The organism is Noviherbaspirillum phoenicis, assembly GCF_047237965.1.
Classification (GTDB): domain Bacteria; phylum Pseudomonadota; class Gammaproteobacteria; order Burkholderiales; family Burkholderiaceae_D; genus Noviherbaspirillum_A.
Map to the genome: position 1 here is coordinate 2,393,180 of NZ_JBDFLX010000001.1, position 55,823 is coordinate 2,449,002.

Sequence of the window (55,823 nt, forward strand, 5' to 3'; positions counted from 1 at the left end):
TGCGCCGCAACCTGCCGGAACGGCGGCGCACCAACCCGGCCTGCGCCATCGTCGCCCATCTCGACACGCTGGGCGCGATGGTGCGCGAGATCAAGCCCAGCGGCCGGCTGTCGCTGATGCCGGTGGGCACCTGGTCAAGCCGCTGGGCCGAAGGCGGCCGCGTCACGCTGTTTACCGATACCGGCCGCGAGCGCGGCTCGGTGCTGCCATTGATGGCCTCGGGCCATGTGTACAACGAGGCCATCGACAGCCAGCCGGTCAACTGGGACCAGCTCGAACTGCGCATCGACGCGCCGATCTCGTCGGCGGCGGACGCAAAGGCGCGCGGCATCCAGATCGGCGACTTCGTTGCCTTCGACGCCGCGCCGGAAGTGCTGGAAAACGGCTACATCGTCTCGCGCCACCTCGACGACAAGGCCGGCGTGGCCGCGGTGCTGGCCGCGTTGAAGGCCGTGGTCGACAGCAAGGCCACGGTGCCGATGAACTGCCACCTGGTGTTTACGCTGACCGAGGAGGTCGGCTCGGGCGCACGCGCCGTGATCGAGAGCGACGTCAGCGAAGTCATCGGCGTGGACATCGGCCCGGTGGCCACCGGCCAGGGCGCGCATGAACTGGGCGTCACCATCCCGCTGATGGACTCGGCCGGGCCGCACGACTACCACCTGACGCGGCGCCTGCTGCGGCTGTGCGAGGATCACGACATCCCGAGCCACCGCGATGTATTCCGCTTCTACCATTCCGACGCCAGCGCGGCGGTGAATGCGGGCCACGACGTGCGCACGGCCCTGCTGTGCTTCGGCGCCGACGCCTCGCACGGCTATGAGCGCACCCATCTGTCGGGCCTGGTCAACCTGGCCGAACTGCTGGCGCTGTATATCCAGAGCGGCCCCACCATCGCCAGCGACCGCGAGCGCTGGGTCGATTCGGTGGAAGGCTTTTCCCATCAGCTCGATGCCGACCAGCTGGCGCGCGCCGACACGCCGTTGCCGGATGCGAACGAACTGGTGCGGCCGGGCGAGACGGCCGCGGCGGACGAGGAAAAGGGCGACGCCAAGGCCTGATCAGGCGGTCGCGGCAACGCCCCTCATGCCGGCTGCTGCGCCGTTTGCTGCAGCGGCAGCCGCAGCACTGCCACGCCCTCGCCCACCGCCGGATGCACATCGAAGCCCAGCTTCCTGACCATGTCCAGCAGCGGCCGGTTGTCCAGCAGCGCCTCGCCGACGATTTCCCGGGTGCCGCGGCTCCTGCAATAGGCGATCAGCTTGTGCATCAGCATCATGCCCAGCCCGCGGCCCTTCATGTCGGAGCGCACGATGATGGCGAACTCGGCCTTGATGTTGTCGGGGTCGGCAATGGCGCGCGCCACGCCCAGGGTTTCCTGGCTGCCATCGGCACGCCGGCGCACGGCAACAAAGGCCATCTCGCGGTCATAGTCGATCTGGGTCAGGCGTGCCAGTTGCGACGGCCGCAGCTCGCGCATGCGGGAGAAGATGCGAAAGCGCACATCCTCGGGGTCGAGCGCATTGAAGAAGTGCAGGTGTTCCTCGCCGTCCTCGGGCCGGATCGGCCGCAGCAACAGGGTTTCATCCTGCCATGGCACCGTTTCCTCCAGTTCGTTCGGATAGGGCCGGATCGCCAGCCTGGCCCGGCCATCGCCGACCGGGCGCGGCGCCAGCTTGACGCGGGCATCCAGCGCGATCACGCCGTTGGCATCGGCCAATAGCGGATTGATGTCGAGCTCGACGATCTCCGGGATGTCGGTCACCAGATGCGACAGCTTGACCAGCGTCAGGCAGATGGCGTCGATGTCGGCCGGCGCCTGGTTGCGGTAGCCGCGCAGCAGCCTGGCAACCCGCGTGCGCGCCACCATCGCCTGCGCCAGCGGCATGTTCAATGGCGGCAGCTCCATGGCATGGTCGGCGGTGACTTCCACGGCAATGCCGCCCTGGCCGAACAGCAGCACCGGGCCAAAGACGGGATCGGTGGCAACGCCGACGATCAGCTCGTGCGCGCGCGGCCGGCGCGCCATGGCCTGCACTGTGAAGCCCGACAGCGTGGCCTCGGGCAGAAGGTCGCGCAGGCGCCGCTGCATCGCGGTGGCCGCGGCCAGCACCGCCGGCGCGTCCTCCAGGTCCAGCACCACGCCGCCGACGTCGGACTTGTGGCTGATCTGCGGCGACAGGATCTTCAGCGCCACCGGGAAGCCGATCTCGCTGGCCGCCGCCGCCGCTTCCTCGGCGCTGGCGGCGGTGCGGGTGGCCACCACCGGAATGCCGTAGGCCGCCAGCAGCCGATGCGATTCGGGTTCGCTCAGCATGCTGCGGCAACCGGCGAGCACCTCGCGCACCAGTTCGCGGGCGGCGGCACGGTCGGCACCGAAGTCCTGCGGCAGCGAGGGCGGCACCTGCATCAGCAGTTCCTGGTTGCGCCGGTACTGCACGATCTGCATGAAGCCGCGCACCGCTTCCTCGGGCGTGTCATAGGTGGGGATGCCCTGGTCGGCAAACACCTGGCGCGCCGCCGCCAGTCCGTCGCCGCCCAGCCAGCAGGCCAGCACGTTGCGCGCGCTCTTGGCCAGCAGCGGCGCGACTGCCTCGGCCACGTCCATGCTGGGCACGATGGCAGTCGGCGCATGGATGAACAGCAGCGCGTCCGAGCCCGGATCGGCCAGCAGGAGTTCGGCCGCCTGCCGGTAGCGTTCGGCCGGCGCATCGCCGATGATGTCGACCGGATTGCCATGCGACCAGGTCAGCGGCAGCACGGCGTCCAGCGCTTGCAGGGTTTGCGGCGCCAGCGTGGCGAGCTTGCCGCCGTCGGCGATCAGGGCGTCGGTCGCCATCACGCCCGGGCCACCGCCATTGGTGAGGATGCAAAGCCGTTCGCCCACCAGCGGCCGCGCCCGTCCCAGCGTTTCCACCGCCGAGAACAGGTCTTCGGTGGAATCGACCCGCAGCATGCCGGCGCGGCGTATCGCGGCGTCGTACACATCGTCCGCGCCGGCCATGGCGCCGGTGTGCGAGGCCGCCGCGCGCGCGCCTTCGGCGGCGCGGCCGGCCTTGATCACCAGCACCGGCTTGCTGCGCGCCGCCGCCCGCGCCGCCGACATGAATTTGCGGGCATCGCGGATGTCCTCTATATAGAGCAGGATGGCGCGGGTGGCGCTGTCGCCGGCCAGATAGTCGAGCAGGTCGCCGAAGTCGATGTCGGCGGCTTCGCCCAGCGATACGAAGCGCGAGAAGCCGATGCCGCGGCTGCCGGCCCAGTCCAGCACGCCCGTCACCAGTGCGCCCGACTGCGACACGAACGCCAGCTTGCCCGGGCGCGCGCCCATGTGCGCGAAGCTGGCGTTGAGGCCGATGCCGGGCACCAGCATGCCCACGCAATTGGGGCCGAGGATGCGCAAGAGCGAGGTGCGCGCCGCGTCCAGCATGCGCTGCTTCAGGCTCACGCCATGCCGGTCCACGGCGCTGCCCAGGCCAGCGGTCAGCACGATGGCGGCGCGGGTGCCGCGCGCGCCCAGTTGCGCGATCAGGTCCGGCACCGTGTGCGGCGGCGTGCAGATCACGGCCAGGTCGGGCGCCGCCGGCAGCGCGGCCACGTCGCGGTAGACCGGCTGGCCGGCAAGTTCGTCGTACTTGGGATTGACCGCGTACAGCGCGCCGCGGAAGCCGCCGGCCAGCAGATTGGCCAGCACGGTGGCGCCCACGCTGTGCGGCCGCGCCGACGCGCCGATCACCGCGACCGACTTCGGCTCGAACAGGTATTGCAGGTTGCGTGTGCTCATGAAGCGCTCCACAAGAGGGGTATCGGAACATTTTGACCTGGGTCAAACGGCGCAGAAACATGGCGCGGCAAGGCATTGGAACAGTGGACTGCCGAGTAAGAGAATCTTAGGCTAGACATGCAAACCTTTCCAAAATTCCAGCAAGGAGATTGTGATGAGCTACAAGACCATTGTGGTGCATGTCGACCGGTCCAGGCATGCGCCGCAGCGTATCCGCATCGCCGCCGAGCTTGCCCTGCGCGACAATGCGCACCTGACCGGCGTGGCCATGACCGGCATCTCGCGCTATCTGCTGGAGGGCGACGTGGTCAATCAGCATGAACCGGTCCTGGTCACCCATCTCGACTATCTTCGCAAGGAAGCCGAACAGGCGCTGACGCAGTACGAGGAGACCGTGCGCCGCATGGGCGTGCTGTCCTGGGAAAAACGCCTGGTCGACGACGAGCCCGCCGGCGGCCTCAGCCTGGAAGCGCGCTATGCCGACCTGGTGGTGATGAGCCAGACCGACACCAGCGAATCGCTGCCGGGCATCATGAGCGACTTTCCCGAGTATGTGGTGATGAACGCCGGCCGGCCGGTGCTGCTGGTGCCTTACGCCGGCGAATTCACGCAGCTTGGCCGCAAGGTGCTGCTGGCCTGGGACGGCAGCATGGAAGCCAGCCGCGCCATCAACGGCGCCATGCCGATGCTGCGTCAGGCGCAGGAGGTGAAGGTGGTGGTGTTCAATGCCGAGCGCCAGGTCAATGTGCATGGCGAGCAGCCGGGCGCCGACCTGGCGCTCTACCTGGCGCGCCACGGCGTGAAGGTGGATGTGCTGCAGGAAACCACCGAGCAGGACAGCGGCAATGCGCTGTTGTCGCTGGCGGCCGATGTGAATGCCGACCTGCTGGTGATGGGCTGCTATGCGCATTCGCGGTTCCGCGAAGTGCTGCTGGGCGGCGCCACCCGCACGGTGCTGGAATCGATGACGCTGCCGGTGCTGATGTCCCACTGACACGGCACGCAGAGCGCCGCGTCCGCAACGGCGGCGCGGCGCTTTGCGTTTCATGCATCCATCACAGCGCCGGCCCCAGTCCCCATGGGGCTGGCGTGATGCTGACGATGGTGGTGTAGAGCCGTTCGAAGTCCTGTTTCAGGTCCAGGCCGGCCAGCGGATCGCGGTTGCCGGCGAATGCCTCGTCAGCTTCCTGCCATTCCTGCTCGGTCAGATGCTCGCGCAGCGCCGGAAAGATCACCTCCTCTTCCAGCCGCATGTGTCGGGAATAAAAGTCGGCATAGCGCTTTACCTGCTGCACGAAATACGCCAACTCCACCGGCCCGCCGAATTCATGCCGGGCCAGCGCATGCGCCAGCCTGCGCACCATCGCCTCGCCCTGCGCATGCTGCACTTCCAGTTCCACCAGCATCGCGTCATGCAGATGGGTATGGTCGCGCAGCGGCGCGAACAGGAAGCGGTCTTCCTTGGGATGATGCAGGCGCCCGGGGTATTCGCTGATATACAGCAGCATGGCGCGCAGCACCTTCAGGTCCGGCCGCAGGCCCTCTTCCTCCATGGCCCGCGCCAGGTGACGCATGCCATGCACCACGGCTGCGAGCCGCTCATGCTCTTCGCGAACGATGCGCAGCGCCAGCGGCTGCCTGCCCGCCGGCGCCGAAGGGGCGGCAGGTCCATGCCGGCCGGTACGCTCGGCACTGTCAGTCGATGCCATGCCGCTCTCCTTATCGGTAGACCATGACGGGGATGGTCGTGTGGGCCAGCACGCGCTGCGTCTCGCTGCCCAGCAGCAGGCGGTCAAGGCCGCGCCGGCCATGCGACGCCATCCAGATGCAGTCGCAGCCGCGCTCCTCGGCCAGCGCAACGATTTCCCGCCACGGGTCGGGTGCATAGCGCACCACCAGTTCACAGCGCACATGCTCGCGCGCCGCGGCTGCCGCGATCGGCTCCATCAATGCCTGCGCCTCCGCCCGCGCCGCTGCCTCGAAGGCATTGAGGTCGACCATGGCGCCGGCCTCGGGCAGCAGCGGATACATCACCGCGACCGACAGCACGACCAGTTCCGCCCCGGACTCCCGGGCGAAGGCAAGCGCCGCGTCAGCCGCTTTGGCCGACAACGGCGAGCCGTCGCTGGCCAGCAGTATCTTCGAAAACATCATCGTCCTCCCCGACCGGCTTCTCGCCGGTCAACAGATAGTGGACCAACTGGCGCACCGGCCTGATGGCCGCGCCGAACGGCAGGCTTTCCGATCCACGGAAGAACAGCCCGCGCTGCACATCGCCTTTCAATGCATAGGCCAGCCGCGTATCGATGCAGAACTGGCCCGCCTTCGGGTTGCCGTCGCGCAGCCCGCACTGGTGCAGGCAGTCGAAGGCGGCGATGCAGTCGCGTGCATGGGCGCGGCGCTGCAGCTTTTCCTCCTTCATCAGATAGCCTTCCAGCCAGGGGGTTTTGACCGCGCGCGCCGGCAGCCCGGCCGCGCTCATGAAGGTGACGATATCTTCCGGCTTCGCCTCGGCCAGCACGCGCTTGAATTCCGGATGGGCATCGCCCTCCTCGCTGACGGCAAAGGGGGTGCCGAGCTGCACGCCGTTGGCGCCCATCGCGATCAGCGCGCGCACCTGCTCATGGCTGTGGATGCCGCCGGCGACGATCAGCGGGATGCGCTCCGATTCCAGGCCCAGCTCGCGCAGCAGCGCCAGGGTGCCTTCCAGCACCGTGGGGAAGGCGAACTGCGGCGCGTCGATGTCGGCGATGCGCGGCGCGCCGAGGTGGCCGGCCGCAAAGCGCGGGTTCTCGATCACGATCGCATCCGGCAGGCGCTGGCGGCGCATCCATTTCTTCAGCAGGAGCGCAATGCCGCGCGCATCCGACAGGATGGGAATCAGCGCAACATCGGGAAAGTCGCTGGCCAGTTCCGGCAGGTCCAGCGGCAGGCCGGCGCCCACCACGATGGCCTCGGCGCCGCTCTCGCAGGCCTGGCGCACATAGGAAGCGTACTCGGCCACGGCCCGCATCACGTTCACCGCGATCATGCCGCGTCCGCCGGCCAGCGCCAGCGCCGCGCGGATCTCGCGGTCCAGCGCCACCAGGTTGGCGGCATCGATCGCCGCCTTGTCGCGCGAACGGCCGGTCTGCGCCATCAGGTCGGCATGATGGCGGCGCAGATCGACGCTGGAGATCGTGCCCAGCCCGCCCAGCCCGGCCACCGTTCCCGCCAGGCGATGCGCGGAAATACCCACGCCCATGCCGCCCTGCACCACGGGCAGCAAGGTCTTGTTTCGAATGACGAGGGAAGGCAGATCGGTGGGCAGCACGGCGGGATTCCTGGAACAGTGAAGACCGGCCGACTGTAGCAAACGGTCCCGTTTGGAAAATTGACATGGGTCAAAATTGCCCGGACGGCGCGGCCTGCCGCAAGCGCGTCGATCCTGCGTCGATACCCTGTCTCAACGCCTGGCATTCAGGCCGCGCCTTCGCCCTCTCCTTCGTTGAAATGCGCGATCAGGAAGTCGATGAACACCCGCACCTTGGCCGGCAGCTGGCGCCGGCTCGGATAGAACACGTACAGGTCCGCCGGCGCCGGCGCATGGTCCGGCAGCACCACGCGCAGCCGTCCCGAAGCCAGGTATTTCGCCAGGTCCCATTCCGAGCGCAGCAGGATGCCGTGCCCGTCGAGCGCCCAGCCCAGCACCACGTCGCCATCGTTGCTCGACAGCGCGCCGCGCACCTTCACCAGCTGCTCGCGCCGGCCGCGGCCGAGGCGCCAGAGGTTGCCGGGGTCGTTGTTCTGGCGATGCAGGATGCAGCTGTGCCGCGCCAGGTCGTCGGGCGTCTGGGGCACGCCGGCGCGCTTCAGGTAGCCGGGCGACGCGCACAGGAAGCGCTTGTTGGCAAGGATGCGGCGGGCCGACAACCGGGTGTCGGGCAGCGCGCCGAAGCGGATGCCGAGGTCGAACGCCTCCTCCACCAGGTCGATCGGGCGGTCGGTCAGCTGCAGCTGCAATTCGATGTCGGGATAGCTGCGGGCAAACGCCGATACCAGCGGCGCGATGGTGGTGCGGCCGAAGCCGAGCGTGGCATTGACGCGCAGCAGGCCGCGCGGCTCGGCCCGGTGGCTGCTGACGGCATCTTCCATCTCGCGGATGTCGGCCAGGATGCGCTGCGCCTCTCCGAGATAAAGTTCGCCCTCGCTGGTCAGGCTGATGCGGCGGGTGGTGCGGTTGAGCAGCCGCACGCCGAGCCGCTGCTCCATCTGCGCCAGCCGCTTGGTCGCGGCCGGCGGCGTGATGTCGAGTTCGCGCGCGGCCGCCGACAGGCTGCCCTTTCTGGCCAGCGTGGCAAAGAAGGCCATTTCCGAGATGGCGTCGGTTTTCATCATGGAAGCGAATCATAAACCCTTGCCCTGCAAGCCGCGAAGCGGATGCGTCATTCACCCAGGGTAAAGAATGGAATGAACGATGGTAAATAATCGAAACCCCGCGGCGGGCTATGCTGTGGCCACTTTCCAACCCTGCCGGAACCCATCATGAGAATCGTAGAAATCCGCGAGAAAACCCTGCCGATCAGCTCCCCCATCCGCAACGCCTATATCGACTTTTCCAAGATGACGCTGTCGCTGGTGGCGGTGATCACCGATGTCATCCGCGACGGCAAGCCGGTGGTCGGCTATGGCTTCAACTCCAACGGCCGCTACGGCCAGGGCATGCTGATGCGGGAGCGCTTCATCCCGCGCATCATGGAAGCCGACCCGGCCTCGCTGGTCAACGACGAGGGCGACAACCTCGATCCGCACAAGATCTGGAACTGCATGTACACCAATGAAAAGCCGGGCGGCCATGGCGAGCGCTCGGTGGCGATCGGCACCATGGACATGGCGATCTGGGACGCGGTCGCCAAGATCGCCGGCAAGCCGCTGTTCCAGCTGCTGGCCGAGCGCTACGGCGACGGCAAGCCCAACCGTGAAGTATTCGTCTATGCCGCCGGCGGCTACTACTATCCGGGCAAGGGCCTGGAAGCGCTGCAGAATGAAATGCGCAGCTATATCGAGCGCGGCTACAGCGTGGTGAAGATGAAGATCGGCGGCGACAGCCTGGCCGAGGACCAGCGCCGCATCGAGGCGGTGCTGTCGGTGCTGGAGGACGGCCAGCGGCTGTGCGTCGACGCCAACGGGCGTTTCGACATGGACACCGCCATCGCCTATGCCAAGGCGCTGGGCCAGTACAACCTGTTCTGGTACGAGGAAGCCGGCGACCCGCTGGACTATGAACTGCAGTCCATCCTGCGCAGCTACTACAAGAATCCGATGGCCACCGGCGAGAACCTGTTCTCGATGCAGGATGCGCGCAACCTGATCCGCTACGGAGGCATGCGCGCCGACCGCGACTGGCTGCAGTTCGACTGCGCGCTGTCCTACGGTCTGGTCGAGTATCTGCGTACGCTGGACATGCTGCGCGAGCACGGCTGGTCGCCCAGCCGCTGCATTCCGCACGGCGGCCACCAGATGTCGCTCAACATCGCGGCCGGCCTGGGCCTGGGCGGCAATGAATCCTACCCGGACCTGTTCCAGCCCTTCGGCGGCTTCCCGGACGGCGTCGAGGTGAAGGACAGCCGCATCGTGATGCCTGAGCTGCCCGGCATCGGTTTCGAAGGCAAGTCCAACCTGATCAGCGTGATGCGGGAACTGAGCGCCTGACGCGACGGCGACGATCCGTAGAGATGCAAGCCCGGCCCGCCCATGCGCCGCCGGGCTGTTTTTTGCCCTCAAAACAACAAGTAGCCGAAAACCGAACACCAAAATTGATACCTGGAAATAATTTATGGCAAGATAAAGCCAGTTGCCACCAGGAATCATCATGACCAACCTCCTCTTCCGCCTGGAACGACGCGCCCGTTTTCTGATGGGTGGCGTTGCCTGTCTCACCCTGCTCGCGCTGGTGCTGTTCAACAGCCACCTGATCGAGTCCCAACCTTCCTATGACGCCTACGGCTGGTACACCGTCGATTCCCTAAGCCGGAGCATGGTGCTTGCGCGCCGCATGGATAGCGAATCCGCCTGTCGGGAATCGGCGCTGGCCCTTGCCGTGAGCTGCATGCAGGGCAAGTCGCTGAATGCCCAACTGGCCGCCTCGTCGCAAACCCATTAATAAAATTGCATCAGAGAATTTTTTTTCCTGAAATTGTCATTGCGGTATTGAGTTGCAGAAACTTGATTTTTAGAATGGGTTCCTGCTTTCGGTAACCGTTCAGGAGCGCTGCAATGCTTGCCCGCCTCGTCCGTTTCGCATTTTCCGCATGCCTTGCCGTGGGTGCGCTCATGCCTGCCCATGCGACCGCGCTTGACGCCCGGCTGAACGAACAGGTGGTCATGGTGCCGACGGCCAATGGCGCCACACTGGAAACCACGATCTTCCGACCGCCTGGCCAAGGCCCCTTTCCCCTGCTGGTGATGAACCATGGCAAGCAGCCGGGCGACCCGCGCCTGCAGCCGCGCGACCGTTTCTATTACATGAGCCGGGAATTCGTGCGGCGCGGCTATGCGGTGATGGTGCCGATGCGCACCGGCTTTTCCCGCTCCGGCGGCGACTACATGGATTACGGCTGCAACATGACCGGCAACGGCTATCTGCAGGCGATGGACCTGCGCGCCACGATTGCCTATGCCCGCAGCCAGAGCTGGGTGGACGGCGAACGCATCCTGGTGGCGGGCCAGTCCTACGGTGGCCTGGCAACGCTGGCCGCCGGCGCCGGCGCCCTGCCCGGCGTGCGCGGCCTGCTGAACTTTGCCGGCGGCCTGCGCGCCGACGGTGGCGAGTGCCAGTGGAAGACGGCGCTGATCGAGGCCTTTGCCGCCTACGGCAGCCGCAGCACCCTGCCCAGCCTGTGGTTCTATGGCGCCAACGACAGCTACTTCAATCATGAGCTGGCCGGCCGGCTGCATCAGGCCTATGTCGCCGCCGGCGGCCAGGCGCAGCTGGTTGCCTACGACGCCTTCAAGCACGACGCCCATGGCATGGTCGGCAGCCGCGACGGTTTCGCGGTGTGGTGGCCGCAGGCGCGCGGCTTCCTGCAGCGCCTGGGCATGCCGACCGAGGAAGTCGTGGCGATCGCCGAAGATGCGCCGATTCCGCGCAGCTACTTCGCCGCCGTGGGCGACATCGATTCCGTGCCCTTCCTGCGCGAGCGCGGCCGTGAAGCCTATCGGGCCTTCCTGGCCAAGTCGACGCCGCGCGCCTTCGCCGTCTCGGCCAGCGGCGCATGGAGCTGGGCCGAGGAAGGCGAGGATCCGGCCGGCCGGGTGCTCAAGGCTTGCCAGGCCAACAGCCAGCAGCCGTGCCGGCTGTATGCGGTGGATGATTACGTGGTCTGGAACAAAGATGCGGCCGTGCCGGCCAATCTGGCTGGCGGCGAGCGGCAGGAAACAGTGGATCCGGGGCTGACCGCGTCGCTGCGCGGCCGTTGAGGTTCAGCCCGCGCGTCGCCAGGCCAGCAACTCATTGTTGGCCGGCAGAGCGAGGTCGGCCACCGGCGTCAGTCCCTGTGCATGCGCCAGCGCGTCGATGTCTTCCCGGTTGCGCAGCCCCATGTGCGGCGCCTGCGCCCGCAGGCTGGCGTCGAACTGGGCATTGCTGGGCGTGGTGAACTGGCCGTCGCGCCTGAACGGGCCGTAGATGCACAGCATGCCGCCCGGCGCCAGCACCCGGCCGATGCCGCGGAACATCGACTGCACTTCCGGCCACGCCATGATGTGGCAGGTGTTGGCGGTGTAGACGGCGTCGAACGGGCCGGCTGGCCAGTCATTTGACCCGGCGTCGAGCAGCAGCGGCGGCAGCACATTGGGCAAGGCCGCGCCGTCCAGCCAGGCCCGGATGGACGCATGGTTGGCGGCAAGGTCGCTGGTCTGCCACAGCAGGTGCGGCATGGCGGCGCCGAAATGCACCGCATGCTGGCCGGTGCCGCTGCCGATTTCCAGCACGGTATGGCAGCCGCGCAGCAGATCGCGCAATGCAGCAAGAATCGGCTCGCGATTGCGGGCGCTGGCGGCGGAAAATGGCTTGCTGATCATCGGCATAAGGGCGTTGGGAGGCAGTTGATGAAATGTTTGTCATCCAATGCGATGCAACATACGCGGGTGGTTCCTACATGAATTGCCGGCATTTTCCTACGTGCGGCGCGGGCCATCGATGCTTTAATTGTTGCGCCTGTACATGCATTTCGCATATTGCCGTGAGGCGGCAGATCACCGACCAAGCCGAGGACGCCCATGAACAGCACTGACGAAGCCATCCTGACCTTTGCCGAAGCCTTTTCCCGGCTTGGCGACCGCAAGTACCGCGACCTGTACGTCGAGGCGCTTGCTTCCATCGTGCGCATGGCTAAGGCGGAGGAACGCTATGCGGCCCAGACCGGCCAGGAAGCGGACGAGTCGCCGTGCTGGCCGGCGGCGTCGGCCGAGGGCGTCCCGCTGCTGCACTGAGCCGCCGCACCGGGACGCCGCACGAAGGCCGCGCCGCTTCAGGCCGGGCTTACGCTCCCGGGCGCTTCATCTGGCAGGAGCTGGGCTGCGCCGCCACATAGGTGTCGATCTTCTGGTCGGTGCGCCAGCCGTAGCCGGTGTTTTCCTGGTCGTACTTGACGTCCTTGCCATTGGTCTTCACCCAGGTCGCCACCACCAGCGGCTGCTGCACCTGGTGGTCGGTCTTGCGCATCTCCACTTCGCCGTTCAGGCTCTTGACCTTCATGCCCTCCATTGCAACGGCTACCTTCACCGGGTCGGTCGACTTGCTGTCCTTGATTGCCTTGGACAGCATGGACACCACGGTGTAGGTATCCATCACATAGAAGTCATCGTTGAACTTCTGCTTGAAGGCGTCGGCAATGTCGGCGCCCATGAAGCCGTCGTTGTTGACGTTCCAGTAGGCGATCTGCTTGACCCGGTCGGCGCCGGCGGCGCCCATCGCGGTCGGCACACCGCTGGTGGCGGCGTAGTAGGTGTAGAAGTTGGCCTTCAGGTCGGCATCCTTGGCCGCCTTGATCAGCAGCGCCAGGTCCGCGCCCCAGTTGCCGGTCACTACCGTGTCGGCGCCGGACGCCTTGATCTTGGCGATGTAGGGCGAAAAGTCCTTCACCTGCGCGATCGGATGCAGGTCGTCGCCGACGATCTGGATGTCCGGGCGCTTGCGCTTCAGGTAATCCTTGGCGGCGCGGGTAACCTGGTGGCCGAAGGAGTAATTCTGGCCGATGATGTAGACCTTCTTGATGCTCTGGTCCTTGGCCATATAGCTGGTCAGGCCTTCCATCTTCATGTCGGAATTGGCGTCGAAGCGGAAGTGCCAGAAGCTGCACTTGCTGTTGGTCAGGTCGGGGTCGATCGCCGAATAGTTCAGGAACACGACTTCCTTCCCCGGGTTGCGCTCATTGTGCTTGTTGACCGCATCCACCAGCGCCAGCGCCACCGCCGAGCCATTGCCCTGCGCGATATAGCGGTAACCCTGGTCGATCGCGCTCTTCAACTGCGACAGCGACTCCTGCGGGCTCAGCTTGTTGTCGAAGGCGGTGAACTGCAGCGTATGCTCGCCGGCCCATTTTTCCTTGTTGGCCTTGTCGGAAATGAGCTGGAAGCTGTTCAGGATATTGCTGGAAATCGGCGACATCGGGCCGGAGAAGGCATCGATGACGGCAACCTTGACGGTGTCGGCGCTGGCTGTCTGGACGGTAAAGGCAGCGGCGACGGAAAGCGCGCACGCAAGCGGGCGGGTGGGAAATGCCATTGTTCTTGTCTCCTGAGATGAAGCGTGATGCGGCTGCATACGCTCTTATAATCGTGCGCCGGGCAAGCCCGGCGCGCATTCATCTTCTCCGTCCCGATAACGAAAGTCAAGAAGCCGCGGGCTCGGCGCTTTTCGGTTCGGCCGCTTCGGTAAAGAAACGCTCGCCCAGCTCTTCCAGGCCCAGCGACTGCAGCACCGCCTGCAGCCGCTCCGACGGTCGGCGGCGCGGCAGGTTCTGGTAGCTGGCCACGATCAGTTCATTCTTCATCGAATGCTCCCAGCCCACCAGCTCGGTCACGGTGACCTGGTAGCCATGCGCTTCCAGCTGCAGGCAGCGCAGCACATTGGTGAGCTGGCTGCCGAATTCCCGGGTATGCACCGGGTGGCGCCAGATCTCGGTCAGCGCATCGCGCGACAGGGAGCGCGCCTTGTTCTTCTTCAGCACCGAGGCCACCTCGGCCTGGCAGCATGGCACCAGCACGATGAAGCGGGCCTTCTTCTTCAACGCGAAATGGATCGCGTCGTCGGTGGCGGTATTGCAGGCATGCAGCGCAGTCACCACGTCGATCCGTTCCGGCAGCCGCTCGGAAGTGATCGACTCGGCCACCGACAGGTTCAGGAAGGACATGCCGGCAAAGCCCAGGCGCGCCGCCAGCTCCTCCGACTTCTGCACCAGTTCGTCGCGGGTTTCGATGCCGTAGATGTGCGAGCCCGGCGCCTGGTCCTTGAAGAACAGGTCGTACAGGATGAAGCCGAGGTAGGACTTGCCGGCGCCATGGTCCACCAGCCGGATCTCGGGCTGGTCCGCCAGCACCTGCCGCAGCAGCGGCTCGATGAACTGCACCAGGTGGTAGACCTGCTTGAGCTTGCGCCGGCTGTCCTGGTTGAGCTTGCCGTCGCGGGTGAGGATGTGCAGCTCCTTGAGCAGCTCCAGCGACTGGCCGGGACGGATCTCGGCGGCCAGCGGATGCGGCTGGTCCTGCCGTTCCGGCGCTGGCGGCGCGCCGGCTTTTCGATGTTTCTTCACGCGTGCAGGTTCCAGTGGTCGGGCCCGCCTTCGCCATGGTGCTCCTCGAACTGCAGCAGCAGGTCGAAGCGCACATGGTCCGGCAGGCTGGGGTATTTCTCGCCGCTGAAGATGGCCTGGTATTCGGCCGCGGCGGCGCGGATGTCGGCCGGCACCGGGTAGTCGTCGAGATAGTCTTCCAGCCAGGCATCGCTCAGCTCATTCTTCAACTGCTCGCGCTGCTCGTCCGACAGCGACGCCAGGTCGCCGTCGCCGGTGTCGATGTGGCGCATCAGGGCGTCCAGTTGTGCGGCCGATGTTGGCGGATCGAAAGTGTGCTTGTGCTTGGTCATAGGCTATGGGCTCCGCGGTTTCCTGTGGTGATCCAGGTGCGCCGGCAGCGCGGCAAGGGCGCCGGCCCCGAGGTCGCCATTCTACACAAGGGCCCTGCATCGCATGGTGATGCGGCGCACAGGCGGGTTCTTTCAACGCACCGCGGGGCCGCGACCTGAACCAGACCAGGCCGCCGCCACATAAGGCCGCCCTTTCGCTTGTCATTCACCGCAGCAAGCCAGTCGGAAGCGCCGATGCGGCCATGTCGCACCGATCCCGGCACCGAGACTGCCTGTCCGAAGGCAGGTGCCACGCCATCCCGCCCGCATCGGCGCCAGCCCGCTTGCAGGCACCATCCATCCAGGGAAATTCCATGAAATGCACGATCCTCACCGCCATGCTGGGCATGGCCGTCCTGTCCGGCTGCGAATCGATGCCGGTCAACATGGGCGCACCGGGCGCCAAGACCGCCGCCACCGGCTCGGCCGGCGGCGCCAACGCGCAGAGCGCCAACAGCCAGCTGGAACGCTGCGACAAGTCGCTGGGCACCATCGCCTTCGTCGAGGACGCCAGCCAGCCGTGGATAGCGCAGCTGACGCAGCAGTACAACATCCAGTCCACGGTGCCGCTCTTGCGCCTGATGGCGCAGCAGTCCAACTGCTTCGTGGTGGTCGAGCGCGGCCGCGCCTTCAGCAACATGAACATGGAGCGCGACCTGGCCGCCAGCGGCGAACTGCGTTCCACCAGCAAGATGCAGAAGGGGCAGATGGTGGCCGCGGACTATACCGCCACGCCCAGCATCAGCTTCAGCGCGCGCGGCACCGGCGGCATCGGCGCGGCAATCGGCGGCTATCTGGGGCCGATCGGCGCGCTGGCCGGCTCGGTGCGCTCCAACGAAGCGTCCACCATGCTGCTGCTGACGGACAACCGGTCCGGCGTGCAGCTGGCCGCCTCCGAGGGCAGCGCCAAGAACTGGGATCTGGGCATTGCCGGCGGCCTGTTCGGCGGCGGCGCGTGGGGCGGCGCCGGCGGCTTTACCAATACGCCGCAGGGCAAGGTGCTTGCCGCCGCGTTCATGGATTCCTATAACGGCCTGGTCAGGGCGGTGCGCAATTACAAGGCGCAGGAAGTCGAGGGCGGACTGGGCAATGGCGGCACGCTGAAAGTCAACTGACCGGGCAGCCGCTGGATATCCTGCCGCCTTCAGCCCACGGCGGCAGGAACAGTTCTCACGTTGCGAACCAGGTCTCAGGATACGTCAGATCGTGCCATGGGCGGTCGACAGAAAGCCCTTGGCCTGCGCGATGAGCAACATCAGCATCACGTCGCCCATCGGGTTTTGCGCGTTGCTGGTCTTCGGATGCAGGTTGGCATCGGCTGCCTGGCGCAGCCTCTGGGCCATCGTTGCGGCACCGCCTTTACTTGGCCCGTACAGACCCAGCCCGTCTGCGGAAGTCGGCTGGCTTGCGGCCGAAGAGGACAGACTGACGATGCTGGAAGTCGCCGCCTGGCCGCTGCTGGCTGCACTGCCGGCACGGCCTGTTCCGCCGCCCGCCATCAGGCCCTGCATTGCGCTGCCACTTCCGCTGCTTGCTCCGGCACTCACGCCACCGATCATCGCCACCACTCCCAGGACAGTCAAGGAAAGCAGCGTATGCGTTACAGAATCTATCGCAATTGCCGCCAATCAACGATAAAATTATGACTTCCTGTTCAGTCAGCAAACTGACCATTACGCGCTTTTGCTGACATCCGGCCAAGCTGGCGGCGTCTGCATTTCCAACCATGAGGTAAGTTGTGATCCGCATTATCGTGGTCGAAGACAACGTGCTGTTTCGTGAACTGCTCGTAGCCAATCTGACGAAGGCAGGACACCAGGCAACCGGCGTGGGCAATAGTGCCGGGCTCTATCGCGAACTGCTGCAGGCCAGCGCCGATATCGTGGTGCTGGATGTCGAGCTGCCTGACCAGAACGGCTTCGACGTTGCCCGGGAACTGCGCGCGATGCGCAGCACGAAACGCATCGGCATCATCATGGTGACCGCGCATGACAGCCCGGATGAACGGGTTGACGGCATCAGCAGCGGCGCCGACATCTACCTGACCAAGCCGGTGCATCCCCAGGAACTCGACGCCTATGTGCAGCGCCTGCACCGCCGGCTGCATGACGGCGAGGAAGCGTCCAGCACACGGCGCTGGCATTACAGGAGGCAGGCCGGCCAGTTGCTGGCGCCATCCGGCACGGCGCTGGAGCTGACGCATACCGAAGCGGCCTTCGTCGACATCCTCGCCTGCCACGTGGGAAAGCCGGTCGAGCGGCGCGACATCATTGGACTGGCGCTGAAGAAAAACCCGCTTGAATATGACGCGCGCCGCCTTGAGGCGATGGTCAGCCGGCTGCGCAAGAAGATCCGTGCCGCCTATCCGCTGTCACAGCCGATCAAGGTTGCCCATGCGGTCGGCTATATCTTCACGGAAGACATTACGGTGCAATGATGGCGGGCGCGCCTTTCACCTGACCAAACCAGTTCACGCGCCGGGGCCGGATGCCGCTTTCAGCGCGCTCCGTATTTCCGCAAGCAGGCCATCGAGCGCCAGCGCCGCCTGGTCCACCCGGGCAGCCATTTCCACCACGTTTCCTTCGACGCCGGCCCGTTCAGCCTCATGCAGCCAATTGGCCAGTTCCACCGCTCCTACCACCAGACAGGATCCGCGCAAGCTGTGCGCCTGCCTGCGTACCGCCTCGGTGTCGTGCCGGCTGGCTGCAGCGCAAAGCGTGCTTTGGAGTTCCGGCACGGTGCGCAGGAACAGATCGCACATTTCCTGGTAGATCTGCCGGTCGTCATTCACGGCATGCATCAGTGCGGCTGGGCGGAAATGGCGTTGCTTTGATAAGTCCATGATGGGTATGGAGATGGGCGATGGGCTACTGCGGATCGGACATGGAGGATGCATGGCGCTGGCGAAAACCAGCCGGTCCGGCCAGTCTGGTTGGATGCGGGAACGACATTTCCAGGACGCAGGCTCATGCTGAAGAGAACGACATGGTTCAGGCAGCGCCCGGTTCGATGCTCCACCGGTAGCCTTCCAGTGCCGACATCAGTTCGGCGGTGGCGGCAAGCAGTTCCCGCTCCATCGTTTCCAGCCCGGACCGCGCCTGCTCGGCGCCCTGTTCCAGCGCCAGTGCCGCCTCCTGCACCCGCTGTGCGGAGAACACGCCGACCATGCCATGCAGCGCATGCGCGCCACGCCGCACAGCTTCGGCGTCACCCTCTACGATACCGGCGCGAATCGTGCTCAACTGGGCTGGCGTATCCCGCAGCAGCAATGCCTTCATTTCCTCGAACAGCGGCTGGCTGTGGTCGACATTGCTGCGCAGGCGCCCGACGTCGAGAACGCCCATGCAAGCCACTGGCGGCATGGCGTTGCGACGATCGCCAACCGCTTCCAGTTCGCGCCACAGTGCCGGCAGGTTGATCGGCTTGGTCAGGTAACTGTCCATGCCGTGCGCCAGGCAGGCTTCACGGGTGCCCTGCATTGCATGCGCTGTCATCGCGATGATGGGAATGCGGTCCGGGCCGGCTGCTTCCTCGCGGCGGATGCAGCGGGTCGCTTCGGCGCCGTCCATCTGCGGCATGTCCATGTCCATCAGAATGGCGTCGAAGCCGCCACGTCGCCACTGCTCTACCGCTTCCAGGCCATTGGCGGCAATGGTCACACGATGTCCCTGTTTTTCCAGCAGGCGACGGGCCAGCGCCTGGTTGACCGGATTGTCTTCCGCCACCAGCAAGGCCAGCGGATGCCGGCTGGGCTGCGCGGTAGCGGGCGCAGCCCGCCTGGCCGGCGCCGGCCGCATGCCGTCGAGCGCCTGCATCAGGGCCGTCAGCAGTGAGCGGCGCATGACCGGCTTGATCAGGTGGCTGCTGGCGCCGGCTTGCCGGCACCGCCTGGCATTGTCACGCCGGTTTGCGCCGGCCACCAGCATCACCGTTGCGCCGGCCAGGCCGGGCCTTGCCGCGATCGTGGAAGCCAGCGCAAAGCCATCCATGCCGGGCATGTCCGTGTCCAGCAGCACACAGGGATACGGCGTGCCGGCCGCGGCGGCCCGCTCCAGTTCCATCAGCGCTTCGATCCCGTTTGCCGCCATGGCAAGCACCATGCCAAAGTCATGCAGCAAGGCGGCGGCCAGCTGGCGCGCGCCGGCATGGTCGTCCACTAGCAGCACGGGCAATCCGGCCAGCCGCGACTGCGATGGCAGCAGCGGCGTCGTATGCGCAACAACCGGCAACCAGAGCGTGAAATGGAAGTGGCTGCCCTGGCCTGGCACACTGTCGAGTTCCAGCCGGCCGCCCATCAGCCTGACCAGTTGCGCCGAAATCGACAGCCCCAGACCGGTGCCGCCATACTGGCGCGTAGTCGAGGTATCGGCCTGCGAGAACGCGTCGAAGATCGCGTCGCGCTTTTCGTCGGGAATGCCGATGCCGGTGTCGCGCACGCTGATGCGCAGCGCTGCCAGCGTATCGCCCGGATCATTGATCCGCTCGATGGCCACTTCCACCTCGCCGGCATGGGTGAACTTGATGGCATTGCCCAGCAGGTTGAGCACCACCTGGCGCAACCGGCCAGGATCGGCGATGACCCGGTCCGGCACGTTCGGCCCTATCCGCAGCAGCAATTCAAGCCGCTTGGCGTGCGCATGGATGGCTTGCTCGCCGACCAGGTCCTGCATCACTTTCTCGGGCGAACACTCGATGGTCTCGATGTCCACCCGGCCTGCTTCCAGCTTGGAAAAGTCCAGGATGTCGTTGATGATCTGCAGCAGCGCGTCGGCCGAGCCCTTCACCATGCCGAGGTACTCGGCCTGCTCGGCGCTCAGCTCGGTGTCCAGCGCCAGTTCGGTCATGCCGATGATGCCGTTCATCGGAGTCCGTATTTCATGGCTCATGTTGGCCAGGAAGTTGCTCTTGATCCGGTTGGCCTGCTCGGCCGCTTCCTTGGCGCGCAGGATCGCGCTTTCGGCTTCCTTCTGGCTGGTCAGGTCGGTGCGGATGGCGATGTACTGCCGTGGCCTGCCCTGCTCGTCGAGCAGAGGCACGATGGTGGCGCTGACCCAGTACAGCGCGCCGCTGCGCTTGCGATTGCAGATTTCGCCGCGCCAGACCTGGCCGGCCGTGATGGTGTTCCACATGTTTTTGAAGAACGCCGGCGGCATCAGGCCCGAGCCGACGATGCGGTGATTGCGGCCGATCAGTTCTTCCAGGCTGTATTCACTGATCTCGCAGAACAGCGCATTGGCGTAAGTGATATTGCCATCGGCATCGGCGATGCTGACGATGGCATGCTGGTCCAGCGCGAATTTCTGCTCATCCAGGGCGCGCAGCATCGCCTGGCGCTCCTGCACCAGCAATGCGGTTTCATTGAACATGTCGACCACCCGCCTGATCTCGGTGGGCTCATTGCTGGCATCGAAGGTTTCCACGGCAAGGGTGCCGCGGCCCAGTGCCTGCAGCAGGCTGCGCAAGCGGTCCAGACCGCCCAGCCAGTGCGACAGCAGCAGCCGGATGCCCAGCAGGCCGCCGACCAGGCTCAGCACGGCCACGAGCAGCGCGGACTTGGCCATCGCCCAGAAGCTGGCGGCCACCAGGTCGGTATCGAAGCGCAGCCTGAGCAGGCCGTAGTCGAGGCCGCCCACCGACACAGTGCGGTTGACGTCGTAGAGCGCGCTTTCTACCGCCTGTGCGAGCCAGTCGGGCATGCCGGCATGGACAGCCTTGGACTCGACTTCGACCCGTCCACCCTGCAGATCGATGAAGGAAGCCGAGCGGAACAGCGAACCCTGCACGGCGCGCTCCAGCGTGCGGCGCACCGTATCGTAGTCGCCGATGACAGCGCTGTCCTGCACCGCTTGCGCCACCACTTCGATCAGCATCACCGAGGCAGTCTGGGTGTTCTCGATTTCGCTCTCGTACTGAAACTTCAGCGACACGGCAAGGCCGCCAGCCACGAACAGCAGCAGGCTCATGCCGTACAGCAGAAACACGCGATTGACCAGCGACGATGGCAGCAGCCGCGCCAATCTTGCCAGACGTCTTCTCATCGCCGCCCCCTGCCTCTAGCGCAAGCCCGGCGGCGCATTCTGGTAAAAGCTCCGGTAAGCGCCATATTCACTGCCGTCGGAGGCGACGAACGCGGTGTCCGGCGGCAGCTTCACCAGCTCGGCCGCACTGGCCAGCAGCTTGCGGCCCTCGGGGTCCCTGGCCATGTCGAGGAAGGCGCGTTCGACGGCGCGCAGATCCGCCGGCGGCACATTCTTCGACACCATCAGCGCCAGGTCATGCAGCGGCTGCGACTGCCACAGCACGCGCAGCGCCTTGCCTTCGCGCCGGGTCCATCCCTCGGTCAGCTGGGAGTTGGCGCCCACCGCCTGCGCCCTGCCGCTGGAGAGCTGGGCAAAGGCGCCATCCATGTTTCCACTGAAGACCACCTGCACCGGCACTGACCGGTGAATCAGCTCGGCATAGGAAAACTTGTACGCCACCAGCGCTTCGGGGCCGGGGAAGGCGACGGTCTGGCCTGACAGCTGTTCCAGCGTGCGCGCCGGCGAATCGGCCAGCACCACGATCTGGCTGTGGATCGGCGGCGTGTTGCGCCGTCCGAATGTCTTCCAGCCCAGCCTGTCGCGCTCGGGGCTGAACAGATGATTGGTAAAAACGAAATCGACTTCATGCGCCAGCACATAGGCTGTGGTGTCGGCGGACGTGCGGCCCAGCTTGAGCTGCAGGCGCACCCCGGCGCGCTCGGACACATAGCGGATCAGCGGATTCCAGTAGCGCGCCGTCAGCTCGATGCCGTACTGATTGACCGGCGAAAAATAATAGGTCCGCGGTTCCTGTGCCAGCGCCGGGAGGGCCAGCAGCGTCATTAATGCCAGGACACAGGTCCGGACCAGACGCCGGCCCGGTTGAAGAAGAAACCGGATCGTCTTGCCCTGCACGGCGGTCCGCGCTGCGCGACAGGCCGGGACAATGGCATGCATGGCCGGTGGCATCATGCGGCCCTCCCATTGCGCAGCGGATCCTGCTGGTCGTCGCTGAACTGCTGCTGGATATCCAGGACTTCGTCCCATCCCTCCAGAAAGGCCTGGACGCATACTGGATCGAAATGGCTGCCGCTTCCTTTCACCAGATAATCGGCGGCAGCGCCGGGCGACCAGGCTTCCTTGTAAGGTCGGCGGGAAGTCAATGCATCATAGACATCGGCCACTGCGGCGATGCGGCCCACCAGCGGAATCTGCTCGCCCGCCAGGCCTCGCGGGTAGCCCGTGCCGTCGTACTTTTCATGATGGGTGTAGGCAATCTGCGCCGCCATGTCCAGCAGGGGAGACCTGGTCCGGCTCAGGATCGCATGGCCGATGGCTGCGTGCTGTTGCATGATCAGGAATTCATATGGCTCCAGCCTGGCTGGCTTGAGCAGGATGGCGTCAGGCACGCCGACCTTTCCCACGTCATGCATCGGCGCCGCGTCGAGCAGCAACGCCTGCTGATCCTGAGGCAAACCGAGATTGCGGGCGATATGCCGGCAATAGTGGGCCATGCGCTGGATATGCGCTCCGGTTTCCGGGTCGCGGTAACGGGTCGCGCGGGACAGGCAGAGCAGCGCCGTGCGTTGATAATTGACCACTTCCGTGGCAGTCTGTTCGACCACGCCCGCCAGCGCCTCTGCCCTGGACGACAGGGTTTTGTAGTGCGCATGCGCCGCCAGCAGATTGGAGGCACGCGCGACGAATTCCACATTGTCCAACGGCTTGGTCAGGAAGTCGCTGCTACCCAGATGCAACACGCGGTAACGCAGTTCCGCAACAGAGCTGGAAGTAATCATCAGCACCGGCACGTCGGGATGACACAGGCGCACCGCTTCGAGAAGCGCGGTGCCATTCATTTGCGGCATGTCGTAGTCAGCGACGATCAGGTCGGGTTCGTTCTTCATGCACCACTGCATCGCTTCCAGCGGGTCGCTGAAACACAATGGTTCGCAATCGGGCAACTTGCTCACAAGATGCCGCAACAGCGTCAGCACCAATGGCATATCGTCAACGATTACGACTTTCATTATTTCTCCAGCAAAGGGGGCAGTGCAAACCGGCACGCCAGGACGGGCCAAGGAAGAGGTAATAAAACAGGAAGCGGCGCCGTCAACAAGGCAGGCAACGCAAGCGCGGTTTTCAGAAAAGGAACAGCCGAGCCAGCCAGCCTTTGGACTTTCCCAGATGCAAGTCCGTGAATATAATCAAATTCAACGAAATAAACAAATTTTTATAGACTTCGTTAAATTTTTTGTTTTTTAAAGCGACGGAAAACTGGCATCGCAGGCCCGTTGCGGGAGGGTGATGGCAATTTTTTTACTGACAGCGGAAAAAGAAAGCGCGTATGCGCGACTCGACGGGTTCCGCTTCGATGGGAAGATGTTTTTTAGCAGCCATTGCAACAGGATGTGATCAGGTCAAGATTGGTTACCTGGCCAGCGCGTTCAACCGGCAACGGTGCACTGCCATGGGAGAATGGCATCTGCGAACGGCGCATGCTGTCGGGATTGAAGCGCTCTCGGGGCTAGGAGCCTGCGCGGCAGAAGATTCGGCGGCTGCAACGGGCGACAAAACGGTCCAGTTCGGTACCACCACCTGCGCCCAGGGGTCCACCCTGGGCTTGTCGGTACTACCAAACTGGCCTCGTTTTTCGCACGTTTCGCATCAAAGCCTTCTGCTGTGCAGGCTCCTAGCGCTTCCGATGCAGGTCTGCGCAAAGGCATTTCACCGGGACCATGAACGCCTGCATTCGGAAACCGGCCACCATCATCCCTGCACGACGCGCCAGGCCTCAGCTTCCGGGACGGATCATGTCTTCCGGCCTGACCCATTGCTCGAACTGCTCCGCCGTCACGTACCCCAGCGCCAGCGCCGTGTCCTTCAGCGTGCCGCCCTGCTTGTGCGCCTGCTTGGCGATCTGCGCCGCCTTGTCATAGCCGATGTGCGGCGCCAGCGCCGTCACCAGCATCAGGGAACGCTCCATCAGGTCGGCGATGCGCTCCTGGTTGGCTTCGATGCCATGCGCGCAGTGCTCGTCGAAGCTGTGCATGCCGTCGGCCAGCAGCCGCACGCTCTGCAGGAAGTTATGCGCCAGCAGCGGCTTGAACACGTTCAGCTCGAAATTGCCGGAAGCGCCGCCGAAGTTGATCGCGACATCGTTGCCAAACACCTGGCAGCACAGCATGGTCATCGCTTCGCACTGGGTCGGGTTGACCTTGCCGGGCATGATGGAACTCCCCGGCTCGTTCTCGGGTATCGTGATCTCGCCCAGGCCCGAGCGCGGGCCGGAGGCCAGCCAGCGCACGTCATTGGCGATCTTCATCAGCGCCGCCGCCAGGGTCTTCAATGCGCCGTGCGCCGATACCAGTTCGTCATGCGCGGCCAGCGCAGCGAATTTGTTGGGCGCGCTGATGAAGTCCAGTCCGGTACGCTGGCGCAACTGCGCCGCCAGCCGGTCGCCGAACTCGACGTGGGTGTTCAGGCCGGTTCCCACCGCCGTGCCGCCGGCGGCCAGGCGCAGCAGCGGCGTCAGGGTGGCGCGCACCATCTGGCCCGCATGGTCGAGCTGGGCGACGTAGCCGGAAAACTCCTGGCCCAGCGACAGCGGCGTGGCGTCCTGAAGATGGGTGCGGCCGATCTTGATGATGCCGGCAAAGGCATCCGCCTTCTGCTGCAGCGTGGCGCGCAGCTGGTCGAGCGCCGGCAGCAGGTGCGCCGACACGGCCCGCGCCGCGGCCACATGCATCGCGGTCGGGAAAATATCGTTGGACGACTGGCCCATGTTCACATCGTCATTCGGATGCACCAGGCGCGCCTGGCCGCGCTCGCCGCCCAGCAGTTCGGAAGCGCGGTTGGCCAGCACCTCGTTCATGTTCATGTTGCTCTGGGTGCCGGAACCGGTCTGCCAGACCGACAGCGGAAACTCCTCTGCATGCGTGCCGGCGATGACTTCGTCGGCCGCGCGCACCAGCGCATCGGCGCGGTCGGCCGGCAACAGCGACAGGTCGCGGTTGACCACCGCCGCCGCCCGCTTGACCTCGGCCAGCGCATCGATCAGCTCGGCCGGCATGCGTTCGGAAGAAATGCGGAAGTGTTCCCGCGAACGCTGGGTCTGCGCGCCCCACAGCCGCTCGGCGGGGACGTCGATCGGGCCAAAGGTGTCGCGTTCGGTTCTGATGCTCATGCGCCGCTCCTGTTGAAAGATAGAGATTGGACTTCGAACGCGGCGCAAGTTCCCGGGCGCATTGCGCTCGCGCCGCGCAGGTTCCTAGTCGCCCAGTTCGCGCCAGCCCATCCGCCTTGCCCGGCGCGACGAGGCCGCTCCGCTCTCGTCTAACCTGCCGCTGATCTCGCCTGCACTGTCGGATGTCAGGGTGCTGCTGACGCCGCTGGTCAGGCGCAGGGTCTGGATGCCGGTCAGCAAGGCAGTCGCGGTGAAGAGGGAAGCCGCCGAGTTTGCACGCGGCAATGCCAGGCCGGTGCCAAGGTCCATCACATACAGCCAGGCCGACCCGCCCTGCGCGCAGGCGTTATTCGACGGCACATTGCCCACCGCCTTCAGCATCCCCAGCTGCAGGTCCATGCCGACATTGACGCGTTCGCCGGCGGATGCATTGGCGGGATTGAGGTCAACATACCAGCCCTTGTCGCGGCCCCAGTCCAGGGTGTCGCCGGCAATGCGCCTGCTGTTGCCATCGTCAGACGCAGTCAGGGTGCGCGGCCTGAGCACGCCTTCCGTGCGCACCCTGCCCAGGCCGGTATTACCCAGCTCATCCTTGACGACATAAATGCTTTGCTGCGACACATCGGCGATGTCGCTCAGGCCGAGATAGCGCCCAGTGCCGACCGCAACCACCGCGTAGCGCTGGCCGCCGCTGCGCACGACCGCCAGTTCAGGCCGGGTCGTCACTGGCTGCGTGCCGACATTGCCGACGTTGCCCAGTTCAGCCAGCTTGAGCACGCTGCCGGCGCTGATATCGAAACGCCACAGATTGCCCAGCAGATCGCCGCCATAAATGTACCGGACGGTATTGTCCGACGGGCTCTCAACCCAGGCGTTGATGCGGGCCAGGCCGGAGGGCGTGTCGTCACTGCCTTCGCCCGTGCCTATCTTCCTGCGCAGGCTGCCGTCGGCGGCCTTCAGCACATAGAGGTAGCCTTTCCCATCACCCGGACTGGCATTGTTGTAACCCGAGGCGAGGATCACCACCCAGGTGCCATCGGAGTCCTTTGTAATGACAGGATTGCCAAAGCTGAGACCGAGGTCGTTGTCATCGGCGGCGGTGTACTGCCACAACGCCCGGGGCGCATCCGGGTCGGTGATGTCGATCGCATAGTAGCCGCGCCCGCCCGCGCCATAGCCGCCGACCAGGATGGTGCGCCAGTCACTGGCCGCGCAGGCCGCGGGCGCGTTCGGACAGATGTCGCCCGCTACCGGCGAAGCGTCGACATAGGGACGATGCATGGCCGCATAGTTGCGGTCGGCCAGCAGGAAAAGCCGCGGCAGCATCGGGGCGGGCACGTAGGCCCAGGCTTCCCTGCCGGCATCGGCGCCGCTGACATGAAATGCGTGCAGCATGCCGTCGTTGGCGCCGACATAGACCCTGGCCGCGCGGCTTGCCCTGGCAGCCCGGAATGCGGCATGGCCGGCATCGGCATAGTTGAACGCAGGCGCGCCGACATACAGCGGCTGGGCATTGACGATGTCGCCCAGCACCCGGTCGCGCGGCCGGAACAGCGCGCCGCTGCCGGCAGCGGCGCTGCTGTCGCCGCGCAGGTAGTTCACCAGCCGTTCGCCTGTCACCAAAGCCAGCTGCGAGGCATTGAAGTCGCCGCACTGCGTGAGCCTGGCAGCCGGCTCGCAGAGAAAATTGAAATGGGCTTTTTCCGTATCGCTCAGGTTCTGCCAGGCGAAGGGCTTGAGCCGCGTGCCCGGCGATGCCGGCGCGTCGGTGTGGATGACCCGGCTGCCGTCCTGCGCCTGGCGCCTGAGCTGCGCCTGGGCCGACCACAGGACCTGCTGCGACACCGCGCCGCTGGCGGGGTCCACCGTGCGGGCTTCCAGTTCGCCATCCCACTGCACATTGCGGTAACTGGCCGCGAACACCAGGTTGTCGCCCGGGACCGGCTCCAGGTTGCTGCTGGCGGCGGCCGCCGCACTGCCCAGGCGGGCGCGCAGCGCGGCCAGCGTGCCGGACAATGTCGATGCCAGCATGGCCGGATCGGCGGCGCTGAAGTAAAAGCCACGGCCGTTCACCGCCGCATGCCACAGGTCGTCGATGCGCGACGGGCCGAAATCATTGGGCGGCGGCCAGTTTCTCGCCCCGCTGACGATGTTGGCGAAGTCCCCCGAGGTGGCCGTCGGATAGTCGCTGCGGTAGGCCAGCGTGCCGCTCACGCCCAGCCCGAGCGTGAAGGTGGTCATGTGCTGGTGGGTCGCCGGGTCGGCGCTGGTGGCCGGCACCTGGTTGGCGCAGACATCCAGCCCCAGCGCCCCGCGGCAATTGTTCAGCGCCGGGGTGCGCAGGTCGGTATCGTAGTAGTAGGCGGCGACGTCGGACAGGGTGTCGGAAGCGCCGCCTGCCGCGCCGGCCGCATTCGCGGCGGGCGTGCCGTCATGCAGCGGGCGCGGCAGCGTGCCGTCACGGTTGCCCACCGGCGCACCGGACAGGTCCAGCGGCCCATAGCTCGCGCCTTCATCCACGCCGAGGCCGACATTGCTGTTCCAGTAGCCGTCGGTGGAAAGAATGGCGAAGTTCTGCTGGCAGGCGTACTGCACCGGATCGCTGGCGCCGGTAATTCTTGCGCCATACACCCTGCCAGCCTTGGACAGGGCGCCCCGCAAGGGCGTGCCCGACGCGGGCTGCACCAGGGCGGCCAGCTTGGCATACAGCGCATTCTTCTGTGCGGCATCGAAGTCGCCGACCGGAAGAAAGGCGTTATTGCCGGATTCGGTGCCGGCATAGCCTATGGTGCTGTAGCCAATGCGGTAATTGCTGTCCAGGTCGCGCACCGCGCGCGTGAGCGCCGTCTTCATCGCCAGTATCCGGGTGCGGTAATAGCTGTACCAGTTGGCGAAATTGCGCCGCTCGTCGCTGCCGCCCGGGCCGGAAGTCGCGCTCACGGTGACCTTCAGCCAGTTCGCATTGCCGCCAGGCGCGCTGTCGAAGGCGGTGTCCTTGCAATCGTCCGATGCGGAGTTGTCGCCCAGGCTGGACAGCCGCGATCCCCGGTAGACGAAGTAATAGGCTGCTTCGGGCGCGTTCGGAATGATGCCGGCGCCGGTCGCCTCGCACGACGACGTGGCGTCCCAGCAGTCCCATGGACGCTGCTGGGGATCGGACACGGAGGAGCGCCAGGCACGGAAGGACGTGCCCAGATTGACCGTCAGGCTGTTGACGCCGCGCTGATAGCCGTCCAGCCAGGCGGCGTCAAACGAGGCGTCAGGCAACACCGCGCCGTCTGCGCCCACCGGCGGCGCGTACACGGAGTCCGGGTTGTAATAAAGCTTGTTGCACAAGGCACTGCGGTAGCCGACCGTGTTCTGATAACCCTTGGTCTTGACGCTGTCATCCAGGAAGCTCCATTGCATGGACCCGGAATCATCGAGGATGAGCATCACGTTGGGCTTGGCGCCGGCCGTCTTCAGGGGCGCACTGGCGATGTCCGTCGGCGCCGCCTGCGCCACCGCGCAGGCAAGGCTCACGAGGAACGGCAGCAACAGGCGCAGCAGTCTGCAGGGCATGGCGTGGGACATGGAAAACTCCTGTCTGAAAGGGGACATCGGGGTAGGCCTGCCAGGCATGCCGGCCGGCCGCGTCCGGGCGGACTCACCAGCGCACCAGCACCTGCACCAGACTAACGGTGTCGCGCGGGCCGACCGCGCGGGCGGTGATCCGGTAGAACGCCCATGGCTGGCCGGTCAGGCGCTTTTCGCTGCCATAGGCAATGGCGCCGCGGCTGCTGCTGTCGGCTTCGGATTCCAGGTACAGCGCGCATTCGCCGTTGGCGGCAGGCGTGCCGCCAGCGCTGCACAGCCGCTGTATCAGGTAGCGCACGCTGTGGCCGGCGCTGTCGACGCCGGGCAGCGCCATGGTTGTCAGGCAGGCCGAACGGGCCACGCCGTTGCATCCATCGTTTTTCCAGTCGATCGCCGCGGTGACGCTGGTGGCGGCGTTGCCGCTGGCGTCGACGGCCCCGGTTGCCGAGGCATAGTAGCCGGAGGCGGCAGCATCGCTTGCCAGCGTGGCGGCGCTTTGCCGCTCGAGCCAGTCGATCGCCGCCTCGACGCCGTTGTCCGCCGCCAGTGTGGCGGCGCGCTTGAACGCCAGATTGCCGGCCAGCTGGTTGCTGCTCTCGACCAGGCGCATCAGCGAAGCCGCGCCCAGCATCAGGGCCACCAGCATCACCAGCGCCGTAAGCAGGACCGCGCCTTGCTGGCAGGGCGGCGTCGACGCCTTCAAGGACGGCCCCAGATCACATTACGCAGCGGCACCACGGTTTCATAGCTGCGGTAACGGTAGCAGCGCCAGTCGGGAACATGGGCCAGGCTGATAGCGGTGCGCGCCAGCGTGCCGGCGCTGTCCGGCGCCTGCCAGCCGGGCAGGTTCGACGCCGTCGCGGCACAGGCGCTGGCCTCCCGGTTGGGGCTGCGCGCCACCACCGCGATGCGCACGCCGGCGATGCGTTGCCAGTCGCCGCTGTCGCCCGTGGTGCCGCTGCCGTCGGCATCGATCATCGACGCGCTCCACCGGGTCACCAGCGGCACCGAGGCGATCACGGCACGCGTATCAAAGCCGTATTGCGCCTTGAGGCTGACGATATTGCCCCCCAGCGTCTGCACCTGCGCACTGTTCCCGGCATGGTCGCCGCTGCTGCGGCGCAGTTCGCCGCTGACGATGGAATAGGACACCTGGCTCAGGCGGCCCAGGTTGAAGGCGGTTGCCATCGTGCTGTAGTCAACGGTGATGCCCGCTTGCGGCGCCAGCACGGCGTGGCTGACACGCACGGCACTGTCCACGCTGTCGATACGCACCAGAGCGCAAGGCTTGCCGGCCTCCTGCACGCCGAGTATGTCGCCACGTCGCATGCCCTGGGTGCTGGACAGGCCAATGCCGGTGCTGCTTGCCGTCAGTGCGGCGCCCAGGCGGGCCGGCGGCGCCAGCAGGTCGCTGCCGTACACCACCAGCGTGTCGGGCGCGCCATCCAGGCCCGCCTCGATGCGCACCGGCACAGCGGTGATGGACTGGCCGGCATTGACCGCAATGCTGCAGCCGAGCAGCCGGGCGTCGCCCAGGCCCGGCCCGGCGTGCTGCAGGTCGCGCTCGATGGCGAACAACGCCCCCATGGCGGCGGTCTGCGCGTCCGACGTGCCGGCCGTGGCGCGGCGGCTGCCGTGAAATGCGATGTAGGCCTGCGACAGCGCCAGCAGGGTCAGCAGGCCCAGCGCCAGGCCCACCATCAGTTCGGCCAGGCTGAAGCCAGCGCGACTATTCCGTGATGCGGGTGAGCGCGACATATTGATGTACCGACGTATCGCCAGGCTGTTGCCAGCGCACGGTAATGACGAACCGGCCGGCGCCGTCCGCCGTGACCAGCGGCGGAAAAGCCGTCGTTCCGGGCAAGGCCCTCGCAGCCGCCTCGCGGAAGGCATCGTAGCCGCCGGTTGTGGTGATGGCGGCCAGCGTGGCGGTGTCGCGCGGGCCGAGCCTGATCTGCGAGGCCATCTGCACCGCAAGCACGCTGGCGGCGGTACGGTAATGCGCTTCGGCAGCCTGGCGCATCGCATTGACCGACAGCATCAGCACCGACAGCGCCCCGACCGAGAACAGCGCCAGCGCCACCAGGCTTTGCAGCATCAGCATGCCGCGCTGGCATGCCTGGATGCGATGGCGCGGGCCGCTCATGCGCATCCCTGCGGCGATGCGTTGCGCGCCAGCGCCGGATTGCACAGGCGGATCAGGCCGCTGCCGCCGATCAGCAGCACCAGCCGGCGCGCGCCGCCCAGCGCCGCATGGCTGATCTCGATGCGGCCGGGGGCGGCGCCGATGACGGCGCCAAGGCCGTTGAAGTCGAGGCTGGCAGGCAGCCCGCTGCCGGGGGCCAGCGGGCTGGCAAGGCTGTCGGCGTTGGCCATTGCGCCGGACGCCATGCGCGCATTGCGTCCGCCTTCGTTGCGGCTGCGCCGGGCGATGCCGGCCGGGCAATCCGCGGTGACGGTCACGCAGCCGACTTCCCATTCCACCAGGCCGCCGGCGTCGTTCAACCGCAGCCTGACCGGCCGGTTGCGGCGTATCGCCTCGCTGCGCGCCAGCAGCAGCGCCGACTGCACCGACTCGGCCGCGCCACGGATCTGCAGATCCTGTATCCACTGGCTGAAGGATGGCATGCCAACCAGCAGCAGGCAGGAAATGATGGCCAGGCCGACCATCATTTCAACCAGCGTCACGCCCTGCGCCACCGGCCTCAGCATGTGCCGCCCCTGCTCGCTATCCAGCAATTCCGGGGCGCCGCGCCCCAGCCCGAAGGCAGGGCGGTGGTGCTGCGCAGGCCGACATGATCGATCTGGTAACTCAGCCCGGCCACGCTGGTACCGCTTGTGCCGCTGGCGACGATCGTGAAGGCTTGCGCGTTGCTGCTGGTCGTGCAGGTATAGGAAAACTGGCCGGCGGCCGGCATCGCAATGCCGCAGGCGGTGGCGCTGGCGTCGCCGTAGTTGCGGTAGTCCTGGTAATACTGTTCCATGGCGACGCGCAGCGTGGCCAGCTGCCCGGTCGCCTCGGCGATCCGGCCGCGTCTGACATGGTCGACATAAGAAGGCCAGGCAAGGCTGCCGAGTATGCCGACGATGGCGACAGTGACGAGCAATTCGATCAGCGTGAATCCGGCTGGAATGACACGATCCATGGTGGTTTTCCGCTAGCGTGGCAGGCATGCGGCACGGACTTTTTTAAATTTCGGCGCAAGAGTCCGTACAGCGAACAAGACTGGGAAACCCGGTGTGCAGCAGGCCTATTGCAGCACCGTTTTTCCCGAAGGCGGAGAGTGCAGAATTGCGCCGGATGACGCATGCATTGTTAATGCGGATTGGATTGTTTTGGCTGAAGCGGCAATTACGCAGCCGGTCAACTGACCAGCGCGCAGCGCGGCTGCTGGTCGCGGCCGACCTGCAGGGTGCTGTGCTTGATGCCGAAGCGCTGCGCCAGCTCGGCGGCGATCTCGTCAAAGAAGGCATCGTCCGGATGGCCGGACGGCATGCGCAAATGGGCGGTCAGTGCGGTTTCGGTAGTGCTCATCGCCCAGATATGCAGATCCTGCACTGACGCCACGCCGGGGCGCGACGCCAGGAAAGCCTCCACCTCTTCCAGCGCGATATGCGCCGGCACCGCATTGAGCGACAGCCGCAGCGCTTCGCGCAGCAGGCCGAAACTGCTCAACAGGATCACCGCGACGATGCCCAGCGACAGCAGCGGGTCGACCCAGAACCAGCCGGTGTAGACCATCGCCACGCCGCCGGCCACCACTGCCAGCGACACCACCGCATCGGCCGCCATGTGCAGATAGGCGCCGCGCAGGTTGATGTCGCCCTTGCTGCCGGCCATGAACAGCCAGGCCGAAAACGCATTGATGGCAATGCCGACGCCCGCCACCACCGACACCGTCATGCCGCCCACCGGCGCCGGCGCCAGCAGGCGGTTCAGCGCTTCCCATGCAATGCCGCCGCACGCCACCAGCAGCAGCATGGCATTGCCCAGCGCGGCCAGGATGGAGCTGCCGCGCAGGCCATAGGTATAGCGTCCGGCCGGGCGCTTCTTGGTCAGCACCGCTGCGCCCCATGCCAGCATCAGGCCCAGCACATCGGACAGGTTATGGCCGGCGTCGGCCATCAGCGCGGTGGAATGGGCGATGAAGCCGTAGGCGAATTCGACGACGACGAAACCGATATTGAGAACGATGGCGATCAGGAATGCGCGGCTGTGGTCGCCCGGCTCCGGATGATGGTGGCCATGGTGATGGCCGTGATGATCGTGATGGTGGTCGGTATGCGCATGCGCCATGGCTGTGGTTTCCCGGCCCAGGATCAGCCGCCCTTGCCCGCCGGTTCCGGCAGCAGGCAGGCTTCGATCACCTGCAGGTCGTTATCCTTGGCAAAATTGAGGACGAAATGATAGGCCAGCGGTTCGATACTACGCAATTCCTCGTTGACCACCACGGCCTTGACGCCGTTGAGCAGCGTCGGCCGTACATAGGGAGAATACTTCAAATGGGCATTGCGCCCGCCCGAACCTTCCGGCCGGAAATGCGACATCACACCGCACAGCCGCTCGGCCCAGTCGCTGGGGCGGAATACCCGCCCATTGCTGGTAATTCCCTGAATAAAGAATTCATTGGCGGGCGCGTTGTCTGTCGGATGGGGATCGGCCATGGCGGATGCTGTTTCTGTGGAAAGGCAATCTGGGGAAGTAGGCAAGAGGCCATTGTGTGGCGAATGACTTGCGGCTCTCTTAGGTATTATATCTTATAGAAGACTTGCCCCGAAACAGCCCTCCACATTATGAAATTTCCAGGGTGGCCTTGCCGGCAGCGGCTTTCCCGCGGCAACTTCCACTCCCGCTCTGGATCTTCAACCCAGCCAGACGGCAAGGGAAATCAGCAGCAACAGCATCATCCACAGCAGCAGCGCCCGCCACACCAGGCCCACCGTGCTCTGCAGCGCGCGCACGCCCGGCTCCTCGCCCGGCAGGGTTTCCGTTTCGGCCGCGGCGGCTTCCACGCCGGCGGCGTCGATCGTGGCGGCATCTATCGTCGCCGCATCCACGGTCAGCAGCAGGCTGGTGGCATTTTCCTGCGGCGTGCCGAGCCGCACGCCCATCGCGCCGCCGCCGGCGGAAAGGATGATGCCGGTAGTCTCGTTCTGCCAGCGCCGGGCAAAGTTGCGCCAGGCATAGACCGCATCCTCGAAATTGCCGACGATGGCGAAGGCCGACGCGGTCAGGCGCGCCGGCACCCAGTCCATCAGGTAGTACGCGCGGATCGCAAAGCGGCCGAAGGCCTCGCTGCGCATGTGCTCCGGCTCGCTCCAGGCACGCGCCAGGTATTCCGCCACCCGGTACATCACCGCGCCAGCCGGACCGAGTGGCATCAGGAACCAGAAAAACACGCCGAACACATGCCGATGGGTGGTCAGCAGCGCCCTTTCCACCGCCAGCCGGGAAATCTCCGGCACTTCCATGCCCGTGGTGTCCTGCCGCAGCCATTGCGCCAGCAGCTGGCGCGCCGTTTCGGTGTCGCCGGCATTCAGGGCGTACTGGATGGCGGTGAAGTAATGGCTGTAATGGCGAAAACCCAGGGTCAGGTAAATGATGACGATGTTCCATCCCAGCGTCAGCAGCGGGCTGACCTGCGTGCACAGCCAATGGATCAGCAAGGTGGGCAATACCAGCGTGAGCATGACCACGAACCAGCCCAGGCGACCGTGGTCCACATGGCCGGCATTGAACCAGCGCTCGACCCGGACCGCATAGGCCTTGATGCCGCCGTACACCGGATTGTCGGCGCGCAACGGCTTCAACTGCTCGATCAGAAGCGCGAAAAGAATGGAAAGAAAGGTCATCGGTCGCCCTGGATGTCAGTCAGGCGCTACGATAACGTAGTGCCCTGGAGTAATCAAACTGCGCCCGGCGCTGCCTCCCCGCCGCGGATCAGGCGCGCATGAAATGAAACAGGTTGCGCAGCATCGCGGCGGTGGCGCCCCAGATGAAGAAACGGTCATACGGCATCGTGTAGAAGCTGCGCCGCCCGCCTCCGCCCGGTACGTCTATGCTCCTGACCTGATGGTTCATGCCATCCATCAGGAAAGCCAGCGGCACTTCGAAGATTTCTTCCACCTCGAACGGGTCGGCCCGCAGGTCGAATGGCGGATGCACCAGCCCGACCACGGGCGTGACCCGGTAGCCGGTGCCTGTGAAATGGTCCGGCAAGGTGCCCAGCACCTCGATATGGCGCCGCCCCAGGCCGATTTCCTCTTCGGTCTCGCGCAGCGCGGTGTCGATCGCCGATGCATCCTCGGGCTCGGCGCGGCCGCCGGGCAGGCTGACCTGGCCGGCATGGTCGGTCAGGTGGGCGGTGCGCTCGGTCAGCAGCATGGTCAGCCCGTTTTCGCGCTGCACCAGCGGCATCAGCACCGAAGCCGGCGTCGGATTTCCGTCGCGCACGCGCAGCAGCCTTTCCTCGATGGTTTCCGCTGCCCATGCGGGCGGATTGGCGAACCGGGCGCGCAGGCGTTCCGCGCTCAGTTCCTCGGCCAGCACCGCGGCCTCGCCGGCCAGGGATTCAATCGGAAGAATTTTGGGGTCGAAATGCAGTTTGCTCAAAGCGGAATTCCCGGCCTGTTACGCCATTGCAAGCCCGTGGCTGGCGCAAGGCTGGCTGTCAGTAGTTGAGATCCCATCCAGATGGGTGCGATCGGCCATGAAAAAAGGGCACCAACGGTGCCCTCGCATGATACGTCGCAGCCGATTACGCTGCTGGCGCTGCTTTTGCCGCGACGCGGCGTTGCGGCAGCTTTTCCTTGATACGCGCCGACTTGCCCGAACGCTCGCGCAGGTAGTACAGCTTGGCGCGACGGACGTCACCGCGACGCTTGACTTCGATCGATGCGATCAGCGGGGAATACAGCTGAAAGGTACGCTCGACGCCTTCGCCCGACGACATCTTGCGAACGATGAAGTTGGAGTTCAGGCCACGGTTGCGGCGGGAAATCACGACGCCTTCGTAAGCCTGGGCGCGCTTGCGGGTGCCTTCAACCACGTTGACGCTGACGACCACGGTATCGCCCGGCGCGAAGTCGGGGATGTTCTTGCCGAGACGGGAAATCTCTTCTTGCTCGAGTTGCTGGATCAGATCCATTTATTGCTCCTGTAACCATCTTGCCGGCGCATCGATAGCGAATCAGCCCGGTAGAGGATGGGGTTCAACATTATCGCCTGGCCAACATGGCCAGGCGCTCCATTCAGCTGCCTGCAGGTTTTTCAGCCTGCAGGCTGCCTAAAAACTTTTCGTCGGCCGGACTCAGCAGACCGGCGGCGCGGGCGCTGGCGATCAGCGCCGGCCGCTTGGCCATCGTTGCCCGCAGCGCCTGCTGACGCCGCCACTTGACGATCTCGGCATGGTGGCCGCCCATCAGCACCGGCGGCACCGGCACGCCTTCGTACACTTCCGGCCGGGTGTAATGCGGATAGTCCAGCAGGCCGTTGACAAAGCTGTCTTCCACCGCCGAGGCATCGTCATGCAGCACGCCCGGCAGTTGCCGGATCACCGCATCCATCAGCGCCATCGCCGGCAGTTCACCGCCCGAGAGCACGAAGTCGCCGATGCTGATTTCCTCGTCGACGCAGCGGTCCAGCAGGCGCTGGTCCACCGCTTCATACCGTCCGCACAGCAGCACCAGGCCCGGTTCGGCCGCCAGCTGCATCACGCGCTGGTGGTCCAGCACCCGGCCCTGCGGCGACAGGTAGACCACGCGCGGCTTCGGCAGGCCCAACTGCTGCTGGCGCGCGGCGGCAGCCGTCAGCGCCGACTCCAGCGGCCTGGCCAGCATCACCATGCCGGGGCCGCCGCCGTAAGGCCGGTCGTCCACGGTGCGGTAATTGTCGCTGGTGAAATCGCGCGGATTCCACAGGCCCAGGCCGCAACGGCCCTGCTCGAAAGCGCGCCGCGTGATGCCGGACTGGGTGATGGCCGCGAACATTTCCGGAAAGAGGCTTACGACATCAAACTGCATACCGCCGCCCTTCCCGCAGCCAGGCTGCCTGCATCACGAATAATCCGCTTCCCAGTCCACCGTGATCAGGCGTGCCGCCTGGTCCACGGTCTTGACGAACTGGTCGACGAAGGGAATCAGCAGTTCCGGCGCAGGCTTTTCGCCTTCCGCCACCGGCTGTTCCACCCGCAGGATAGGATGCGCGCCATTGTCCATCAGGTCGCCGACCACGCCGAGATGCTCGCCGCGCTCGTTGACCACTGCTAGGCCGATCAGGTCGACCCAGTAGAATTCATCATTGTCCAGCGCCGGGAAGTGGCTGCGGCGTATCTGCACCGTCGCGCCCTTCAGCGCTTCGGCCGCGTCACGGCCGGACACGCCCATCAGGCGCGCCACCACTTCGTCGTTGTGGAGTTTGGACTGCAGCATCTCGACATCATGCAGTTCCGGCTTGTCCAGCCACCAGGTCTTGGCGGACAGCAATGCATCGCCGTCCGACGAGTAAGGCCTGATGCGCACCCAGCCCTGAATGCCGTATGCGCCTGTCACATAGCCGACCAGCACCAGGTCGTCAGGAATCGGCGTTCCCGATGCGGTCATCTGTAAAACCTTGTATTAGGCAGCGGCCTTCTTGCCAGCCTGCTCAACCAGACGGGCAGCGGTCGGCGACAGTTGCGCGCCAACGCCTTGCCAGTAGGTCAGACGGTCCTGGGCGATGCGAACCGACTCTTCAGCGCCGGAAGCCATCGGGTTGTAGAAGCCGATGCGCTCGATGAAACGGCCGTCGCGGCGATTGCGGGAATCGGTCACAACCAGGTTGAAGAACGGACGCTTCTTTGCGCCACCACGGGATAAACGAATCACGACCATAATATTTCCAAAAAGTGTACGGAGACGGAAAAAACCAGAGATTATAGCGGGTTTCTTCCGGCTACGGCTAAGTTAATCGGTATTTTGGGGAAAGCGCGGCGCAGGAAATGCGGCGAGGCGACAGTATAAGGCGCTTTTCCCGGCCTGCGGAGATTGCCTTGCGTCCAGCGCTGATGCACACTACGCCCGCAATCCCGCCTGCTACCGCCCATTCCATGTCCCGCCACAAGAACAAGACCCTGGCCACCCTGCTCGCACTGCTGTTCGGCGCCGCCGGGCTGCATCGCTTCTACCTGTACGGCCGCAAGGACTTCTGGGGCTGGCTGCACTTCGCGACGCTGCCGCTGTCGGCGCTGCTGGTGCTGGGCAACCCGGATGCGCCGGCAATCTTCACCGCGGGACCGCTGGTGCTGTCGGTGCTGGCGGGCTTCCTGGAAACCCTGGTGATCGGCGTCACGCCGGACGAGAAATGGGATGCGCGCCACAATGCCGGTTCGGGACGGCAGTCCAATACCCGCTGGCCGGTGCCGCTGATGCTGGTGGTGGCGCTGGCATGCGGGTCGACGGCGCTGATTGCCGCCATCGCCCGCACCTTCGACATCCTGCTGACCGGCGGCTCCTACGGCTGAGGTTCAAGCGGCGACGCGCCAGCGCATCGCCGCCTTCCCGGCGTCAAAACCTCAGAACTGATCTTCCGCCAGCGCCAGCACGCCGGCGCTGCCGCCGACGATGGCCGCGCGGTAGGACGCTGCCTGCGACAACAGGTAGTCGGCGAAGAAGCGCGCGGTGGCGATCTTGGCCTGGTAGAAGCGCGCATCACCCTCGCCCGCATCCAGCTTCTTCTGCGCGATCAGTGCCGCGCGTGCCATCTGCCAGCCGCACAGCACGATGCCGGCCATCTTCAGGTAAGGCACGCTGCCCGCGAACACCCCCTTGATGTCGGACTTCATGTTGGCCACGATGTAGTCCACCACCTCCTCCAGCGCCTTCGATCCGGCGGCCAGCTGGTTGCGGATCGCCGCCAGGTCGCCGCCGGCGGCCGATTCCAGTTCGGCCTCGGTCTGCCGCACCTGGGCCAGGATCGCGCGGGCGGTGGCGCCGCCGTCGCGCACGGTCTTGCGGCCGACTAGGTCATTGGCCTGGATCGCGGTGGTGCCTTCATAAATGGTCAGGATGCGGGCGTCGCGGTAGAACTGCGCCGCGCCGGTTTCCTCGATGAAGCCCATGCCGCCATGCACCTGCACGCCGGTCGAGGCGACGTCAATCGACATCTCGGTCGACCAGCCCTTGACGATGGGCACCATGAACTCATAGAAGGCCTGGTTGTCGCGGCGCACCGCGGCATCGGCATGGTGATGGGCGGCGTCGTAGGCGGCGGCCGTGACATAGGACAGCGCACGCGCGCCCTCGGTCTGGGCGCGCATCGCCATCAGCATGCGCCGCACGTCGGGATGGTGGATGATGGCCACCGGGCCGGCCGAACCGGCCAGGTCGCGCGACTGCACGCGGTCGCGGGCATAGGCAACCGCCTTCTGGTAAGCCGTTTCGGCCACCGCCACGCCCTGCATGCCGACGGCGAAACGGGCCGCGTTCATCATGATGAACATGTATTCCAGGCCGCGGTTCTCCTCGCCGACCAGGGTGCCGATCGCGCCGCCGTGGTCGCCGAACTGTAGCACCGCCGTCGGGCTGGCCTTGATGCCCAGCTTGTGCTCGATCGACACGCAATGCACGTCGTTGCGCGCGCCCAGGCTGCCGTCGGCATTGACCAGGAACTTCGGCACCACGAACAGCGAGATGCCCTTCACCCCTTCCGGCGCGTCCGGCGTCCTTGCCAGCACCAGGTGGATGATGTTCTCGGCCATGTCATGCTCGCCGTAGGTGATGTAGATCTTGGTGCCGGAAATCTTGTAGGTGCCGTCGCCCTGCGGCACCGCGCGGGTGCGCACCAGGGCCAGGTCGGAGCCGGCCTGCGGCTCGGTCAGATTCATGGTGCCGGTCCACTTGCCCGAGATCAGGTTGGCGAGATAAGTATTCTTCTGCTCGTCGCTGCCGGCGGTGAGCAGCGCCTCGATCGCGCCGTCGGTCAGCAGCGGGCACAGCGCAAACGACAGGTTGGCCGAGTTCAGCATCTCGATGCAGGGCGTGGCCACCAGCTTGGGCAGGCCCTGGCCGCCGAATTCGACCGGATGCTGCACGCCCTGCCAGCCGGCCTGGCCGAAGGCGTGAAAGGCTTCCTTGAAGCCGGGGGTGGTGGCGACTTCGCCATTTTTCCAGGCGCTGGGCTCGCGGTCGCCGGCCACGTTCAGGGGCGCCACGACCTCACCGCAGAACTTCGCATTTTCCTCCAGCACCGCTTCTACGGTTTCCGGTGTGGCATCCTCGCAGCCGGGCAGGGACTGGACGGCCGGCAGGTTGGCCAGTTCATTGACCACGAACAGCATGTCCTTCAGGGGGGCGACATAGCTCATCTGATTACTCCCAAAAAAATGGGCAGGTCACGCTGGTTGGCGCGCCCTGCCCGGATGGATTCAAGCCGGTGTGATTAACCCAGTTCCTTGACCAGTTCCGGCACCAGTTCGAACAGGTCGCCGGTGATGCCGTAGTCGGCCACCGAGAAGATCGGCGCTTCCGGGTCCTTGTTGATGGCGACGATGGTCTTGGAGTCCTTCATGCCGGCCAGATGCTGGATCGCGCCGGAGATGCCGACCGCGATATAGAGCTGCGGCGCCACGATCTTGCCGGTCTGTCCCACCTGCCAGTCGTTGGGCACGTAGCCGGCGTCGACCGCGGCGCGCGATGCGCCCATCGCCGCGCCCAGCTTGTCGGCCAGCGGCTCGAGGATCTTGAACGCTTCGCCCGAACCCATGCCGCGGCCACCGGAAACGATGATCTTGGCGGCGGTCAGTTCAGGACGGTCGGACTTGGCCAGTTCGCGCGAGACGAAGGAAGACTTGCCGGCGTCGCCAGCGGCCTCCACGTTCTCCACCGCTGCCGAGCCGTCCTGTGCCGGCGCATCGAAGCCGGTGGTGCGCACGGTGATGACCTTGACCGGGTCGACCGACTGCACGGTGGCAATGGCGTTGCCCGCGTAGATCGGACGCTCGAAAGTGTCCGGCGACACGACCTTGGTGATCTCCGAAACCTGCGCCACGTCGAGAACGGCTGCCACGCGCGGCAGGATGTTCTTGCCGTAGGCGGTGGCCGGGGCCAGGATGTGACCGTAGTTCGAGGCCAGCGCCAGCACCTGCGCGGCGACGTTCTCGGCCAGGCCGTCGGCGAACTGGGCGCCGTCGGCGACCAGCACCTTGGACACGCCGGCGATCTTGGCGGCGGCTTCGGCGGCGGCGCCGCAATTGGCGCCGGCGACCAGCACATGGACGTCGCCGTCGCACTGGGCGGCGGCGGCTACGGTGTTGAGGGTGCTGCCCTTGAGGCTAGCGTTATCGTGTTCTGCAATGACGAGTGCGGCCATGATGTCTCTTTATCGTGAAATTAGATGACTTTCGCTTCGTTGCGCAGCTTGGCAACCAGCGTCGGGATATCCGGCACCATGATGCCGGCGGAGCGCTTGGGCGGCTCGGACACTTTGAGGGTCTTCAGGCGCGGCGTGACATCGACGCCCAGATCGGCCGGCTTGACGTTCTCCAGCGGCTTCTTCTTGGCTTTCATGATGTTGGGCAGCGTCACGTAGCGCGGCTCGTTCAGGCGCAGGTCGGTGGTGACGATGGCCGGCAGCGGCAGCGCCACGGTTTCCAGGCCGCCGTCGACTTCGCGGGTCACGGTTGCACGGCCGTCTTCCAGCACGACCTTGGAGGCGAACGTCGCCTGGCCCCAGCCCAGCAGCGCAGCCAGCATCTGGCCGGTCTGGTTGCTGTCGTCATCGATGGCCTGCTTGCCCAGGATGATCAGCTGCGGCTGCTCCTTGTCGGCCAGCGCCTTCAACAGCTTGGCCACGGCCAGCGGCTGCAGTTCTTCAGCGGTCTCGACCAGGATGCCGCGATCGGCGCCGATGGCCATTGCGGTGCGCAGGGTTTCCTGGCATTGGGTCACGCCGCAGGAGACGGCGACGACTTCGGTGACCTTGCCGGCTTCCTTCAGACGCATCGCTTCTTCCACAGCGATTTCGTCGAAGGGATTCATGGACATCTTCACGTTGGCAATGTCGACGCCAGAGCCGTCGGATTTGACCCGCACCTTGACGTTGTAGTCCACCACGCGCTTGACTGGAACCAGTACTTTCATAGCTCTGCCTTTGAAAAATCGAATTGACGTTAACGTAAACCGAAACGGGATTATAAGAGAGAATCAGCTAACCTGCCGAAATTTAGCACGCTCGTGCTATTAGTGGGTAGAGTGCGGCCACTAAATAGTGAAAAAAACTATTTCCTGCGCATGTAGAAAGTGAACTCGGCGCCGTCCTGAGACTGCTCCAGCAACTGGTTGCCGGTCTGGCGGGCAAATGCCTGAAAATCCCGCACCGACCCGGAGTCCGTCGCCACCACGCGCAGCACTTCGCCGCTGACCATTTCGGCCAGGGCCTTTTTCGCTTTCAGGATGGGCAACGGGCAGTTCAGGCCGCGCGCGTCGAGATCCTTGTGGAATTCCATTATTGCTTGCCTCAAAAAAATGTTGCCGAATTCTAGCCCAAAACGATGGCATTGATGCAATGCATCAATGCCATTTCAGCGGAAGAATGCACTTTACGCGCTTATTGCCGCAGATAAGGTAAAAATCTTGCTTATCAAGGGATGTTGCCTGGCCACCGGCCTTGCCTGTCAGGTCGCGCGTCGGTCCAGCATGGCGCGCGCAATGGTGCCGGCATCGACATATTCGAGTTCGCCGCCGACCGGAACGCCACGCGCCAGGCGGCTGACCTTCAGGCCGCGCGCCTTCAGGGTTTCGCTGATGTAGTGGGCGGTCGCTTCGCCCTCGTTAGTGAAATTGGTGGCAAGCACCACTTCCTTCACCACGCCATCGCTGGCGCGCTGCATCAGCCGTTCCAGGTGGATGTCGCGCGGGCCGATGCCGTCGAGCGGCGACAGGCGGCCCATCAGCACGAAGTACAGGCCCTTGTAGGTCAGGGTCTGCTCGATCATCAACTGGTCGGCCGGCGTTTCGACGACGCACAGCAGGGCCGGATCGCGCTCCTGGTCCAGGCAGGTCTCGCAGACGTCGTTCTCGGTGAAGGTATTGCACATCCGGCAGTGGTGAATCCGCTCCACTGCCTGGGTCAATGCCCGGCCCAGCATGGCCGCGCCTTCGCGGTCGTGCTGCATCAGGTGGTACGAGATGCGCTGCGCGGACTTGGGGCCGATGCCGGGCAGGCGGCGCAGCGCTTCGGTCAGGAAGTCGAGACTGGACGGGGTCTTCACAAGCTTGCGCCCGGATCAGAACGGCATCTTGAAGCCGGGAGGCAGCGGCAGCCCGGCCGAAATGCCGGCCATTTTTTCCTGGGTCGTGGCTTCGGCCTTGCGCACCGCGTCGTTGAAGGCGGCGGCAACCAGGTCTTCCAGCATGTCACGGTCGTCGCCCAGCAGCGACGGATCGATCGACACCCGCTTGACGTCGTTCTTGCAGGTCATCACGACCTTGACCATGCCGGCGCCGGACTGGCCTTCCACTTCGATGGTGGCGAGCTGGTCCTGCATCTTCTTCATGTTGTCCTGCATTGCCTGGGCTTGCTTCATCAGGCCTGCCAACTGGTTCTTCATCATGTTCCGCTCCTGGTATGGTCAAACTGGTTTGATGGATCCCGGTACGATGCTCGCACCGAACTCGCGTTTCAGCGTCTGGATGAATGGATCGCTGTGCATGGTTTCTTCCGCCTGCAACTGCCGCGCCTCGCGCTCCGCGACCGCCTTCGCATTGGCGGTCTGGCGCGCCGCGCCGATTTCCGTGGTCACCCGGGCCGGCTTGCCGAAGCGCTCTTCCAGCGCGGCGGTGAGCTTGTCCACCGTAGCGCTGGAGCACAGGGTTTCGATCGGCACACGCAGCTTGAACAGGAAGGTATTGCCTTCCTGCACGCATTCCAGCAACTCGCTCTGCTGCGCCAGCTGGTGCACCACGCCGCGCACCGGCAGCGCGGCCGCCAGCACCGGCCAGTCGCCATCCCATTCCAGCGCCGCTACCGGCACAGGTGGGGGCGCCGGCGGCAATTCCAAAGCCGGCGGCGCGGCAATGATGGGCGCGGCGGGCTCGGCTATGGCGATTTCAGTTTTTTTTTGAGCCGGTTCCGTGTAGTCGTCGTCGAACACCGGAATGTCGTCCCATGGCGGCGGCATGTCCGACGTGGCCGACGCAGCAGGCCTGGGCTGCGGCGCTGGCGTTGGTGCAGCGACTGCAGGAGCGGCCACCGGCTGGGCCGCCGGCGGCGTCGCGGCCGGCGCGCCGCCGCGCTTCATGTTGCGCGCCGCTTCCAGCGCTGCACGGGCCGGGCTGATCGCGCCGCGTGGCGGCGGCGCTTTCGCCGCCGGTTCGGTCGGGGCGACTGCCGCCCTTGCCGGCGGCTCCGCCACCACGGCGGCGGCGGCGCGTACCGGCGACGGCGCAGGTGCGGCAGGTGCGGCTGGCGCTGCCGGCCGGGCCGAAACCGCGGCGCGCGCCGGCGCTTCCTCCTGGGGCAGGTTGCCTGGCCGGAAGGCCAGCATGCGCAGCAGCGTCATCGTGAAGCCGGCATATTCGTCCGGCGCCAGGCCCAGCTCATTCCTGCCGTGCACGGCGATCTGGTAATAGAGCTGCACTTCCTCCGCATCGAACCGCTGCGCCAGGCGCAGGATGTGCTCGCGCTCCGGCACATCCTCCGGCAGCGCGGCCGGCACCGACTGCGCCAGCGCCACCCGGTGCAGCAGGGAACCGAGATCCTGCAGGGCGGCGTTGTAGGAAAGGCTGCGCGCGGCCATGTCGTCGGCCACCGCCAGCAGCGCGGCGCCGTCGTCGGCCGCCAGCGCATCGAGCAGGCGCACCAGGAAGGACTGGTCCAGCGTGCCCAGCATGCCCTGCACCGCGTCCAGCGTGACCCGGCCGGCCGCATAGGCGATGGCCTGGTCGGTCAGGGAGAGCGCGTCGCGCATCGATCCATGGGCGCCCTGCGCCAGGAGGCGCAGCGCCGGCAGTTCGAATTCGATCTGTTCCTGGCCCAGGATGTTTTCCAGGTGGCCGACGATATGGCCCGGCGGCATCTGCTTCAGGTTGAACTGCAGGCAGCGCGACAGCACCGTGACCGGAATCTTCTGCGGGTCGGTGGTCGCCAGGATGAATTTCACATGCTCGGGCGGCTCTTCCAGGGTCTTCAGCATCGCGTTGAAGGCCTGGTTGGTCAGCATGTGGACTTCGTCGATCATGTAGACCTTGAAGCGGGCGTTCGACGGCGCATACACCGCCTGTTCCAGCAGCTGCGCCATGTCGTCGACGCCGCGGTTGGAGGCCGCGTCCATCTCGATATAGTCGACGAAGCGGCCGGCGTCGATCGCCACGCAGGCTTCGCAGACGCCGCAGGGATGGGCGGTGATGTCGCCATTGCCATCGGGGCCGGTGCAGTTGAAGCACTTGGCCAGGATGCGCGACAGCGTGGTCTTGCCCACGCCGCGGGTGCCGGTGAACAGGTAGGCATGGTGCAGGCGCTTTTGTTCCAGCGCATGGCTCAATGCCCGCACCACGTGCTCCTGCCCGACGAGCGTTTCGAAGCTTTTCGGTCGATATTTGCGGGCGAGGACTTGATAGGACATGGCGTTGCGGAAATTGACTGAAGCAGCATTTTACCCGACTGCCGATCAGCGCCTGAAGCCGCTTGAACCGGAATCGCGTCAGGCCCAGAATCGGGAGAACGGAAAATCGGAGGAGACGACATCATGCCATGGCCTACCCACACGGTCACCAACCAGGTGCCAGAATTGCTGGATTACAACCTTTTTGCCACGGATGCCGCATTGGCCACCGGGCTGGAGCAGGCCGGCGGCGGCTGGCATGCCGGGCAGTTGGCGCGCCTGGGCGGCGAACTGGGCAGCGCCGACATCCTGCAGTTGGGCGCGCTGGCGAACCGGCATCCGCCGGAACTGCTTACCCACGACCGGGTCGGCAACCGCATCGACAGCGTGGAATTCCACCCGAGCTGGCACCGTTTGCTGGGCCTGCTGCGCCGGGAAGGATTGCATGCCCTGCCCTTCAGCGCGCCGCGACCCGGCGCCCAGGCGGCGCGCGCCGCCGGCTATTTCCTGCATGCCCAGGTGGAGTCCGGCTCGCTGTGCCCGACCACGATGACATTCGCCTCGATCCCGGTGCTGGCCAACGAGCCGGCGCTGTTTGCCCGGCTGCGCGACAAGCTGTTTTCGCAGGAACATGACCCGCGCGACCTGCCGATGGCGCACAAGAAATCGATCCTGATCGGCATGGGCATGACCGAGAAACAGGGCGGCTCGGATGTGCGCAGCAATGCCACGGTGGCCGTGCCGGTGCGCGGCGAAGGCCGTGGCGCCGAATATGCGCTGACCGGCCATAAATGGTTCTTCTCGGCGCCGATGTGCGACGCCCACCTGGTGCTGGCCCGCACCGACCGCGGCCTGTCGTGCTTTTTCGTGCCGCGCTGGCGCGACGACGGCAGCAAGAATCCAATTTTGATCCAGCGCCTCAAGGACAAGCTGGGCAACCAGTCCAATTCCAGCAGCGAGGTCGAGTTCCAGGAGGCGCTGGGCGTGATGGTGGGCGAGGAAGGCCGCGGCATTCCCACCATCATCGAAATGGCCAACACCACCCGGCTCGACTGCGTGATCGGCAGCGCCGGCCTGATGCGCCAGGCCTTCGTCCAGGCCGCGCACCATGCGCGCCACCGCAGCGCCTTCGGCCGCCTGCTGGCCGAGCAGCCGCTGATGCGCAATGTGCTGGCCGACCTGGCGCTGGAAAGCGAGGCGGCCACGCTGCTGATGCTGAAGCTGGCCAGCGCCTTCGACGCGCCCGACGATCCGCTGCTGCGCGCCTGGCGCCGCATCGTCACGCCGGCCGCCAAGTTCTGGATCTGCAAGCGCGCCATCGCCTTCACCGGCGAATGCATGGAAGTCTGGGGCGGCAACGGCTATGTTGAGACCGGGCCGATGGCGCGCATGTACCGGGAAGCGCCGGTCAATTCGATCTGGGAAGGCTCGGGCAACGTGATGTGCCTGGACGTGCTGCGGGCGCTGGAGCGCGATCCGGAAGGCGCGCTGCTGCTGCTGGCCGACCTGCGGGAAGCGGCGGCCGGCCACCCTGCCCTGCTGGCGCTGCTCGATGCGCTGCGGCGCGACATGCAGGCCGCGCCGGAAGAACGGGAAGCGCTGGCCCGGCGCTTCGTGCAGCGGCTGGTGCTGGCGGCGCAGGCGGCGCTGATGCTGCGCCACGCGCCGCGGGATATCGCCGAAGCCTTCGTGGCCAGCCGGCTCGATGCCGATGGCGGCCGGGTGTACGGGACGATGGGAACGCCGGCGCTTCAGGAGGGGATATTGGACCGTGCCTGGCCGCGGTAATTACAAGAAATCGGGCCATTATCAATGCGTTCAATGAGGCTTAGATTCAGCAAACTGCCCTCACCTTGGCAAAAAATGGATTTGTTTATTTGTGAAGCTTCAGAGGTGGAACGCTGCCCCCTGGATTTAATACTTAAAACTCTCAATCGGCACAACTGTGATTGACTTGTTCTGTCAGCGCCGACTGGCCACCAGCAATTTAGCCAACTTACCTCAAAGGAAACGCGTATGTTAAACAATTCCAAAATCAAACTAGATGCGGCAATTACAAGTGACTCTTCTTTGTCTCAAAACCTTAAAGTAGCTAAGGGCAGGGAAGACGCATTGTCGATTCTTATGAATCTTGCTGATGCCGATGCCATTGAACCTAATAAAAATACAGTTGTTGAATGGCCGTCTACGTATCATGAAAAAGCTAATGCGTTATCAATGTCTGCGCTGGAACAAGTTGCAGGTACGGGACGTAGCGGCGGCATTCCAATTATTGGATGGTTGTCTACGTATCGTGAAAAACCTAAAGCGACAGCACGAGATGATACGTATTTAGCGCAAAAAGGCCCGCAGGTATTCTGAAAAATCCAAACCGGCCATCCGAAGCATTTTGAAATGGATGGCCTCGGATCAGTTTTGCCTAAACAATTCCCCTGGTACCGCCAGTTCCACCACCGGCCCCTTGCCGCTGTAGCGGTCCAGGAAAAGATAGATCACCGGCGTGATGAACAGCGTGATCACCTGCGACACGAGCAGGCCGCCGACGATGGCCACGCCCAGCGGCTGGCGCAGTTCGGCGCCGGCGCCCAGGCCCAGCGCAATCGGCAGCGCGCCCATCAACGCGGCCAGCGTGGTCATCATGATCGGGCGGAAGCGCAGCAGGCAGGCCGAGCGTATCGCCTCGGCCGGGGCCATGCCCTGGTTGCGCTGCGCATCCAGCGCGAAGTCGATCATCATGATGGCGTTCTTCTTCACGATGCCGATCAGCATCAGGATGCCGATGGTGGCGATCAGGGTCAGCTCGAAATTGAACAGCCGCAGCGCCAGCAGCGCGCCCACCACCGCCGACGGCAGTCCGGCCAGGATGGTGACCGGGTGGATATAGCTTTCATACAGCACGCCCAACAGGATGTAGATCACCACCACCGCCAGCACCAGCAGCACCACCTGGCTCGATTGCGAGGACTGGAACACCGCGGCGTCGCCGGCATAGCTGGTGATGATGTTGGCCGGCAGCCGCAGCTCGGCCTTGAACTGGTCGATCTTCGCGGTGGCGTCGCCCAGTGGCACATCCGGCGCCAGGTTGAAGGAGATGGTGACCGCCTGCAGCTGGCCCTGGTGGTTCACCGAGATCGCGCCGGCGGCCCGCTCCACGCTGGCCACGCTGAGCAGCGGCACCAGCGTGCCGGTCTTGCTGCGCACGAAGATGTTGTTCAGGTCGCCCTCGTCCTGGCCGCCCCAGTTGGCGTCCTGCAGGATCACCTGGTAGCTGTTGCTGCTGGTGAAAATGGTCGACACCTGGCGGTCGCCGAAGGCGCTGTAGAGCGCGGTGCGGATGTCCTGCACCTGCACGCCGGCGGCATTGGCGCGGTCGCGGTTGATGTTGACCATCGCCTGCAGGCCCTTCAACTGCGAGTCGCTGGTGACGTCGCGAAACACCGGGTCGGCGCGCAGCCTGGCCTGCATCTTTTCCGCCCAGGCATTGAGCTCATCGGCCTTCACGCTCTGCAGCACATACTGAAAGCGGCTCTTGCTGATGCGTCCGCCCAGCCGCAGGTTCTGCACCGGCGTCAGGTACACCGACAGGCCGGGCACGTCGCGCACCTTGCGCCGCAGCTGCTCCACCACCGCGTCCATCGCCATCCGCTCGCTGCGCGGCTTCAAGCCAAGGAACATGCGGGCGCTGGTGCCGTCCGACAGGCGCGAGGTCACGCTGTCGACATTCGGATCGTTGCCGATAATGTCGGCCGCGGTCTGCGTCAGTGCCGACATCGCCTGGTAGGACGCATCCTGCGGGCCTTCCAGCGTCACGCTGATCTGGCCGATGTCTTCATTCGGGAAGAAGCCCTTGGGCATGCTGACGAACATCAGCACGGTCAGCGCGAAGGTCGCCAGCGCCACCGCCAGCACCAGCAGGTTGTGCTTCAGGCACCAGTCCAGGCTGGCGCGGTAGGCATCGAGCACCGCATTGAAGCCGCGCTCGAAGCCGCGGCTGACCCAGTTGTCGCGGGCATGGCCCTCATGCTTCAGGTAGCGGCTGCACAGCATCGGCACCAGGGTCAGCGACACCAGCGCCGAGACGATGATGGCCAGCGACACCACCGCCGCGAACTCATGGAACATCAGGCCGATCACGCCCGGCATGAAGAAGATCGGGATGAAGACCGCAATCAGCGAGATCGAGATCGACAGGATGGTGAAGCCGACCTCGCGCGAGCCGACCAGCGCCGCCTGCATCGGCGCCATGCCATCCTCGATATGGCGCACGATGTTTTCCAGCATCACGATCGCGTCGTCCACCACCAGGCCGACCGCGATGGTGATGCCCAGCAGCGAGATATTGTCCAGGCTGTAGCCCAGCCAGTACATCAAGCCGCAGCAGCCGATCAGCGAGATCGGCAGCGACACCACCGGAATCGCAGTGGCCGACAGGCGCTTCAGGAACAGGAAGATCACCAACACCACCAGCACCACCGTCAGCGCCAGCGTGAAGTTCACGTCATGGATGGCCTCGCGTATCGACAGCGAGCGGTCGTTCAGTTCCTTGACCTCGATCGAGGCCGGCATCTGCGCGCGAAACTGCGGCAGCGTCGCCTTGACCGCATCGACCACCGCCACCGTGTTGGCGTTCGGCTGGCGCTGCACCGCCAGCACGATGGACGGCTCCTTGTTGACCCAGCTGCCGCTGCGGGTGGACTCGACGCTGTCTTCCACCGTCGCCACGTCCTTCAGGCGGGTGGCGACGCCGTCGCGGCTGCTGATCACCAGCTCGCTGAAGGCGGCGGCATTGGGCAGCTGGCGGTTGGCCTGCAGCGTCAGGCTCTGGCGCGGGCCGTCCAGCACGCCCACCGGGCTGTTGGCATTGGACGAGCGCACCGCGGCGGCCAGTTCGTCCATGGTCATGTTGCGGGCGGCGAGCTGTTCGGGCCGGGCCTTGATCCGCACCGCATAGCGGCGCTGGCCGTAGACATTGACCTGGGCCACGCCTTCTATCGTCGACAGCGAGGGCGAGATCAGGTTTTCGGCGTAATCGTTCAGGTCGGCCAGCGAGATCGACGGCGACGTCAGCGCCACCAGGAGCACCGCGGCGTCGGCCGGATTGACCTTGCGGTAGGCCGGCAAGGCCGTCATTTCCACCGGCAGGCTGCGCTGGGCGCGCAAGAGCGCCGCCTGCACGTCCACCGCGGCGGCGTCGATGTCGCGGTTGGGCGCGAATTCCAGCGTGATCGAGGTGTTGCCCAGCGTATTGGTGGAACTGATGGTGGCCAGGCCGGCGATGGTGGAGAACTGCTTCTCCAGCGGCGTGGCGACCGAGGCCGCCATGATTTCGGGACTGGCGCCCGGCAGCACACCGGTCACATTGATCACCGGGGTGTCATAGCTGGGCAGCGCGGCGATCGGCAGCCGGGTATAGGCAAAGGCGCCGGCCACCACGATGGCGATGGCCAGGAGCACGGTCATGACCGGGCGGCGTATGCAGAGTTCGGAGATATTCACGGGATGCCTGGTGAAAGGTTGCGACCGGCCCTGCCGGTCATGCGTCGGCGGCGGTGCGCGGCGTCTGGCCCTGCCCGCTCTGCGCTTCCTTCACGCGCGCGCCGGGCCGCAGGTTCTGCGCGCCCTCGACCACGACGCGCGCGCCCGGCTGCAGGCCGCCGACCGCGGCCTGTCCGCCGTCGATATGCAGGACCGTGACCTTCTGCACCGCTACCGTGTTGTCGGGCTTGACCAGGTAGACGAATTTTTCGGTCGGCCCGGTGACGATGGCCTGCGCCGGCACCACCACCGCCTGCGGCAGCGTGCGCGACACCATGCTGACATTGACGAAGGTGCCCGGCCACATCATGCGCTGCTGGTTGGAAAACAGCGCCTTCATCTTGATGGTGCCGCTTTGCGGGTCGGACGCGCTGTCAATGAAAACCAGCTTGCCTTCCACCCGCCGCTCGCCGGCCAGTTCCGCCGTGACCGGCGCTTCGCCGTTCGGGTAGCTGGCCAGCAGGTTGGACAATTCCCGCTCCGGCAGCGCGAAGGTGACGGTGATCGGGTCGAGCTGGGCGATGGTCAGCATCGGCGCACCGGCGGGCTGGGCCAGGCTGCCGGGATGGACGCTGATGGCGCCGATGCGGCCGTCCATGCTGGCGACGATGCGGTTGTTGCCGAGCGCGATCGCATTGCTGCGGATGGCGGCTTCGTCGGCCTGCAGCGTGCCGCGCAGCGCATCGACCTTGCTGCGGGCGGTTTCGACCACCGCCTGCGACACGAAATTCTTCGCTGCCAGTTCCTGGTTGCGGCGCAGGGCGCTTTCCGCCTCCACCAGATCGGCCCGGTCGCGCGCCACCTGGGCGCGGGCGCGTTCGACGTTGGAGGTGTCGCTGCGCTGGTCCAGCGTAAACAGCAGTTGCCCGGCGCGCACGTCCTGCCCTTCCTGCACATGCACCTCGCGCACGATGTTCTGGGTCTGCGGCCGCACATCCACCATCTTGAGCGCACTCACGTAGCCATTGGCGCGCACGGTGATCGCCACCGGCTTCTGCTGCGCCGTCGTGCTGCGTATGCTTAGCGCCGGCGCCGCCTTGGCGACGGCTGGCGCCGGGCGGCTCTGGTAATAGTGGTAGCCGGCGCCGGCGGCCAGCAGTACGGCGGCGGTCAACAGCAGGGAACGGACAGGACGCATGATGAACGGAAGAATAATGGGGGCAGCCAGGCGGGCCGACACGAAAAACGTATCGTAAAAGAAATATGGTAGCAATGCTATTGAATAGCATAGCATACGGCCTGTCGTTGTTTGAAAGTGTGGTTGGCAATGCGAAAAGACTTGGAAAACCTGCCTGATGCCGAAATGTATCCGAAGCTGCTGGCGCGGCTGATCGGCGAAGTATCGCGCGCCTGGCGTTACGAAATGAACCGCGCGCTGCGGCCGCTGGGCCTGAACCTGTCGATGCGGCAGGTGCTGGTGCAGCTGCAGCGCAATCCTGGCGGGCTGATGCAGGCGGAGCTGGCGCGCAACCTGGGCATAGAAGGCCCGACGCTGGTGCGGCTGCTGGACAAGCTGGAGGAAAAAGGCTGGATCGCGCGCATCGTCGCCACCGACGACCGGCGACGCAAGTATTCAGTGCTCACGCCCAAGGCGGCGGAACAGGTGCGGCTGCTTGAATCGCTTTCCGAGGACCTGCGCAGCAGCATGATGGCCGGCCTGACAACCCAGCAACTGGACCAATGCTCGCAGGCGATGACGCGCATCCGCGACAATCTCTACGGCTTGCAGGACGGCAGAACGGAAAACCAGGAATGAAACGGGGGGAAGACGATAAAGGAAGGAGGCGAGCCTTGTCTGCGGCACTTATGGTGAACGGCTGTGGCTGCTTCGTTCCCGACCTGACCAGGTTGGCCATGCCACAATGCGCAGGGGCCCGCCAGCCGGCATTCTAGCAGCAAAGCCGGCGCCGTGTGCCGGATTCTTGGTACTCGGGCACACGCGCCAGCCGCTTGGCGAACTGATTCTTCCTGTTCCTGCCGATCAGATCCCCAGTTGCTGCCACAGGGCATCGACCCGGCGCTTGACGTCCTCGCTCATCTCGATCGGCACACCCCATTCGCGGCTGGTTTCGCCCGGCCATTTATTGGTTGCGTCGATGCCCATCTTGCTGCCCAGGCCGCTGACCGGCGAGGCGAAGTCGAGATAATCGATCGGGGTGTTGTCCACCAGCGTGGTGTCGCGGGTCGGGTCGACCCGGGTGGTGATGGCCCAGATCACTTCCTTCCAGTCGCGGATGTTGACGTCCTCGTCGACCACCACGATGAACTTGGTATACATGAACTGGCGCAGGAAGCTCCAGACGCCGAACATCACCCGCTTCGCATGCCCGGCATAGGCCTTCTTCATCTGCACCACCGCCATCCGGTAGCTGCAGCCTTCCGGCGGCAGGTAGAAGTCGGTGATTTCGGAAAACTGCTTCTGCAGCAGCGGGATGAACACCTCGTTCAGCGCCACGCCCAGGATCGCCGGCTCGTCCGGCGGCTTGCCGGTATAGGTCGAGTGATAAATAGGGTTGCGCCGCATCGTGATGCGGTCGATGGTGAACACCGGGAACATGTCCTGCTCGTTGTAATAGCCGGTATGGTCGCCATACGGCCCTTCCAGCGCATGCTCGTAGCCGCTCGGATGGCTTTCGTCGGGATAGATATGTCCTTCCAGCACGATCTCCGCCGACGCCGGCACCCGCAGTTCGCTGCCGATGGCCTTGGTCAGTTCGGTCCGGCTGCCACGCAGCAGGCCGGCGAACTGGTATTCGGACAAGCTGTCCGGCACCGGCGTCACCGCGCCCAGGATGGTGGCGGGATCGGCGCCCAGCGCCACCGCCACCGGGTAGGGCTTGCCGCGGTTGACGATGCCGTGCTCGCGAAAATCCAGCGCGCCGCCACGATGGGCCAGCCAGCGCATGATGACCTTGTTGCGGACCAGCACCTGCTGGCGGTAGATGCCGAGGTTCTGCCGTTTCTTGTTCGGCCCTTTCGTGATCACCAGGCCCCAGGTGATCAGCGGCGCCACATCGCCCGGCCAGCAATGCTGGATCGGCAGGCGGCCGAGGTCCACGTCATTGCCTTCCCACACCACTTCCTGGCAGCGGGCGCCGCGCACTTCCTTCGGCGCCATGTCCCAGACCGCCTTGACCAGCGAGCCCATGCCCATCATGTCGCGCAAGCCCTTGGGCGGCTCGGGCTCCTTCAGCGTGGCCAGCACATGGCCGATCTTGCGCAGTTCGCCGACATCGTCCGCGCCCATGCCCAGCGCCACCCGGCGCGGCGTGCCGAACAAATTTCCGAGAACCGGAACGTCATGGCCGGTGGGATGGTCAAAAAGTAAAGCCGGGCCACCCGCGCGCAGCACCCGATCGCAGATTTCCGTCATCTCCAGGTGTGGAGAAACCGGGGTCGTTACATGGCGAAGTTCGCCAATTGCATGCAATTGGGCAATAAAGTCGCGCAAATCAGCATATTTCATGTTTATTGATATTTTTCAAAGGTGGGTTTTTGCATGAATAACATGATTTTAAGTCACTGATTTTATTCATGTTTACGGAAACGCACGGCCAAGCTATATATCTATAAGTTATAGAAATAAGTATTTATATTATTGACTCGATATATTCGGGTTTATACAATGCGGCCAACGCGATCGAAATTGTTAACAAAGCAACACTAATTCGGTTGCACTCAGCTTACGGGGTTCGGGGCCCCAACGACATTTTAAGGAGTGTTTTCGCAAGGCGTCAGCCTTATCCCCCGACAACGTTATCGGACACCGACCCGCCACGGCCTGGCCGCGGTCTGTGAAAGATGACTCCGCCGCTTGCCCGTGCGCTCCCAGCGACGGCAGGCGATCGTTCTGATACGCGGCAAGCCAAGCAAACGATTTACCTGTGTGCGTCACCCGCAGGGATGTGCTTTGCCGCGCTGATAGAGGAGTACAAATGTTGACGAGTTCAATAGGGCCAGCGCAGCCAGAGGAGAAAGCGCCCGGGGCGAACGCCCGGACCCGATTGCGGGAATTGCTGACTGCCCCCGGCACAATGCAGCGTGTTCGCGTTGTGGCGCACCGTACCGTTCTGGTGGCGGGCGTCAGCGCAATCGGCGCAATCGGCGTGATGTTCGTCAAGCCCGAACTGACCGACCATATCAAGGCGATGTCGCCGTTTGCCGCGTCCGGCACGCAGCAGGCAGCGGCCTCCCCGGCGCCCGGCCCGGTTGTGCTGGCGGCAGCACCTGTAGCGCCCGTATCAGCCATGCCGGCCATCCAGCCGGCAGCTGCGCCTTCCCAGGCGCCCGCTCAACTGGTTCAGGCCACGCTGCCGGCCACCCCGGTGGCCGCCGCAGCCGCTCCCGAGCAGGCCAATGCCGTCGAGCATGCCGCCAGCATTCCGGCGACCGAAGGCAAGGAAGTTGCTTCGAAAGAACAGAAGTTCGTCACCAACTGGCTGGCCAAGCGTTACCGCGTCGCCGGCGATGCGGCCAACATGCTGGTCGGCGCAACCTATCGCACCGCCAGGGAAGTCAAGATCGACCCGCTGCTGGTGCTGGCGGTCATGGCCATCGAGTCCGGCTTCAATCCCTTCGCAGAGAGCCCGGTGGGCGCGCAGGGGCTGATGCAGGTGATGTCCAAAGTCCACCATGACAAGTTTCAGCCGCTCGGCGGCGTCAAGGCGGCGCTGAACCCGGTGGCCAACATCAAGGTTGGCGCCACCATCCTGAAGGAATACGTCAGCCGTGGCGGCTCGGTGGAGTCGGGACTGAAGATGTACGTCGGCGCAGCCGCATTCGAAAACGACGCCGGCTATGGCTACAAGGTGCTGGCCGAGTACAAGCGGCTCAAGGACGTGGCCAGCGGCAAGTCGGTCCCCTGGACCTCGTCGAACGCTGCCACGGTGGCGGCCAAGACGCCACCCAAGCCGACGCCGCAGCCTGCCGCCGAAGAAAAGGTGGATGTGCTGACCCAGGCCGAAACGCCTTCGCTGCGCGA

Annotated in this window: 53 protein-coding genes and 1 other RNA gene (2 of these 54 running past the window's edge); 14 read left to right on the forward strand and 40 right to left on the reverse strand. The window is 65.2% G+C overall.

All coding sequences use genetic code 11. The features are described from left to right. Positions 1 to 1,061, forward strand: partial view of an osmoprotectant NAGGN system M42 family peptidase gene (locus ABC383_RS10770; RefSeq protein WP_413013838.1) — the 3' portion only. Its footprint begins 172 nt before the window's first position; only the last 1,061 of its 1,233 coding nucleotides appear in the window; its start codon lies beyond the left edge, outside the window; the stop codon is at positions 1,059 to 1,061. Between the two features lie 23 nt (positions 1,062 to 1,084). Here ABC383_RS10770 and ABC383_RS10775 read toward each other — a convergent pair whose 3' ends face one another. Then, positions 1,085 to 3,784, reverse strand: a complete 2,700-nt coding sequence (locus ABC383_RS10775) for a bifunctional acetate--CoA ligase family protein/GNAT family N-acetyltransferase (protein WP_413013840.1) — start codon at positions 3,782 to 3,784, stop codon at positions 1,085 to 1,087. A 154-nt stretch (positions 3,785 to 3,938) separates the two neighbouring features. Here ABC383_RS10775 and ABC383_RS10780 point away from each other — a divergent pair, with 154 nt between their 5' ends. Beyond that, entirely contained in the window at positions 3,939 to 4,778 is an 840-nt protein-coding gene (locus tag ABC383_RS10780; RefSeq protein ID WP_413013842.1) for a universal stress protein, read from the forward strand. 61 nt (positions 4,779 to 4,839) lie between these two features. Here ABC383_RS10780 and ABC383_RS10785 read toward each other — a convergent pair whose 3' ends face one another. The 4 genes from ABC383_RS10785 to ABC383_RS10800 form a co-directional block, all read right to left on the reverse strand. Continuing rightward, on the reverse strand, positions 4,840 to 5,493 hold the full coding sequence (locus ABC383_RS10785) for a hemerythrin domain-containing protein (protein ID WP_413013844.1): 654 nt from the start codon (positions 5,491 to 5,493) through the stop codon (positions 4,840 to 4,842). A 10-nt stretch (positions 5,494 to 5,503) separates the two neighbouring features. Then, positions 5,504 to 5,935: a universal stress protein gene (locus ABC383_RS10790; RefSeq protein WP_413013846.1), complete on the reverse strand. Its 432-nt coding sequence runs from the start codon at positions 5,933 to 5,935 to the stop codon at positions 5,504 to 5,506. Continuing rightward, a complete protein-coding gene (locus ABC383_RS10795) occupies positions 5,877 to 7,028 on the reverse strand; it encodes an NAD(P)H-dependent flavin oxidoreductase (RefSeq protein WP_413016303.1) in 1,152 nt (383 codons plus the stop codon). Before ABC383_RS10795 ends, ABC383_RS10790 begins: the two co-directional genes overlap by 59 nt. Positions 7,029 to 7,243: 215 nt before the next feature. After that, entirely contained in the window at positions 7,244 to 8,158 is a 915-nt protein-coding gene (locus ABC383_RS10800) for a LysR family transcriptional regulator (protein WP_413016305.1), read from the reverse strand. A gap of 150 nt (positions 8,159 to 8,308) precedes the next feature. Between ABC383_RS10800 and ABC383_RS10805 the strand changes: the two genes are divergently transcribed. From ABC383_RS10805 to ABC383_RS10815, 3 genes are all read left to right on the forward strand, one after another. Next, positions 8,309 to 9,475 (forward strand): mandelate racemase/muconate lactonizing enzyme family protein, encoded by a 1,167-nt coding sequence (locus tag ABC383_RS10805; RefSeq protein WP_413013848.1) that lies wholly within the window; start codon positions 8,309 to 8,311, stop codon positions 9,473 to 9,475. 160 nt (positions 9,476 to 9,635) lie between these two features. Further along, entirely contained in the window at positions 9,636 to 9,926 is a 291-nt protein-coding gene (locus tag ABC383_RS10810) for a hypothetical protein (RefSeq protein ID WP_413013850.1), read from the forward strand. Positions 9,927 to 10,039: 113 nt separating this feature from the next. Next, positions 10,040 to 11,242 carry a dienelactone hydrolase family protein gene (locus ABC383_RS10815; RefSeq protein WP_413013852.1) on the forward strand — a complete coding sequence of 401 codons (1,203 nt, stop codon included), beginning with the start codon at positions 10,040 to 10,042 and terminating at the stop codon, positions 11,240 to 11,242. A 3-nt stretch (positions 11,243 to 11,245) separates the two neighbouring features. Here the strand turns inward: ABC383_RS10815 and ABC383_RS10820 are convergent, their stop codons facing one another. Then, on the reverse strand, positions 11,246 to 11,845 hold the full coding sequence (locus ABC383_RS10820) for a DUF938 domain-containing protein (RefSeq protein WP_413013854.1): 600 nt from the start codon (positions 11,843 to 11,845) through the stop codon (positions 11,246 to 11,248). A 198-nt stretch (positions 11,846 to 12,043) separates the two neighbouring features. Here ABC383_RS10820 and ABC383_RS10825 point away from each other — a divergent pair, with 198 nt between their 5' ends. Continuing rightward, a complete protein-coding gene (locus tag ABC383_RS10825) occupies positions 12,044 to 12,256 on the forward strand; it encodes a hypothetical protein (protein ID WP_413013856.1) in 213 nt (70 codons plus the stop codon). A gap of 49 nt (positions 12,257 to 12,305) precedes the next feature. On the opposite strand, the gene ABC383_RS10830 is transcribed toward ABC383_RS10825, so the two are convergent. The 3 genes from ABC383_RS10830 to ABC383_RS10840 all read right to left on the reverse strand — a co-directional run bounded on the left by ABC383_RS10830 (position 12,306) and on the right by ABC383_RS10840 (position 14,909). After that, positions 12,306 to 13,550 carry a branched-chain amino acid ABC transporter substrate-binding protein gene (locus ABC383_RS10830; RefSeq protein WP_413013858.1) on the reverse strand — a complete coding sequence of 415 codons (1,245 nt, stop codon included), beginning with the start codon at positions 13,548 to 13,550 and terminating at the stop codon, positions 12,306 to 12,308. 106 nt (positions 13,551 to 13,656) lie between these two features. After that, positions 13,657 to 14,577, reverse strand: coding sequence for a class I SAM-dependent methyltransferase (locus ABC383_RS10835; protein WP_413013859.1), 921 nt, complete (start codon positions 14,575 to 14,577; stop codon positions 13,657 to 13,659). After that, positions 14,574 to 14,909 carry a hypothetical protein gene (locus ABC383_RS10840; protein ID WP_413013861.1) on the reverse strand — a complete coding sequence of 112 codons (336 nt, stop codon included), beginning with the start codon at positions 14,907 to 14,909 and terminating at the stop codon, positions 14,574 to 14,576. Before ABC383_RS10840 ends, ABC383_RS10835 begins: the two co-directional genes overlap by 4 nt. Before the next feature lie 353 nt (positions 14,910 to 15,262). On the opposite strand from ABC383_RS10840, the gene ABC383_RS10845 reads away from it, so the two are divergent. Next, on the forward strand, positions 15,263 to 16,063 hold the full coding sequence (locus tag ABC383_RS10845) for a CsgG/HfaB family protein (RefSeq protein WP_413013862.1): 801 nt from the start codon (positions 15,263 to 15,265) through the stop codon (positions 16,061 to 16,063). A gap of 84 nt (positions 16,064 to 16,147) precedes the next feature. On the opposite strand, the gene ABC383_RS10850 is transcribed toward ABC383_RS10845, so the two are convergent. Then, complete coding sequence (locus ABC383_RS10850) at positions 16,148 to 16,459, reverse strand: hypothetical protein (protein ID WP_413013864.1); 312 nt, start codon at positions 16,457 to 16,459, stop codon at positions 16,148 to 16,150. Positions 16,460 to 16,686: 227 nt separating this feature from the next. On the opposite strand from ABC383_RS10850, the gene ABC383_RS10855 reads away from it, so the two are divergent. Beyond that, a complete protein-coding gene (locus ABC383_RS10855) occupies positions 16,687 to 17,385 on the forward strand; it encodes a response regulator transcription factor (protein ID WP_413013866.1) in 699 nt (232 codons plus the stop codon). Positions 17,386 to 17,418: 33 nt separating this feature from the next. Here the strand turns inward: ABC383_RS10855 and ABC383_RS10860 are convergent, their stop codons facing one another. The 4 genes from ABC383_RS10860 to ABC383_RS10875 form a co-directional block, all read right to left on the reverse strand. Beyond that, a complete protein-coding gene (locus tag ABC383_RS10860) occupies positions 17,419 to 17,748 on the reverse strand; it encodes an Hpt domain-containing protein (RefSeq protein ID WP_413013868.1) in 330 nt (109 codons plus the stop codon). Positions 17,749 to 17,938: 190 nt separating this feature from the next. Then, positions 17,939 to 20,986 carry a hybrid sensor histidine kinase/response regulator gene (locus tag ABC383_RS10865; protein ID WP_413013870.1) on the reverse strand — a complete coding sequence of 1,016 codons (3,048 nt, stop codon included), beginning with the start codon at positions 20,984 to 20,986 and terminating at the stop codon, positions 17,939 to 17,941. A gap of 15 nt (positions 20,987 to 21,001) precedes the next feature. Then, the gene (locus ABC383_RS10870; protein ID WP_413013872.1) at positions 21,002 to 21,811 is read right to left on the reverse strand and encodes a phosphate/phosphite/phosphonate ABC transporter substrate-binding protein; all 810 of its coding nucleotides are present in this window, start codon (positions 21,809 to 21,811) and stop codon (positions 21,002 to 21,004) included. Positions 21,812 to 21,936: 125 nt separating this feature from the next. Next, positions 21,937 to 22,998: an HD domain-containing phosphohydrolase gene (locus ABC383_RS10875; protein WP_413013873.1), complete on the reverse strand. Its 1,062-nt coding sequence runs from the start codon at positions 22,996 to 22,998 to the stop codon at positions 21,937 to 21,939. 22 nt (positions 22,999 to 23,020) lie between these two features. On the opposite strand from ABC383_RS10875, the gene ABC383_RS10880 reads away from it, so the two are divergent. After that, on the forward strand, positions 23,021 to 23,233 hold the full coding sequence (locus ABC383_RS10880; RefSeq protein ID WP_413013875.1) for a hypothetical protein: 213 nt from the start codon (positions 23,021 to 23,023) through the stop codon (positions 23,231 to 23,233). A 529-nt stretch (positions 23,234 to 23,762) separates the two neighbouring features. On the opposite strand, the gene fumC is transcribed toward ABC383_RS10880, so the two are convergent. From fumC to rpsP, 15 genes are all read right to left on the reverse strand, one after another. Next, complete coding sequence (fumC, locus tag ABC383_RS10885) at positions 23,763 to 25,154, reverse strand: class II fumarate hydratase (RefSeq protein WP_413013877.1); 1,392 nt, start codon at positions 25,152 to 25,154, stop codon at positions 23,763 to 23,765. Between the two features lie 84 nt (positions 25,155 to 25,238). Next, positions 25,239 to 28,727, reverse strand: a complete 3,489-nt coding sequence (locus ABC383_RS10890) for a pilus assembly protein (RefSeq protein WP_413013879.1) — start codon at positions 28,725 to 28,727, stop codon at positions 25,239 to 25,241. A gap of 73 nt (positions 28,728 to 28,800) precedes the next feature. Then, positions 28,801 to 29,433, reverse strand: a complete 633-nt coding sequence (locus ABC383_RS10895) for a pilus assembly PilX family protein (RefSeq protein WP_413013881.1) — start codon at positions 29,431 to 29,433, stop codon at positions 28,801 to 28,803. Beyond that, a complete protein-coding gene (locus ABC383_RS10900) occupies positions 29,430 to 30,488 on the reverse strand; it encodes a PilW family protein (RefSeq protein ID WP_413013883.1) in 1,059 nt (352 codons plus the stop codon). The genes ABC383_RS10895 and ABC383_RS10900 overlap by 4 nt, the downstream gene beginning before the upstream one ends. Continuing rightward, positions 30,460 to 30,876, reverse strand: a complete 417-nt coding sequence (locus ABC383_RS10905) for a type IV pilus modification PilV family protein (protein ID WP_413013885.1) — start codon at positions 30,874 to 30,876, stop codon at positions 30,460 to 30,462. The genes ABC383_RS10900 and ABC383_RS10905 overlap by 29 nt, the downstream gene beginning before the upstream one ends. Continuing rightward, positions 30,873 to 31,442, reverse strand: a complete 570-nt coding sequence (locus ABC383_RS10910; RefSeq protein WP_413013886.1) for a GspH/FimT family pseudopilin — start codon at positions 31,440 to 31,442, stop codon at positions 30,873 to 30,875. Before ABC383_RS10910 ends, ABC383_RS10905 begins: the two co-directional genes overlap by 4 nt. After that, complete coding sequence (locus ABC383_RS10915) at positions 31,436 to 31,876, reverse strand: type IV pilin protein (RefSeq protein ID WP_413013888.1); 441 nt, start codon at positions 31,874 to 31,876, stop codon at positions 31,436 to 31,438. Before ABC383_RS10915 ends, ABC383_RS10910 begins: the two co-directional genes overlap by 7 nt. A 218-nt stretch (positions 31,877 to 32,094) precedes the next feature. Beyond that, positions 32,095 to 33,027, reverse strand: coding sequence for a cation diffusion facilitator family transporter (locus tag ABC383_RS10920; RefSeq protein ID WP_413013889.1), 933 nt, complete (start codon positions 33,025 to 33,027; stop codon positions 32,095 to 32,097). Positions 33,028 to 33,050: 23 nt separating this feature from the next. Then, complete coding sequence (locus tag ABC383_RS10925; RefSeq protein ID WP_413013891.1) at positions 33,051 to 33,395, reverse strand: DUF3579 domain-containing protein; 345 nt, start codon at positions 33,393 to 33,395, stop codon at positions 33,051 to 33,053. A 198-nt stretch (positions 33,396 to 33,593) separates the two neighbouring features. Then, the gene (locus ABC383_RS10930; RefSeq protein ID WP_413013893.1) at positions 33,594 to 34,583 is read right to left on the reverse strand and encodes a CobD/CbiB family protein; all 990 of its coding nucleotides are present in this window, start codon (positions 34,581 to 34,583) and stop codon (positions 33,594 to 33,596) included. 88 nt (positions 34,584 to 34,671) lie between these two features. Next, positions 34,672 to 35,343, reverse strand: a complete 672-nt coding sequence (locus tag ABC383_RS10935) for a CoA pyrophosphatase (RefSeq protein ID WP_413013895.1) — start codon at positions 35,341 to 35,343, stop codon at positions 34,672 to 34,674. Positions 35,344 to 35,488: 145 nt separating this feature from the next. Next, complete coding sequence (gene rplS, locus ABC383_RS10940; protein WP_194711560.1) at positions 35,489 to 35,878, reverse strand: 50S ribosomal protein L19; 390 nt, start codon at positions 35,876 to 35,878, stop codon at positions 35,489 to 35,491. 103 nt (positions 35,879 to 35,981) lie between these two features. After that, positions 35,982 to 36,752 carry a tRNA (guanosine(37)-N1)-methyltransferase TrmD gene (gene trmD / locus ABC383_RS10945; protein ID WP_413013897.1) on the reverse strand — a complete coding sequence of 257 codons (771 nt, stop codon included), beginning with the start codon at positions 36,750 to 36,752 and terminating at the stop codon, positions 35,982 to 35,984. Positions 36,753 to 36,785: 33 nt separating this feature from the next. After that, positions 36,786 to 37,331 (reverse strand): ribosome maturation factor RimM, encoded by a 546-nt coding sequence (gene rimM / locus ABC383_RS10950; protein ID WP_413013898.1) that lies wholly within the window; start codon positions 37,329 to 37,331, stop codon positions 36,786 to 36,788. Positions 37,332 to 37,346: 15 nt separating this feature from the next. After that, the gene (gene rpsP / locus ABC383_RS10955) at positions 37,347 to 37,601 is read right to left on the reverse strand and encodes a 30S ribosomal protein S16 (protein WP_194711557.1); all 255 of its coding nucleotides are present in this window, start codon (positions 37,599 to 37,601) and stop codon (positions 37,347 to 37,349) included. 215 nt (positions 37,602 to 37,816) lie between these two features. On the opposite strand from rpsP, the gene ABC383_RS10960 reads away from it, so the two are divergent. Next, complete coding sequence (locus tag ABC383_RS10960; RefSeq protein ID WP_194711556.1) at positions 37,817 to 38,230, forward strand: NINE protein; 414 nt, start codon at positions 37,817 to 37,819, stop codon at positions 38,228 to 38,230. Between the two features lie 51 nt (positions 38,231 to 38,281). Here ABC383_RS10960 and ABC383_RS10965 read toward each other — a convergent pair whose 3' ends face one another. From ABC383_RS10965 to dnaX, 7 genes are all read right to left on the reverse strand, one after another. Continuing rightward, positions 38,282 to 40,072 carry an acyl-CoA dehydrogenase gene (locus tag ABC383_RS10965; protein WP_413013900.1) on the reverse strand — a complete coding sequence of 597 codons (1,791 nt, stop codon included), beginning with the start codon at positions 40,070 to 40,072 and terminating at the stop codon, positions 38,282 to 38,284. Between the two features lie 74 nt (positions 40,073 to 40,146). Next, positions 40,147 to 41,076, reverse strand: coding sequence for an electron transfer flavoprotein subunit alpha/FixB family protein (locus ABC383_RS10970; RefSeq protein WP_413013902.1), 930 nt, complete (start codon positions 41,074 to 41,076; stop codon positions 40,147 to 40,149). 20 nt (positions 41,077 to 41,096) lie between these two features. After that, on the reverse strand, positions 41,097 to 41,846 hold the full coding sequence (locus tag ABC383_RS10975; protein ID WP_413013904.1) for an electron transfer flavoprotein subunit beta/FixA family protein: 750 nt from the start codon (positions 41,844 to 41,846) through the stop codon (positions 41,097 to 41,099). 137 nt (positions 41,847 to 41,983) lie between these two features. Continuing rightward, positions 41,984 to 42,211, reverse strand: coding sequence for a sulfurtransferase TusA family protein (locus ABC383_RS10980; RefSeq protein ID WP_413013906.1), 228 nt, complete (start codon positions 42,209 to 42,211; stop codon positions 41,984 to 41,986). 168 nt (positions 42,212 to 42,379) lie between these two features. After that, complete coding sequence (gene recR, locus ABC383_RS10985) at positions 42,380 to 42,976, reverse strand: recombination mediator RecR (protein WP_413013908.1); 597 nt, start codon at positions 42,974 to 42,976, stop codon at positions 42,380 to 42,382. A 15-nt stretch (positions 42,977 to 42,991) separates the two neighbouring features. Next, positions 42,992 to 43,318 (reverse strand): YbaB/EbfC family nucleoid-associated protein, encoded by a 327-nt coding sequence (locus ABC383_RS10990; protein WP_194711551.1) that lies wholly within the window; start codon positions 43,316 to 43,318, stop codon positions 42,992 to 42,994. An 18-nt stretch (positions 43,319 to 43,336) separates the two neighbouring features. Next, entirely contained in the window at positions 43,337 to 45,328 is a 1,992-nt protein-coding gene (dnaX, locus tag ABC383_RS10995) for a DNA polymerase III subunit gamma/tau (protein ID WP_413013911.1), read from the reverse strand. 123 nt (positions 45,329 to 45,451) lie between these two features. Here dnaX and ABC383_RS11000 point away from each other — a divergent pair, with 123 nt between their 5' ends. Both ABC383_RS11000 and ABC383_RS11005 read left to right on the forward strand, forming a co-directional pair. Next, positions 45,452 to 47,095 (forward strand): isovaleryl-CoA dehydrogenase, encoded by a 1,644-nt coding sequence (locus ABC383_RS11000; protein WP_413013913.1) that lies wholly within the window; start codon positions 45,452 to 45,454, stop codon positions 47,093 to 47,095. 228 nt (positions 47,096 to 47,323) lie between these two features. After that, complete coding sequence (locus ABC383_RS11005; RefSeq protein ID WP_413013915.1) at positions 47,324 to 47,668, forward strand: hypothetical protein; 345 nt, start codon at positions 47,324 to 47,326, stop codon at positions 47,666 to 47,668. A 48-nt stretch (positions 47,669 to 47,716) separates the two neighbouring features. Here the strand turns inward: ABC383_RS11005 and ABC383_RS11010 are convergent, their stop codons facing one another. Together ABC383_RS11010 and ABC383_RS11015 are read right to left on the reverse strand one after the other, a co-directional pair. Then, positions 47,717 to 50,803, reverse strand: a complete 3,087-nt coding sequence (locus tag ABC383_RS11010; protein ID WP_413013917.1) for an efflux RND transporter permease subunit — start codon at positions 50,801 to 50,803, stop codon at positions 47,717 to 47,719. A gap of 37 nt (positions 50,804 to 50,840) precedes the next feature. Beyond that, complete coding sequence (locus tag ABC383_RS11015) at positions 50,841 to 51,980, reverse strand: efflux RND transporter periplasmic adaptor subunit (RefSeq protein WP_413013918.1); 1,140 nt, start codon at positions 51,978 to 51,980, stop codon at positions 50,841 to 50,843. A 141-nt stretch (positions 51,981 to 52,121) separates the two neighbouring features. Between ABC383_RS11015 and ABC383_RS11020 the strand changes: the two genes are divergently transcribed. Beyond that, positions 52,122 to 52,598 (forward strand): MarR family winged helix-turn-helix transcriptional regulator, encoded by a 477-nt coding sequence (locus ABC383_RS11020; RefSeq protein ID WP_413013920.1) that lies wholly within the window; start codon positions 52,122 to 52,124, stop codon positions 52,596 to 52,598. Between the two features lie 24 nt (positions 52,599 to 52,622). Here the strand turns inward: ABC383_RS11020 and ffs are convergent. Beyond that, an RNA gene (gene ffs, locus ABC383_RS11025) (signal recognition particle sRNA small type) lies at positions 52,623 to 52,721 on the reverse strand. 102 nt (positions 52,722 to 52,823) lie between these two features. Then, positions 52,824 to 54,308 (reverse strand): 4-hydroxy-3-polyprenylbenzoate decarboxylase, encoded by a 1,485-nt coding sequence (ubiD, locus tag ABC383_RS11030; RefSeq protein ID WP_413013922.1) that lies wholly within the window; start codon positions 54,306 to 54,308, stop codon positions 52,824 to 52,826. 586 nt (positions 54,309 to 54,894) lie between these two features. Between ubiD and ABC383_RS11035 the strand changes: the two genes are divergently transcribed. Beyond that, positions 54,895 to 55,823, forward strand: the 5' portion of a protein-coding gene (locus ABC383_RS11035; protein ID WP_413013924.1) for a transglycosylase SLT domain-containing protein. Its footprint extends 40 nt past the window's final position; only the first 929 of its 969 coding nucleotides appear in the window; the start codon lies at positions 54,895 to 54,897; its stop codon lies off the right edge, out of view.

Excerpts from the sequence above, each read along its gene's own strand:
- ABC383_RS10775 (WP_413013840.1), bottom strand. The coding sequence starts at position 3,784 with ATGAGCACACGCAACCTGCAATACCTGTTCGAGCCGAAGTCGGTCGCG.
- ABC383_RS10780 (WP_413013842.1), top strand. The coding sequence starts at position 3,939 with ATGAGCTACAAGACCATTGTGGTGCATGTCGACCGGTCCAGGCATGCG.
- ABC383_RS10785 (WP_413013844.1), bottom strand. The coding sequence starts at position 5,493 with ATGGCATCGACTGACAGTGCCGAGCGTACCGGCCGGCATGGACCTGCC.
- ABC383_RS10790 (WP_413013846.1), bottom strand. The coding sequence starts at position 5,935 with ATGTTTTCGAAGATACTGCTGGCCAGCGACGGCTCGCCGTTGTCGGCC.
- ABC383_RS10795 (WP_413016303.1), bottom strand. The coding sequence starts at position 7,028 with ATGGGCGTGGGTATTTCCGCGCATCGCCTGGCGGGAACGGTGGCCGGG.
- ABC383_RS10800 (WP_413016305.1), bottom strand. The coding sequence starts at position 8,158 with ATGAAAACCGACGCCATCTCGGAAATGGCCTTCTTTGCCACGCTGGCC.
- ABC383_RS10805 (WP_413013848.1), top strand. The coding sequence starts at position 8,309 with ATGAGAATCGTAGAAATCCGCGAGAAAACCCTGCCGATCAGCTCCCCC.
- ABC383_RS10810 (WP_413013850.1), top strand. The coding sequence starts at position 9,636 with ATGACCAACCTCCTCTTCCGCCTGGAACGACGCGCCCGTTTTCTGATG.
- ABC383_RS10815 (WP_413013852.1), top strand. The coding sequence starts at position 10,040 with ATGCTTGCCCGCCTCGTCCGTTTCGCATTTTCCGCATGCCTTGCCGTG.
- ABC383_RS10820 (WP_413013854.1), bottom strand. The coding sequence starts at position 11,845 with ATGATCAGCAAGCCATTTTCCGCCGCCAGCGCCCGCAATCGCGAGCCG.
- ABC383_RS10825 (WP_413013856.1), top strand. The coding sequence starts at position 12,044 with ATGAACAGCACTGACGAAGCCATCCTGACCTTTGCCGAAGCCTTTTCC.
- ABC383_RS10830 (WP_413013858.1), bottom strand. The coding sequence starts at position 13,550 with ATGGCATTTCCCACCCGCCCGCTTGCGTGCGCGCTTTCCGTCGCCGCT.
- ABC383_RS10840 (WP_413013861.1), bottom strand. The coding sequence starts at position 14,909 with ATGACCAAGCACAAGCACACTTTCGATCCGCCAACATCGGCCGCACAA.
- ABC383_RS10845 (WP_413013862.1), top strand. The coding sequence starts at position 15,263 with ATGAAATGCACGATCCTCACCGCCATGCTGGGCATGGCCGTCCTGTCC.
- ABC383_RS10850 (WP_413013864.1), bottom strand. The coding sequence starts at position 16,459 with ATGCAGGGCCTGATGGCGGGCGGCGGAACAGGCCGTGCCGGCAGTGCA.
- ABC383_RS10860 (WP_413013868.1), bottom strand. The coding sequence starts at position 17,748 with ATGCATGCCGTGAATGACGACCGGCAGATCTACCAGGAAATGTGCGAT.
- ABC383_RS10865 (WP_413013870.1), bottom strand. The coding sequence starts at position 20,986 with ATGAGAAGACGTCTGGCAAGATTGGCGCGGCTGCTGCCATCGTCGCTG.
- ABC383_RS10870 (WP_413013872.1), bottom strand. The coding sequence starts at position 21,811 with ATGACGCTGCTGGCCCTCCCGGCGCTGGCACAGGAACCGCGGACCTAT.
- ABC383_RS10875 (WP_413013873.1), bottom strand. The coding sequence starts at position 22,998 with ATGAAAGTCGTAATCGTTGACGATATGCCATTGGTGCTGACGCTGTTG.
- fumC (WP_413013877.1), bottom strand. The coding sequence starts at position 25,154 with ATGAGCATCAGAACCGAACGCGACACCTTTGGCCCGATCGACGTCCCC.
- ABC383_RS10890 (WP_413013879.1), bottom strand. The coding sequence starts at position 28,727 with ATGTCCCACGCCATGCCCTGCAGACTGCTGCGCCTGTTGCTGCCGTTC.
- ABC383_RS10900 (WP_413013883.1), bottom strand. The coding sequence starts at position 30,488 with ATGTCGCGCTCACCCGCATCACGGAATAGTCGCGCTGGCTTCAGCCTG.
- ABC383_RS10905 (WP_413013885.1), bottom strand. The coding sequence starts at position 30,876 with ATGAGCGGCCCGCGCCATCGCATCCAGGCATGCCAGCGCGGCATGCTG.
- ABC383_RS10910 (WP_413013886.1), bottom strand. The coding sequence starts at position 31,442 with ATGCTGAGGCCGGTGGCGCAGGGCGTGACGCTGGTTGAAATGATGGTC.
- ABC383_RS10915 (WP_413013888.1), bottom strand. The coding sequence starts at position 31,876 with ATGGATCGTGTCATTCCAGCCGGATTCACGCTGATCGAATTGCTCGTC.
- ABC383_RS10920 (WP_413013889.1), bottom strand. The coding sequence starts at position 33,027 with ATGGCGCATGCGCATACCGACCACCATCACGATCATCACGGCCATCAC.
- ABC383_RS10925 (WP_413013891.1), bottom strand. The coding sequence starts at position 33,395 with ATGGCCGATCCCCATCCGACAGACAACGCGCCCGCCAATGAATTCTTT.
- ABC383_RS10930 (WP_413013893.1), bottom strand. The coding sequence starts at position 34,583 with ATGACCTTTCTTTCCATTCTTTTCGCGCTTCTGATCGAGCAGTTGAAG.
- rplS (WP_194711560.1), bottom strand. The coding sequence starts at position 35,878 with ATGGATCTGATCCAGCAACTCGAGCAAGAAGAGATTTCCCGTCTCGGC.
- trmD (WP_413013897.1), bottom strand. The coding sequence starts at position 36,752 with ATGCAGTTTGATGTCGTAAGCCTCTTTCCGGAAATGTTCGCGGCCATC.
- rimM (WP_413013898.1), bottom strand. The coding sequence starts at position 37,331 with ATGACCGCATCGGGAACGCCGATTCCTGACGACCTGGTGCTGGTCGGC.
- rpsP (WP_194711557.1), bottom strand. The coding sequence starts at position 37,601 with ATGGTCGTGATTCGTTTATCCCGTGGTGGCGCAAAGAAGCGTCCGTTC.
- ABC383_RS10960 (WP_194711556.1), top strand. The coding sequence starts at position 37,817 with ATGTCCCGCCACAAGAACAAGACCCTGGCCACCCTGCTCGCACTGCTG.
- ABC383_RS10965 (WP_413013900.1), bottom strand. The coding sequence starts at position 40,072 with ATGAGCTATGTCGCCCCCCTGAAGGACATGCTGTTCGTGGTCAATGAA.
- ABC383_RS10970 (WP_413013902.1), bottom strand. The coding sequence starts at position 41,076 with ATGGCCGCACTCGTCATTGCAGAACACGATAACGCTAGCCTCAAGGGC.
- ABC383_RS10975 (WP_413013904.1), bottom strand. The coding sequence starts at position 41,846 with ATGAAAGTACTGGTTCCAGTCAAGCGCGTGGTGGACTACAACGTCAAG.
- ABC383_RS10980 (WP_413013906.1), bottom strand. The coding sequence starts at position 42,211 with ATGGAATTCCACAAGGATCTCGACGCGCGCGGCCTGAACTGCCCGTTG.
- ABC383_RS10990 (WP_194711551.1), bottom strand. The coding sequence starts at position 43,318 with ATGATGAAGAACCAGTTGGCAGGCCTGATGAAGCAAGCCCAGGCAATG.
- dnaX (WP_413013911.1), bottom strand. The coding sequence starts at position 45,328 with ATGTCCTATCAAGTCCTCGCCCGCAAATATCGACCGAAAAGCTTCGAA.
- ABC383_RS11000 (WP_413013913.1), top strand. The coding sequence starts at position 45,452 with ATGCCATGGCCTACCCACACGGTCACCAACCAGGTGCCAGAATTGCTG.
- ABC383_RS11005 (WP_413013915.1), top strand. The coding sequence starts at position 47,324 with ATGTTAAACAATTCCAAAATCAAACTAGATGCGGCAATTACAAGTGAC.
- ABC383_RS11015 (WP_413013918.1), bottom strand. The coding sequence starts at position 51,980 with ATGCGTCCTGTCCGTTCCCTGCTGTTGACCGCCGCCGTACTGCTGGCC.
- ubiD (WP_413013922.1), bottom strand. The coding sequence starts at position 54,308 with ATGAAATATGCTGATTTGCGCGACTTTATTGCCCAATTGCATGCAATT.